Annotated in this window: 42 protein-coding genes; 21 read left to right on the top strand and 21 right to left on the bottom strand. The window is 73.2% G+C overall.

The genetic code is table 11. The features are described 5' to 3' along the window. Positions 1 to 99 precede the first annotated feature (99 nt). The gene (locus ABGB05_RS21700) at positions 100 to 645 is read right to left on the bottom strand and encodes a hypothetical protein (protein WP_347655290.1); all 546 of its coding nucleotides are present in this window, start codon (positions 643 to 645) and stop codon (positions 100 to 102) included. Between the two features lie 338 nt (positions 646 to 983). On the opposite strand from ABGB05_RS21700, the gene ABGB05_RS21695 reads away from it, so the two are divergent. After that, entirely contained in the window at positions 984 to 4,256 is a 3,273-nt protein-coding gene (locus tag ABGB05_RS21695) for a hypothetical protein (protein WP_347655289.1), read from the top strand. On the opposite strand, the gene ABGB05_RS21690 is transcribed toward ABGB05_RS21695, so the two are convergent. After that, entirely contained in the window at positions 4,253 to 5,182 is a 930-nt protein-coding gene (locus ABGB05_RS21690) for an LD-carboxypeptidase (RefSeq protein WP_347655288.1), read from the bottom strand. The genes ABGB05_RS21695 and ABGB05_RS21690 overlap by 4 nt on opposite strands. Before the next feature lie 92 nt (positions 5,183 to 5,274). Here ABGB05_RS21690 and ABGB05_RS21685 point away from each other — a divergent pair, with 92 nt between their 5' ends. From ABGB05_RS21685 to ABGB05_RS21675, 3 genes are read left to right on the top strand one after another with little or no spacing between them, the layout of a single operon-like run. Continuing rightward, positions 5,275 to 6,060: a type 1 glutamine amidotransferase gene (locus tag ABGB05_RS21685; RefSeq protein WP_347655287.1), complete on the top strand. Its 786-nt coding sequence runs from the start codon at positions 5,275 to 5,277 to the stop codon at positions 6,058 to 6,060. 37 nt (positions 6,061 to 6,097) lie between these two features. Then, the gene (locus ABGB05_RS21680) at positions 6,098 to 9,157 is read left to right on the top strand and encodes a bifunctional [glutamine synthetase] adenylyltransferase/[glutamine synthetase]-adenylyl-L-tyrosine phosphorylase (protein ID WP_347655286.1); all 3,060 of its coding nucleotides are present in this window, start codon (positions 6,098 to 6,100) and stop codon (positions 9,155 to 9,157) included. Then, positions 9,150 to 10,943, top strand: coding sequence for a hypothetical protein (locus tag ABGB05_RS21675; RefSeq protein WP_347655285.1), 1,794 nt, complete (start codon positions 9,150 to 9,152; stop codon positions 10,941 to 10,943). The genes ABGB05_RS21680 and ABGB05_RS21675 overlap by 8 nt, the downstream gene beginning before the upstream one ends. A gap of 61 nt (positions 10,944 to 11,004) precedes the next feature. Here ABGB05_RS21675 and ABGB05_RS21670 read toward each other — a convergent pair whose 3' ends face one another. Beyond that, on the bottom strand, positions 11,005 to 14,310 hold the full coding sequence (locus tag ABGB05_RS21670; protein ID WP_347655284.1) for an NACHT domain-containing protein: 3,306 nt from the start codon (positions 14,308 to 14,310) through the stop codon (positions 11,005 to 11,007). A gap of 205 nt (positions 14,311 to 14,515) precedes the next feature. Between ABGB05_RS21670 and ABGB05_RS21665 the strand changes: the two genes are divergently transcribed. Beyond that, entirely contained in the window at positions 14,516 to 16,123 is a 1,608-nt protein-coding gene (locus ABGB05_RS21665) for a pyridoxal-dependent decarboxylase (RefSeq protein ID WP_347655283.1), read from the top strand. Positions 16,124 to 16,252: 129 nt separating this feature from the next. Next, a complete protein-coding gene (locus ABGB05_RS21660) occupies positions 16,253 to 17,122 on the top strand; it encodes a metallophosphoesterase (protein ID WP_347655282.1) in 870 nt (289 codons plus the stop codon). Between the two features lie 142 nt (positions 17,123 to 17,264). Here ABGB05_RS21660 and ABGB05_RS21655 read toward each other — a convergent pair whose 3' ends face one another. The 3 genes from ABGB05_RS21655 to glnA all read right to left on the bottom strand — a co-directional run bounded on the left by ABGB05_RS21655 (position 17,265) and on the right by glnA (position 20,250). Next, a complete protein-coding gene (locus ABGB05_RS21655; protein ID WP_347655281.1) occupies positions 17,265 to 18,299 on the bottom strand; it encodes a GlsB/YeaQ/YmgE family stress response membrane protein in 1,035 nt (344 codons plus the stop codon). Further along, entirely contained in the window at positions 18,296 to 18,697 is a 402-nt protein-coding gene (locus tag ABGB05_RS21650) for a helix-turn-helix transcriptional regulator (RefSeq protein ID WP_347655280.1), read from the bottom strand. The genes ABGB05_RS21655 and ABGB05_RS21650 overlap by 4 nt, the downstream gene beginning before the upstream one ends. A gap of 128 nt (positions 18,698 to 18,825) precedes the next feature. After that, the gene (gene glnA / locus ABGB05_RS21645) at positions 18,826 to 20,250 is read right to left on the bottom strand and encodes a type I glutamate--ammonia ligase (protein WP_347655279.1); all 1,425 of its coding nucleotides are present in this window, start codon (positions 20,248 to 20,250) and stop codon (positions 18,826 to 18,828) included. 275 nt (positions 20,251 to 20,525) lie between these two features. On the opposite strand from glnA, the gene ABGB05_RS21640 reads away from it, so the two are divergent. The 3 genes from ABGB05_RS21640 to ABGB05_RS21630 all read left to right on the top strand — a co-directional run bounded on the left by ABGB05_RS21640 (position 20,526) and on the right by ABGB05_RS21630 (position 22,394). Next, a complete protein-coding gene (locus ABGB05_RS21640; RefSeq protein WP_347655339.1) occupies positions 20,526 to 20,939 on the top strand; it encodes an RDD family protein in 414 nt (137 codons plus the stop codon). 145 nt (positions 20,940 to 21,084) lie between these two features. Then, complete coding sequence (locus ABGB05_RS21635) at positions 21,085 to 22,158, top strand: LacI family DNA-binding transcriptional regulator (RefSeq protein ID WP_347655278.1); 1,074 nt, start codon at positions 21,085 to 21,087, stop codon at positions 22,156 to 22,158. Positions 22,159 to 22,160: 2 nt separating this feature from the next. Continuing rightward, positions 22,161 to 22,394 carry a hypothetical protein gene (locus tag ABGB05_RS21630; protein ID WP_347655277.1) on the top strand — a complete coding sequence of 78 codons (234 nt, stop codon included), beginning with the start codon at positions 22,161 to 22,163 and terminating at the stop codon, positions 22,392 to 22,394. A gap of 77 nt (positions 22,395 to 22,471) precedes the next feature. Here ABGB05_RS21630 and ABGB05_RS21625 read toward each other — a convergent pair whose 3' ends face one another. Then, entirely contained in the window at positions 22,472 to 23,164 is a 693-nt protein-coding gene (locus ABGB05_RS21625) for a DUF4191 domain-containing protein (protein ID WP_347655276.1), read from the bottom strand. A 293-nt stretch (positions 23,165 to 23,457) separates the two neighbouring features. Here ABGB05_RS21625 and ABGB05_RS21620 point away from each other — a divergent pair, with 293 nt between their 5' ends. Next, positions 23,458 to 23,634: a hypothetical protein gene (locus tag ABGB05_RS21620; RefSeq protein ID WP_347655275.1), complete on the top strand. Its 177-nt coding sequence runs from the start codon at positions 23,458 to 23,460 to the stop codon at positions 23,632 to 23,634. Then, complete coding sequence (locus tag ABGB05_RS21615) at positions 23,619 to 26,636, top strand: AAA family ATPase (RefSeq protein WP_347655274.1); 3,018 nt, start codon at positions 23,619 to 23,621, stop codon at positions 26,634 to 26,636. The genes ABGB05_RS21620 and ABGB05_RS21615 overlap by 16 nt, the downstream gene beginning before the upstream one ends. Here the strand turns inward: ABGB05_RS21615 and ABGB05_RS21610 are convergent. Both ABGB05_RS21610 and ABGB05_RS21605 read right to left on the bottom strand, forming a co-directional pair. Then, positions 26,610 to 28,169, bottom strand: coding sequence for an NAD(P)/FAD-dependent oxidoreductase (locus ABGB05_RS21610; protein ID WP_347655273.1), 1,560 nt, complete (start codon positions 28,167 to 28,169; stop codon positions 26,610 to 26,612). The two genes, ABGB05_RS21615 and ABGB05_RS21610, sit on opposite strands and share 27 nt — an antisense overlap. Before the next feature lie 225 nt (positions 28,170 to 28,394). After that, on the bottom strand, positions 28,395 to 29,468 hold the full coding sequence (locus tag ABGB05_RS21605) for a lipoyl synthase (protein ID WP_347655272.1): 1,074 nt from the start codon (positions 29,466 to 29,468) through the stop codon (positions 28,395 to 28,397). Between the two features lie 475 nt (positions 29,469 to 29,943). Here ABGB05_RS21605 and aspS point away from each other — a divergent pair, with 475 nt between their 5' ends. Further along, complete coding sequence (aspS, locus tag ABGB05_RS21600; RefSeq protein WP_347655271.1) at positions 29,944 to 31,305, top strand: aspartate--tRNA(Asn) ligase; 1,362 nt, start codon at positions 29,944 to 29,946, stop codon at positions 31,303 to 31,305. A 39-nt stretch (positions 31,306 to 31,344) separates the two neighbouring features. On the opposite strand, the gene lipB is transcribed toward aspS, so the two are convergent. Next, on the bottom strand, positions 31,345 to 32,007 hold the full coding sequence (gene lipB / locus ABGB05_RS21595) for a lipoyl(octanoyl) transferase LipB (protein WP_347655270.1): 663 nt from the start codon (positions 32,005 to 32,007) through the stop codon (positions 31,345 to 31,347). A 92-nt stretch (positions 32,008 to 32,099) separates the two neighbouring features. On the opposite strand from lipB, the gene ABGB05_RS21590 reads away from it, so the two are divergent. Further along, positions 32,100 to 32,606, top strand: coding sequence for a hypothetical protein (locus tag ABGB05_RS21590; protein ID WP_347655269.1), 507 nt, complete (start codon positions 32,100 to 32,102; stop codon positions 32,604 to 32,606). A 31-nt stretch (positions 32,607 to 32,637) separates the two neighbouring features. On the opposite strand, the gene ABGB05_RS21585 is transcribed toward ABGB05_RS21590, so the two are convergent. Further along, entirely contained in the window at positions 32,638 to 34,383 is a 1,746-nt protein-coding gene (locus ABGB05_RS21585; RefSeq protein WP_347655338.1) for a DUF2079 domain-containing protein, read from the bottom strand. A 212-nt stretch (positions 34,384 to 34,595) separates the two neighbouring features. On the opposite strand from ABGB05_RS21585, the gene ABGB05_RS21580 reads away from it, so the two are divergent. Together ABGB05_RS21580 and ABGB05_RS21575 are read left to right on the top strand one after the other, a co-directional pair. Next, the gene (locus ABGB05_RS21580) at positions 34,596 to 35,639 is read left to right on the top strand and encodes an ATP-binding protein (RefSeq protein WP_347655268.1); all 1,044 of its coding nucleotides are present in this window, start codon (positions 34,596 to 34,598) and stop codon (positions 35,637 to 35,639) included. 65 nt (positions 35,640 to 35,704) lie between these two features. Then, positions 35,705 to 36,097: an SCO5389 family protein gene (locus tag ABGB05_RS21575; RefSeq protein WP_347655267.1), complete on the top strand. Its 393-nt coding sequence runs from the start codon at positions 35,705 to 35,707 to the stop codon at positions 36,095 to 36,097. A gap of 89 nt (positions 36,098 to 36,186) precedes the next feature. On the opposite strand, the gene ABGB05_RS21570 is transcribed toward ABGB05_RS21575, so the two are convergent. Then, positions 36,187 to 36,330 (bottom strand): hypothetical protein, encoded by a 144-nt coding sequence (locus ABGB05_RS21570; RefSeq protein ID WP_347655266.1) that lies wholly within the window; start codon positions 36,328 to 36,330, stop codon positions 36,187 to 36,189. Between the two features lie 262 nt (positions 36,331 to 36,592). Between ABGB05_RS21570 and ABGB05_RS21565 the strand changes: the two genes are divergently transcribed. Then, complete coding sequence (locus ABGB05_RS21565) at positions 36,593 to 37,834, top strand: PHB depolymerase family esterase (protein ID WP_347655265.1); 1,242 nt, start codon at positions 36,593 to 36,595, stop codon at positions 37,832 to 37,834. A 219-nt stretch (positions 37,835 to 38,053) separates the two neighbouring features. Here the strand turns inward: ABGB05_RS21565 and ABGB05_RS21560 are convergent, their stop codons facing one another. The 3 genes from ABGB05_RS21560 to lpdA form a co-directional block, all read right to left on the bottom strand. Continuing rightward, entirely contained in the window at positions 38,054 to 38,950 is an 897-nt protein-coding gene (locus ABGB05_RS21560) for a TIGR01777 family oxidoreductase (RefSeq protein ID WP_347655264.1), read from the bottom strand. A 151-nt stretch (positions 38,951 to 39,101) separates the two neighbouring features. Continuing rightward, a complete protein-coding gene (sucB, locus tag ABGB05_RS21555; protein WP_347655263.1) occupies positions 39,102 to 40,892 on the bottom strand; it encodes a 2-oxoglutarate dehydrogenase, E2 component, dihydrolipoamide succinyltransferase in 1,791 nt (596 codons plus the stop codon). A gap of 69 nt (positions 40,893 to 40,961) precedes the next feature. After that, positions 40,962 to 42,350: a dihydrolipoyl dehydrogenase gene (gene lpdA, locus ABGB05_RS21550; protein ID WP_347655262.1), complete on the bottom strand. Its 1,389-nt coding sequence runs from the start codon at positions 42,348 to 42,350 to the stop codon at positions 40,962 to 40,964. A 266-nt stretch (positions 42,351 to 42,616) separates the two neighbouring features. On the opposite strand from lpdA, the gene ABGB05_RS21545 reads away from it, so the two are divergent. Continuing rightward, positions 42,617 to 42,940 (top strand): hypothetical protein, encoded by a 324-nt coding sequence (locus ABGB05_RS21545; protein WP_347655261.1) that lies wholly within the window; start codon positions 42,617 to 42,619, stop codon positions 42,938 to 42,940. 235 nt (positions 42,941 to 43,175) lie between these two features. On the opposite strand, the gene ABGB05_RS21540 is transcribed toward ABGB05_RS21545, so the two are convergent. Next, the gene (locus ABGB05_RS21540) at positions 43,176 to 44,762 is read right to left on the bottom strand and encodes a leucyl aminopeptidase (protein ID WP_347655260.1); all 1,587 of its coding nucleotides are present in this window, start codon (positions 44,760 to 44,762) and stop codon (positions 43,176 to 43,178) included. A 163-nt stretch (positions 44,763 to 44,925) separates the two neighbouring features. On the opposite strand from ABGB05_RS21540, the gene gcvT reads away from it, so the two are divergent. After that, positions 44,926 to 46,074 carry a glycine cleavage system aminomethyltransferase GcvT gene (gene gcvT / locus ABGB05_RS21535; protein ID WP_347655259.1) on the top strand — a complete coding sequence of 383 codons (1,149 nt, stop codon included), beginning with the start codon at positions 44,926 to 44,928 and terminating at the stop codon, positions 46,072 to 46,074. Between the two features lie 159 nt (positions 46,075 to 46,233). On the opposite strand, the gene ABGB05_RS21530 is transcribed toward gcvT, so the two are convergent. The 3 genes from ABGB05_RS21530 to ABGB05_RS21520 all read right to left on the bottom strand — a co-directional run bounded on the left by ABGB05_RS21530 (position 46,234) and on the right by ABGB05_RS21520 (position 50,442). Next, positions 46,234 to 47,523: a DUF2314 domain-containing protein gene (locus ABGB05_RS21530; protein WP_347655258.1), complete on the bottom strand. Its 1,290-nt coding sequence runs from the start codon at positions 47,521 to 47,523 to the stop codon at positions 46,234 to 46,236. A gap of 89 nt (positions 47,524 to 47,612) precedes the next feature. Further along, positions 47,613 to 48,383 carry an adenosylcobinamide-GDP ribazoletransferase gene (locus ABGB05_RS21525; RefSeq protein WP_347655257.1) on the bottom strand — a complete coding sequence of 257 codons (771 nt, stop codon included), beginning with the start codon at positions 48,381 to 48,383 and terminating at the stop codon, positions 47,613 to 47,615. After that, positions 48,376 to 50,442 (bottom strand): bifunctional adenosylcobinamide kinase/adenosylcobinamide-phosphate guanylyltransferase, encoded by a 2,067-nt coding sequence (locus ABGB05_RS21520; RefSeq protein WP_347655256.1) that lies wholly within the window; start codon positions 50,440 to 50,442, stop codon positions 48,376 to 48,378. Before ABGB05_RS21520 ends, ABGB05_RS21525 begins: the two co-directional genes overlap by 8 nt. 169 nt (positions 50,443 to 50,611) lie before the next feature. Between ABGB05_RS21520 and ABGB05_RS21515 the strand changes: the two genes are divergently transcribed. The 3 genes from ABGB05_RS21515 (at position 50,612) to ABGB05_RS21505 (ending at position 54,190) form a co-directional block, all read left to right on the top strand. Continuing rightward, positions 50,612 to 50,812 (top strand): hypothetical protein, encoded by a 201-nt coding sequence (locus tag ABGB05_RS21515; RefSeq protein ID WP_347655255.1) that lies wholly within the window; start codon positions 50,612 to 50,614, stop codon positions 50,810 to 50,812. 7 nt (positions 50,813 to 50,819) lie between these two features. Further along, entirely contained in the window at positions 50,820 to 51,617 is a 798-nt protein-coding gene (locus tag ABGB05_RS21510) for a site-2 protease family protein (protein WP_347655254.1), read from the top strand. Between the two features lie 65 nt (positions 51,618 to 51,682). Next, the gene (locus ABGB05_RS21505) at positions 51,683 to 54,190 is read left to right on the top strand and encodes a hypothetical protein (RefSeq protein WP_347655253.1); all 2,508 of its coding nucleotides are present in this window, start codon (positions 51,683 to 51,685) and stop codon (positions 54,188 to 54,190) included. A 122-nt stretch (positions 54,191 to 54,312) separates the two neighbouring features. On the opposite strand, the gene ABGB05_RS21500 is transcribed toward ABGB05_RS21505, so the two are convergent. Together ABGB05_RS21500 and ABGB05_RS21495 are read right to left on the bottom strand one after the other, a co-directional pair. After that, complete coding sequence (locus ABGB05_RS21500; RefSeq protein WP_347655252.1) at positions 54,313 to 55,311, bottom strand: aldo/keto reductase family protein; 999 nt, start codon at positions 55,309 to 55,311, stop codon at positions 54,313 to 54,315. 62 nt (positions 55,312 to 55,373) lie between these two features. Beyond that, complete coding sequence (locus ABGB05_RS21495) at positions 55,374 to 57,389, bottom strand: WG repeat-containing protein (RefSeq protein WP_347655251.1); 2,016 nt, start codon at positions 57,387 to 57,389, stop codon at positions 55,374 to 55,376. Between the last annotated feature and the right edge of the window lie 282 nt (positions 57,390 to 57,671).

Below are 57,671 nucleotides of genomic sequence, written 5' to 3'. Positions count from 1 at the left end.
TTGCGGGCCGCGCCGGTGGAGGAGGCGGCGCGGCCCGGGCACCTGGTGCGGCCGGTCCGCCGGTGTCACCTGGTGCGGTCCGGCCCGGGCCCGCCGGTGTTACTTGGTGTTCGGGGTGGCCGGCTTGGCGTCGGCCTGGTGGCCTCCGCCGTGCCCGAAGCCGCCCCAGCCGCCCGGCAGCACGCCCGCCTTGACCGCCGCGAGGATGGCGTCGGCCTGCTCCCGGGTCAGCTTGCCGTCCGTCACGGCCTTGTCGAGCCGGCTCTTGAGCCACGCCTCGCGGTCGGCGGCCGACTTGCCGTCGCGCTTCCACCCGCCCTTGTCGCCGGGCTTCCGGTCACCCTTGTGGTCGGCCTGGTGCTGCTGCCGGAGCTTCGCCAGCGCGGCCTCGACCTTGTCCTGCGGTACGCCCAGCTCGGTGGCGAGTTCCTTCGCCAGCTCGGCCCGCCGGTCCGCCCAGCGTTGGTCGTGACCCGGCTTCGGCGTGCCGCTGTCCGCCGACGCCGGGGCGGAGGCGCTCGGCGACGGTGCCGGGGTGGCGCTGTCGTCGGCGAACGCGACCGCCGGGGCGGCCAGCGCCGCGCCGAGCACACCCGCGCCGACCAGACCACCGATGACGTTCTTTCGAGAGAGCAGCTTTCCCACCTGGTTGTTCCTCCTTCGGTATGGACGCCGGACCTCGGTACGGACGCCGGACCTCGGTACGGACGCCGACGAGGCGCGTGAAACCAACCCGGCCCACCTTGCGGCAGCACCCTGGGGTGGAGCCGCGAACGAGCTGGCAGATTGCTGAGAAGCCCGGCGAAAGAGGTATTTGCCGCACCTGCCCTGCTGTCCTGTGCCGGAACGTGCCCACTTTCCGGGGTTGTCCGGTACCGGCATGCTTGGATCCGGCCGTCCCGATCGGCCGGACGGCCGTCCTGTCCGCCGGCCGGACCGGTGGGACCGTCGCCGTCCACCGGCTTGCTCGAAAGGAGATCCGGGTGTCCCGGACGCTCAGTTACGCCGACGCCGCCCGACTGCTCGGCGGGGCACGCAGTCCGCTGGTCACGGCACTGGACAACCTGACCGGCGGGATACTGCTCGGGGCGGCGGTGGTGGCCCCGGCCGTACTCGGGCTCTTCGACGCCAAGGCCGAGTTCGTCCGGCTCAGTCACGAGCTGGTCGGCAGACTCGGCGACCGGCGGGCCGGTCTGTCCCGGTACGGGCGTACCGAACGGCTGGCGGCGGCACACCGGGTGCTCGTGGTCACCGCGTTCTTCGAGGCGCTGGCCGAGGCCGACCTGCCGTTCCGCTTCGCCGACCTGGAGCTGACCGAACGGGAACAGGCCGTGCTGACCGGCGCCGGGAACACCGACCAGTCCCTGCTGGGCAGCCTTTTCACCGACGGCGTGCCGACCCCCGGGCCGCAGCAGCCGTACGAGTCGTTCCGGACGGCGTTGCGGGAGTACTACCGGGCGGTCGGGGACTGGCTGGCCGCGTTCGTCGCCGGCCTCGCGGTCGGCGACCGGCTCGACAGCCCCGGCCGGGCCGCCGTCGCGGCCGTACTGGAACAGTTGCCGGACCGGGCGGAGGCCCGGCACCAGGAGCTGTTCGGCCGGCTCGCCGGCGAGTTCCCGGAGGTGGCGTTCTGGACCGGGCTGCGCGAACACGCCGGCACCCGGGCCGAGCTGCGCCGGGTGGCGACCGCGTTGGCCGACCTCGAACAGCTGCTCCGGGAGGCCTCCGCCGGCCGGATCCCGGACGAGCGCCGGTCCGGCCTGGCCCGGGCGTACGCGGTGGAGCTGGACCGGTCCGTCGTCGAGTCCGGTGACGTGCCCGCCGGGATCCGGATGCCGAGCCTCGGCACCGGCTACGTGCCGCCGCTGTGCCGGGTCGCCGCGCTCGGCCCGGCCGCCCGACCCAGCGAGGAGTCCTGGTGGGCCGACCAACCGGTTCGGGACGACCTGGCGGAGTTCCTCGCCGGCTATCTCACCAACCCGGCGGCGGTCGAGGCGCCGCTGCTGGTCCTCGGCCAACCCGGCTCCGGAAAGTCGGTGTTCACCCGGATCCTCGCCGCCCGGCTGCCGGCGGACGACTTCCTGCCCGTCCGGGTCGTGCTCCGCGACGTGCCGGCCAGCGCCGACCTGCAGGACCAGATCGAGTACGCGGTCCGCGCGACGACCGGCGAGCGGCTGGACTGGCCGGCGCTGGTCCGGTCGGCCGGCGACGTACTGCCGGTGGTGCTGCTCGACGGGTTCGACGAACTGCTCCAGGCGACCGGGGTCAGCCAGACCGACTACCTGGTGAAGGTAGCGGCGTTCCAGCGCCGGGAGGCGGCCCAGGGCCGCCCGGTGGTGGTCGTGGTGACCAGCCGGACCAGCGTCGCCGACCGGGCCCGGCCACCGGAGGGCACCGTCGCGCTGCGGCTGGAGCCGTTCGACGAACCCCGGGTGGCGACCTGGCTGGCCAACTGGAACGCGGTGAACGCCGACGGGTTCGCGGCCCGGGGCGTGACGCCGCTGGAGCTGCCGACCGTGCTCGCCTACCGGGAGCTGGCCGGGCAGCCACTGCTGCTGCTGATGCTGGCGCTCTACGACTCCGACGACAACGCCCTGCGCTCGGCCGGGGAGCTGCGCCAGGACCAGCTCTACGAGCGGCTGCTGCGCCGGTTCGCCCGTCGTGAGGTCGAGAAGCAGCGTCCCGGGCTGCCCGACCGGGAGCTGGACCGGGCGGTCGAGCAGGAGCTGCGCCGGCTCTCGGTGGTCGCGTTCGCGATGTTCAACCGGAGCGCCCAGTGGGTCACCGAGGCACAGCTCGACGCCGACCTGGCCGCCCTCTTCGGCCCGACCCCGGCATCCGGCGCCGGTACGGAGCTGCGGGCGCCGCTACGACCCGCCGAGATCGTACTCGGCCGGTTCTTCTTCGTACACCGCTCCCGGGCGCTGCGCGACGACGAGCGGCTGGAGACGTACGAGTTCCTGCACGCCACCTTCGGCGAGTTCCTGGTCGCCCGGTTCACCTGGCAGGTGCTGACCGACATCGTGGCCCGGGAGGCGGCGGCCTCGATGTCGCTCGGCGGCGGCGCGCCCGACGACGACCTGCTGCACGCGCTGCTGTCGTACGCGGCGTTGAGCGGTCGGGCCCCGATCCTCCATTTTCTCCGGGCGCTGATGTCGGGCGCGACCGACGACCTGCGGACGGATCTGACCGACCTGCTCGTCCGGCTCTTCCGGGCCGCACACCACAGCCGACCCGCGCGCCGGTTCGACGGCTACCAGCCGCGTGGACTGCCGGTGCCGGCCCGGCACGCCGCGTACGGCGTCAACCTGCTGCTGCTCGCGGTCTGTGCCGCCGGCACCCTGTCCGGCAGCCGGCTCTACCCGGACCGGAACGTGGTGCCGGTCTGGCACCGGGAGACCCTGCTCTGGCAGTCCCAGCTCAGCTCCGACGACTGGACGAGCGTGGTGGAGACCCTCGCCCTCGACCGGCTCCGGACCGGGGACGGCGACCGCGACATTGCCCTGTGCATCGTCGCCGACCCGAACCATGTGGCCGTGCCGCCGGTCGATCCGCTCTGGACGTACGATCTCCGGTCGAGCTCACTCTGGGCGTGGCAGAGCTCGGCCCAGTCCTTCGCACATCTGCGCCGTGAGGCACACCTGCGCTGCGGTCTCGGCGACGACCTGCTGCTGCACGCGCTGGAGCCGCTCGCCGAGACGCTACCGTCGGGACTCAACACCATCCTGCTGCAGGACGGGGTCTCGATCGCACACGACCTGGTACGACTGATCACGATGTCGTCGTCGCCGGACCGGTCGGGTGAACGGCTCGCCGCCTACCTGCGCTGTCACTCCGTACTGCCGGCCCTGGACGACGTGGCCGAGCAGCACCGGTTCCGGACGCTGCTGCTCAACCGGCTGGCCGTCGACCCGGAGATGCCGGCAACCCTGGCCGCGGAGCTGATCAGCGGTGCCTCCGCGCGGGATCGCGAGGGGGCGGACGGCACCTGGCTGGGCGGGGTGGTCCCCTCCCGACTGGTGGTCGCGGTGCTGCGGTGCGGGCTGCTTTTCCTCGGCCGGGATCCGGAGACCGACCGGGTCATCGCGCCGATCCTGTTGAACCTGGCCAACAGCAGCGCGGTCGCGTCCGAGAACCGGCATCTACGGGCCGATGCCATCAGCCGGCTCGCCGAGCTGGGGTGGTGGCCCCGGCGTCGCCCCGCACCGCCACCCGTCCGGGACGACGACGCGGTGGTCGCCGACCACGCCGACTAGCGGACGGCGGGGGAGACGGTCAGGGTGCCGGCGGTGGCGTCCAGCGTCGCCGGTACGCCGACCGGCACGGTGAGCTGCCCGACCCCGTGCCCGATCGGCAGCCCGCCGAGCACCGGCACCCCCAGGTCGCCGAGCCGTTCGGCGAGCACGTCCGCGACGCCGACCGCCCAGTTGTCCGCGCACCTGGTGAACTGGCCCACCGCCACCCCGGCGAGTTTCGCCAGCACCCCGGCCCGGCGCAGGTGGGTGAGCATCCGGTCGACCTTGTACGGCGGCTCGGCGACGTCCTCGACCAGCAGGACCGCCCCGGTCAGGTCCGGCATGTCCGGGGTGCCGAGCGAGGAGACCAGCAGGCAGAGGTTTCCGCCGAGCAGCGGGCCGGTCGCGGTACCGGGGACGTTCACGCTCGCCGTCTCCTCGGTGTCGACTCGGGACACCCGCACCGGTTCGGGGTTCATCAGTGCGGTCCGCAGCGACTCGGCCGAGGCCGCCGGGGTCCGCTCGTCCAGCCAGGCGGCACCCGGGCCGTGCACGGTGGCGAGCCGGGCGCCGCGCCAGAGCGCCAACTGCAGGGCGGTGATGTCGGAGAAGCCGGCGACGACCTTCGGGTCCCGGCGGACCGCCGCCATGTCGATCAGGTCGACCACCCGCTGGGCGCCGTACCCGCCCCGGGTGCAGAGCACGCCACGGACCGTCGGGTCGGCGAAGGCGGTGTTCAGGTCGGCGGCCCGCAGCGCGTCGTCGCCGGCCAGGTAGCCGTGCCGGGCGTACGCGTTCGGGGCGAGCACCGGACGCAGGCCCCAGGAGGTGAGCAGTTCCACACCCCGGGCCACCCGTTCCGGTCGGGTCGGCCCGGACGGCGAGACCAGCAGGACCGTGTCGCCGGGACGCAACGCGGCCGGCCGTACCGCCTGATCGTCGGACACCGGATCTCCTCGCCACCGTCGCCGGCCATGATCCGCCGGCCCCGACCCGAGCCTATCGCTGGCGCTGACGGCCACCGACTAGCCTCGACACCGTGACAACCACCGCCGATACCGCGACCGCCCTGGTGATCGAGAACGACCCGACCGACGACCTCCGCCGGCTGGGGGAGTGGCTCACCGAGGCGGGCCTCGACCTCCGGGTGCTCCGGCCGTACGCCGGCGACGACCTCCCCGACGACCTGACCGGGTACGCCGCGCTGGTGGTGCTCGGCGGCGCGCAGTCGGCGTACCCGGGACCGGACGGCAGCCCCGGAGCGCCGTGGTTCCCGCGGCTCGAAGGGCTGCTCCGCAAGGCGGTCCGGCACCAGGTGCCGACCCTGGCGATCTGCCTCGGCGCCCAGTTGCTGGCCACCGCGCACGCCGGCACCGTCGAGCGGAGCGCGGCCGGTCCGGAGGTCGGCCCGAGCGTCGTCGGCAAGCGGGACGCCGCCGACACCGACCCGATCTTCCGGTACGTGCCGTTGATCCCGGACGTCCTGCAGTGGCACGCCGACGAGATCACCGAACTGCCGCGGGGCGCCACCCTGCTGGCCACCTCGACCCGCTATCCGCACCAGGCGTTCCGGCTCGGCGAGCGGGCCTGGGGACTGCAGTTCCACATCGAGTGCGACGTCGACATGATCGCGGAATGGGCGACCGACTCCGCGATCCTCGCCGAACTGGACTACGACCCCGAGCTGGTGGTGGCGGTCTGCGCCGAGGTGCTCACCGACATCGAGGAGGTGTGGCAGCCGTTCGCCGCCCGGTTCGCGATGCTGGCCCAGGGTCGGCTCGCCGGTGCGGAACCCCGCCGCACGCTGCCGCTGCTCGGGCAGTAGGGGCGGACGGGGTGGAGCGGCGCAGCGAGGAGAAGGCATGACCAGGCCGGGCAGTGCGAGCGCCCGACTCGCCCGGTACGGCTTCGGACTGACCGACGAGGGTGGCCCGGGCCGGGCCGCCGACCTGCTCGGGCCGGACGGGCTCGGGCTGTGGGACGTCGACGGGCAGGAACCGGCCGACGACGGGGCCGCCGAGCTGCTCACCGGGCTCTCCCGGGCCGCCGATCCCGACCTGGCGCTGCGTCAACTGCACCGGATCGTGGAGGCGGAACGGCGTTCGGCACCGGCGACACCCACCGCCGCTCCGGAAGACGGCTCGGCACTGATCGCCGCGCTCTGCGACGACCCGGGGCTGCGCCGCCGGCTCTTCGCGGTCCTCGGCGCCTCCTCGACACTCGGCGACCATCTGGCGGCCAACCCGGAGCAGTGGCGGGTGCTGTGCACCGGGGCGGACGGGCTGCCGCCCCGGGCCGAGGGGGACCTGCCGGGCGTACCGGACGGACTGCCGGCGGTCGCGGTGCTGCGGCACACGTACCGGCTGGCCCTGCTGCGGATCGCGGCGGCCGACCTGACCGGCGGACGCGGCCTGGAACAGACCATGGCGTCGCTCTCCGCACTGGCCGACGCCACCCTGGCCGCCGCCTACGACATCGCCCTCGGTGAACTGCCGGCCGACACCCCGGCACCCCGGCTCGCCGTGGTGGCGATGGGCAAGTGCGGCGGCGGCGAACTGAACTACGTCTCCGACGTCGACGTGATCTTCGTGGCCGCCACCGACGAGGACCTGCCCGCCGCGACCCGGATCGCCACCCGGCTGATCCACATCTGCGGGCTGGTCGCCTGGCCGGTCGACGCCGCGCTCCGCCCCGAGGGCAGTCGCGGCCCGCTGGTGCGGACCCTCGCCAGCCACCTGGCCTACTACCGGCGGTGGGCCCGGACCTGGGAGTTCCAGGCGCTGCTCAAGGCCCGTCCGGCGGCCGGGGACACCGCGCTGGCCCAGGAGTGGATCGAGGCACTCGCCCCGCTGGTCTGGCGGGCGGCCGAACGACCGGAGGCGGTCGAGGACGTCCGGGCGATGCGCCGGAAGATCATCGACAACATCCCGCCGAAGGAACTGGAACGCGAGGTCAAGCGCGGTTCGGGCGGGCTGCGCGACATCGAGTTCGCCGTCCAACTGCTCCAGCTCGTGCACGGCCGGGTCGACGAGTCACTGCGCTCCCGGGGCACCCTGCCGGCGCTGCGCGCCCTGGTCGCCGGCGGGTACGTGGGCCGGGCCGACGGCGAGGCGCTGCTGCGCGGCTACCGGTTCCTGCGCGGCGTCGAGCACCGGCTGCAACTGCAGCACCTGCGGCGTACCCACACCGTGCCGGCGGAGCGGACGGCGCTGCGCTGGCTGGCGCACGCGCTCGGCTACACCGCGCTGCCCGGCCGGGACGCCGTCGAGGCGTTCCGCGCCGACTGGGTCGGGCACGCCAGCGAGGTACGCCGCCTGCACGCCAAACTGCTCTACCGGCCTCTGCTGGAGGCGGTCGCCCGGGTACCGGCGGACGGGCTGCGGCTGACCCCGGAAGCGGCCCGCAAACGGCTGGAGATCCTCGGTTTCGCCGACCCGGCCGGGGCGCTGCGGCACATCCAGGCCCTGACCGGCGGGGTGACCCGGACGGCGGCGATCCAACGCACCCTGCTCCCGGTGCTGCTCCAGGAGTTCGCCGACGCCCCCGAACCGGACCGGGGGCTGCTCAACTACCGGAAGGTTTCGGACAAGCTCGGCAGCACCCCCTGGTATCTGCGGCTGCTGCGCGACGAGGGACCGGTGGCCCGGCGGCTGGCCCGTACCCTGGCCGTCTCCCGCTACGTCGCCGACCTGCTGGCCCGCGATCCGGAGGCGCTGCGGCTGCTGGCCGAGGACACCGAGCTGACCCCGCGTGAGGCGACGGTGCTGCGGGACGGCTTCGGTGCCGCCGCCGACCGCCACCTGGGCGGCCCGGGACCACGACCGGCCGACCCGAAGGAGGCGATCCGCGCGATCCGGGCGCTGCGCAGCCGGGAACTGATCCGGATCGCCTGCGCCGACGTGCTGCACCGGGCCGGTTCGCTCGCCCCGACACCGCCGGGGCCGGGCGACGACGCACGCGACGACAGCACGTCCTTCCTGGACGTGGGGGCAGGACTTTCCGCGGTCACCGACGCCACGCTCGGCGCGGCGCTGCGGGCTGCCCGGGCCGCCCAGCCGGGCCTGCCCGGACTGCGGTTCGCGGTGATCGGCATGGGCCGGCTCGGCGGGTACGAGATGAACTACCTCTCCGACGCCGACGTGCTCTTCGTCTACGACCCGCCGGCCGGCGTCGCCGAGGACGCGGCCAGCGCGGCCGCACACGCGATCGCCGAGGAGTTGCGCCGACTGCTCGGCATGCCGGCTCCCGACCCGCCGCTGGGGGTCGACGCCGACCTGCGCCCCGAGGGACGGCAGGGGCCGCTGGTCCGCAGCCTCGGCGCGTACGCCCAGTACTACGCCCGCTGGTCCAAGGTGTGGGAGGCGCAGGCCCTGCTCCGGGCCCGCCACGTCTGCGGCGACGCCGACCTCGGCGCCGAGTTCGAGGCGGTCGCCGACCCGGTCCGGTACCCGGAGCGGGGACTTACCCGGGAACAGGTGGTGGAGATCCGCCGGATCAAGGCCCGGGTGGAGACCGAGCGGCTGCCCCGGGGCGCCGACCCGGCGACGAACACCAAGCTCGGTCGGGGCGGCCTGGCCGACGTGGAGTGGGCTGTCCAGTTGCTCCAGCTCCGGCACGCCGGCGCGATCCCGGAACTGCGGTCCACCCGTACCCTGCACGCGCTCGCCGCCGCCCGGGACGCCGGACTGGTCGAGGAGGCCGACGCCGCCGCGCTGGCCGCCGGCTGGACGCTGGCCACCCAGGTCCGCAACGCGTTGATGCTGGTCCGGGGCCGGGCCGGTGACCAGTTGCCCCGGCACGGGGTCGAACTCGCCGGCGTCGTACGTCTGCTCGGCGGCGACGACCCGGGCGAGTTCCTCGACCACTACCTGCGGACGGCGCGGCGGTGCCGGGCCGCCGCGGAACGTGTCCTCGATGCCTGACCGGCGTCTCCTGATACCTGGCCGGCGCTCGCGACAGGGCGGCAGTCCGGCACTCGCCGTCCTGTTCGGCGCGGTCGGTCTGGCGGTGCTGCTCGCCGTGGCGTTCCTGCTCGCCCCGCCGCTCGGCACCGACCTGTCGGCCCAGGTCGCCCGGGCCGACTTCTTCACCCGGCACGGTTTCGCCCCGCTCGACCTCGGCTGGTACGCGGGCATCTCCCCGTACGGCTACAGCCTGCTCACCCCGCCGCTGATGAGCTGGCTCGGCGGTGACCTGCTCGGCCCCCGGCTGCTCGGCGCGCTCGCGCTGCTCGTCTCGGCGGTGGCCCTGGCGCTGCTGATGCTGCGGACCGGTGCCCGCCGCCCGCTGCTCGGCGGGCTGCTCGGTACGGCCTGTATCGCCGGCAACCTCGTCTCCGGCCGGATCACCTACGCGGTCGGCGTCGCCTTCGGCCTGCTCGCCCTGCTGGCCCTGACCACGCTGCGCACCCGCCCCGTGCTCCGCCGCTGCGGCGCCGGGCTCGCCGCGCTGCTCGCCGGTGCCGCCAGCCCGGTCGCCGGCCTTTTCGTCGGACTCGCCGGCGTCGCCCTGGCGGGCAGGGAGCGGTCCCCTGCCTCCGGTGGTGGAGGGGCCCGCTGGGTACATCTCGGCGACGGCGCGGTGCTGGCTGCGGCCGCCGCGATCCCGACCCTCGGGCTCGGGCTGGTCTTCGGCAGCGGCGGCTGGATGAACATCAGCCTCTCCGACACCCTGACTGCAGCTGTCGCCAGCCTGGCTGTCGCGCTGCTGGTGCCGAATCGGACCGTCCGGGTCGGCGCGGTGCTGGCCACCCTCGGGGTGCTGGCGGCGTTCACGCTCCGGACGCCGGTGGGACTGAACGCCACCCGGCTGGCGGCGATGTTCGCGGTACCGCTGCTGGTCGGCTACGGCGTCATGCCAACCAGGATCCTAGGCTGGTCGCGTCGAGTGATCAGATCGGCGCCCTCCGACAAGGGGGCGGCTCGGCGGCTGGCCGGACTCACCCTGGCCGGCGTGGTGGCTCTGGTCGCCCTGGTGGAGCCGCCGGTGCTGGTCGGCGACCTGCGTTCGGCCGGTGACCCGACCGCCTCCCGGAGCTACTTCCAACCACTGCTCGCCGAACTGTCCCGCCGGCCCGCCGGCCGGATCGAGGTGGTGGCGACCGCCAACTACTGGGAGGCGGCGTACGTCCCGGGGGCCGCGCCGTTGGCCCGGGGCTGGCTGCGCCAGGTCGACCAGGCGCACAACCGGCTCTTCCTCGACGGCAGCGTCGACGCGGAGTCGTACGAGCGCTGGCTGCGGGACAACGGGGTGGCGTACGTCGCCCTCGCCGAGGCGAAACCCTCCTGGGTCGGCCGCCGGGAGGCGGAGCTGATCCGGGGTGGCCTGCCGTACCTGACCCCGATCTGGCAGCACCCGGACTGGACCCTGTACGCCGTCTCCGGTACCCCCTCGATCGTGGCCACCCTGACCGGGGCGGCGACGGCCACCAACGGCACCGACCTGCCCGAGGTGCCGACCGGAGGGGGAGCAGAACCGGCCGGGGGCGCAGCAGAACTGATCCGGGCCACCTCGGCGGAACTGGTCGTCGACGTGCCGGCGGCCGGGGAGACCCTGGTCCGGCTGCGCTGGTCGCGGTGGCTGCGGGTGACCGGCCAGGCAGCCTGTCTACGGCCGTACGGCGAGTGGACAGTGCTGCGGGTGGCAGGGCCCGGCCGTTACCGGATCGCCTCGGGTCTCACCGACACCGGTCCGCGCTGCCCGTCCTGACTGCCTCAAGCCCGCAGGCCGCTGCCCATTGCCCGGACGGCGACCGGGCACGGGAGGAGGATCAACGGACCAGCCGGACGCCGTCGGCGTTACGGACCGGCTGGTCCCCGTTCAGGTAGACGGTGAGTTCGCGGTTGCCCGCGAACGGGGCGAGATCCAGGTCCGGGACGTCGTGCAGGTGGAGGCGCCTCAGCCCGGAGATCCGGGCGAGCGGCGTAAGGTCCCCCAGCCGTGGACAGCGGCTGAGGTCGAGGTGTTCCAGGGTGGCGTGGCCGGCCAGCGGGGTGAGGTCGAGCGGCCCCTCGAATTCGTCGAGGTCGAGCGAGGTGAGAGGGAGCCCGGTGAGGGCGTCGAGGTCGAGCGCGGGTACGCGCAGCCGCATGAGCTGGAGCGTCTCCAAGTGGGGCAGCGAGGTGGCTATCCACTCGACGACCCGGGTGTCGGTGCAGTTGACGAGGTACAGCGACGTCAGCGTGGGCAGGCGGCACAGGAAGCGCGTGTCGGCCAGGCCGTCCACGCTCTCCTCGGGAGCGACGAGTGAGAGCCCGGTCAGCGCGGTCAGCCCGGTCAGCGAATCAAAGCCGGACGGGGGGCCGACGTCGCCCAGGTCGAGCATGGTCAGCTGGGGAAACCGGGCGAGCCAGTCGAGGTCGGCGGTGCGGTACCCGGGGGCGATGCGCAGGGTGAGGTCGGTGAGCCGGGTCATGGTGGCCGGCAGCTCGGCCGGGTCGACCGGCCGGTACAGCGCCAACTCCTCCAAGAAAGGCTGAGCGCCGAGGAAGTCCAGGGCGACGACGGGAGGCTCCCCGTCCTCGGGGACGTGGTACAGCCGGAGACCCTTGACGGGTGGCAGTTCCCGGACAATCTCCGCCGGGTCGGTGAAGGTGCGCACGCCGTGGAGATTGCGCAGGTGGCGTGCCATCGGCGCGGTCCACCCGTCCAGGGCGACCCAGCCGTTCTGCAGGGGCGAGTCGGCTAGGACCCGCCGGCCGTACTCGTCCGGCTCGAAGTAGCTGGCCGACTTGATCAGCGCGTCGACCACCAGCGGCCGGTCGTCCCGGCCGTACCGGCTGAGCTTGTCGAGCGCGTGCGCCCCGCCGACGAACGCCGCGGTGGCGACCGCCGCCGCTGCCGCGGCCGGAGTGAGCCCGGCGACGTCGTCCGGAAGGTGGCGGATCACCCGTTCGCCGGCCAGGGCCAGGGAGTGGGCTTCCAGCACGCTGCGTGGTGGTGTGAGCTGGGCCAGGCAGACGTCGATCCGGCCGAGGGTGTCGAGCGCCAGCGCCGGCGCGGTCTCGACGCAGGCGGCGGCCAGCAGCCGGAGCCAGCGTGCCCTGCGGGGCGGCCCGGACCCGGCCCGGTCGAGCAGGCCGTTGATCAGCCGCTGCCGGTATTCACTGCTGGCGTGGCCGGCGGTCATGACGACCGTCTCTCGCCACATGTCCCGGGTGGCGTGCTCGAGCAGGATATCGACGTAGTTCTCGTCGGCGATCTCCTTGGCCGCCAGGTACTCCTGGAACGTCCGGTGCACAAAGGAGATCCGGTCCTCGGCCACGTCCTTCAGCACCCCGCTGCGGTCGAGCAGGTGGTCGAAGACGTCGTCCGGCTCGGCGGTCACCTTCGGCATCGTGGCTAGTTTCCGGGTCACATGCGAGTGGGCCTGGGTGATCTCCAGTTCGGACTGGTTGGCCAGGGCGAGCCGCCAGGCCAGGTCCTGAAGCAGCGACATCGCCGCCTGCCCACCCAACGCCACCCGCCGGTACGCCGGTACGTCCCGGGCCGCGTCCCGGCGTTCCAGCAGCATCGCCAGCGCCGCCCCGTAGAGGCTCATCCGGTCGTGTGGCAGGTCGTCGGCGCGGTCCAGGTTGAGCGCACAGAGCATCGCGCACATCAGCGGGTTGGTGGCCAGGCCACGCAGGTGGTGGTTGGCGTCCAGACGGTTCAGCAGCCGGCGTTCGTACCGGGGCAGGTCGGCCGGCTCGCAGGGCAGGTGACGGCCGGCGCCGATCGCCCGGTGCCAACGTCGGACGAACTCGACGATGTCGGCCGGAGCCATCCGTTCCAGGGTCAGCGTGGCGAAGCCCTCGCCGGTCAGCCAGCGGGCGGGGGCGGCGGTCGGTCGGGAGGTGACCAACACGATCACGTCTGGGTACCGGTTGAGGAGCCGCCGGAGCCACTGCCGGACGCCGGCGCGCTGGCTGCGTACCAGTTCGTCGACGCCGTCGACCAGCAACAGCGCGCGACCGGTGGCGAAGATCCGCTCGACGAGCCCGGTCGGTGCCTCGGCGGCGAACTGTGCGATGTCGGCGCCGAGCCGCGGGCCCACCGGCGGCAATGTCCCGTCCGGGTAGGCGCGGAGCTTGACCAGGAAAGGAATCCGGCCGTTCCAGTCCCGCAGACCACCGGTGAAGCCCTCGCGGGCGGCCGTGACGGTCAGCCAGCGCAGCAGGGTGCTCTTACCGGAGCCGGCCTCGCCCCGGATCAGGATCCGTCGGCCCCGGGCGAGCGCCGTCTCCACCCGCAGGCCGGTCTGCTCCTCGCCGCTTTCGCCCTTCGCGCCCCGGAAGAACGCGCCGCGTCGGGCCGGGCCGGTCTTGCGGATCCGGTTGTCGGTCCGGGTCCGGCGATCCGGGTCGGAGACGACCAGACTGAGGTACGCGATGCTCAGCGTCGTCTCCGGGCTGTAGTTGTGCACGTCGACGCCGAAGAGTTCGAGTTGGTCGTACTCGCTGGCGAGGAATCGCAGGTAGCGGCTGGTCACGTCGTCGTCCGGCGGCGCCTCGGCGGCCCGCGCCGACACCGGCAGCCGGGCCAGGATCTCGGCCAGGTCGGTGGAGATCCGGGTCAGTCGCGCCAGGGTCTCCTGGTTGGCCCGGCTGTTGAACTCAGGCAGGTGTCGAACCACCTCGACGTAGCACTGCACACAGTCCACCAGGACCCGGTCGGCCAGCCGCGCCGACGCCTCGCTCAACCCCACAGTCCGGGCATGGCCGGCGAGTGCCGGACGGAGCCGGGCGACGAGTGCGGCCGGATCGGCGTCGGCGGCGAAGAGCGTGGCGTCTGTCCGGGCGTCGGGGCCGAAGGTACGGGCGACGATGTCGAGCGCCGCCGCCGACTCGTGCTCCGGGATCGCGGCGTGGTCCGCCGCGAAGAGCCGCTCGACCCGACCGGCGATGTCGGCGGCGAGGCTTTCGAACTGCAGTTCCGCCTTCCGCCGATGCAGCCGGTCCCGGAAGCTGAGCTCCATCAGCTCGGAGAGGTCACGTCCGCGGTCGGCGCGGTCCCGGCGGGCCGCCAGCCACTGCTGGGCGGCGTGTGTCGCCACCGTCCTCGCGAGCCCCGTCGCGGCGGTCTCGAACAGGGGCATCTGTCGACCTCCAGCGGGTCGGCGGCACGGGAAGCGAGCGGAATCGTACTCGAAATCCGGGCAGACCTGGTATGGACGACCGTCACGACGGGGCGCTCCGGTAACCGCGCCGTCCACTTCGGCCGGTCATCTCGCCACCGGGGTGGAATTGGCCACTGCGGCCCGCCGCATGCGCTGGCAGTCTGAGGCGGATCGGGAGGTTGACATGGGCGATCCGTTTTTCGACCGGGATGTCGAGACAGAGGTGTTGGCGCGGGTGTCCGCCGCCGCGGGGCCGTACCTCGACTCGCTTGCCGAGCGCCCGGTGTACGACCCCGGCACCGCCCCGCTGCTGGCCGACCTCGCCCGCCTCGTCGGTGACAGCGGTGGCGAGGGGTTGGCCGGTCGGGTCGGCGACAGCGACGGGTTGCCGGAGCAGGGCGTCGGGACGCTCGCCGCGGTCGAACGGCTGCTCCGGGTCGGCACGGCCGCCGCCACCCATTCCGCCGGACCCCGGTTCTTCCACTTTGTCATCGGCGGGGCGACCCCGGCCGCCCTCGCCGCCGACTGGACCACGTCGCTGCTGGACCAGAACGCCGCCTTCCGGGCCTCCTCGCCGCTTGCCGCCGAGCTGGAACGGATCGCGCTGCGCTGGCTGCGGGAACTGTTCGGGCTGCCCGAGGCGTACGGCGGCGCCCTGGTCCCGAGCGCCACCTTCGCGAACTTCACCTCGCTGGCCGTGGCCACCCACTGGTGGGCCGAACAGCACGACGTCGACGTCGCCGCCGACGGGCTGGCCGGCCTGCCCCGGATGCCGGTCGTCTCCGGCGGGTACGTCCACGCCAGTGCCCGCAAGGCCCTGCAGATGCTCGGTCACGGGCGCGACACCGTCGAGGTGTACGCCGCCGACCCGGTGGGCCGGGCGGACCTGCCGGCGATCGAGCGGCGGCTGGCGGAACTGTCCGGCCCGGCGATCCTGATCGGTAACGCCGGAGAGGTCAACGCCGGTGACTTCGACCGGCTCGACATCCTCGCCGACCTCGCCGAACGGTACGGTGCCTGGCTGCACGTGGACGGGGCGTTCGGGCTCTTCGCCGCCGTGTCGCCGCGTACCGCCGGGCTGGTCGAGGGGATCGACCGGGCCGACTCGATCGCCGGTGACGCCCACAAGTGGCTGAACGTGCCGTACGAGAGCGGTTTCGCCTTCCTGAAGGAGCCGAGCCGGCTTCCGGCGGCGTTCGGCATGCCGGGCACGGCGTACCTGCCGGGGCCGGGCAGCCCGCTCGGGTCGGGCGGTCCGGCCGCCGATCGCTCGTCCGCCGACCGGCCGGCCTCGGCCCGCTCGGTCCAGCCGGCGCTGCCGGACGGCCCGGTGGACTACGCGCTTCACGGGCCGGAGTCGTCCCGTCGGGCCCGGGCGATGCCGATCTGGGCGACCCTGGCCGCGTACGGCCGCACCGGCTACCGGCTGATGGTGGAGCGGCAACTCGATCTCGCCCAGCGGCTCGCCCGGCTGGTCGACGAGGCACCCGAGCTGGAACGGCTGGCCGAGGTGCCGCTCTGCATCGTCTGTTTCCGGGCCGCTCCGGAGCACCTCCCCGCCGACCAGCTCGACGACCTCAACCGGCGGCTCGGTGCGGCGCTGCTCGCCGACGGCCGGGTGTACGCCGGCACCACCGTCTACGCCGGTCGGGTGGCGCTGCGCCCGGCGATCGTCAACTGGCGGACCACCGAGGCCGACATCGACCTGCTGGTCGAGGTGGTACGAGAACTCCTCGCCCGGCTCGCGTCACCTCCGTCGTCGGCTGTCTCGCGGGTCACCCGGGCAACGTGATTGTCGCCCGATCGTCGTCCGGTTAGGTTGTGCACACACGACTGGCGTGGGTGGGCGACCACCGGGGAGTGACCGTCGGGGCGTCGACCGCCTGGGTGCCCCTTGTCGATGAGACGAGGAGACGCGTCCGTGACCGTCCAGCACCGGATCCTGCACCTGTCCGACACCCACCTGAACAGCCCTGACGTCGATGCCTCCGCGGCGCTGGCGCGCATCCTGTACGACGCGCGTTTCGTGCCGGACGTGGATGTGGTCGTCGTGAGCGGCGACATCGCCGACGACGGCTCCGCCGAAGGCTGCGCGGGCGTGCGCGAGCAGGTGGGCCGGTTCTGCGCGGAGCGGGGCATCCCGCAGGTCTACTGCACGGGCAACCACGACACCCGTGAGGCGTTCGCGGCCACGCTCGGCTCCGGGCACCTGGCCGCCGACGGCACCGACATCGGCGCGACCATGACGGGCGCGTCCGGTGGACGTGCCGCCGTCAGCAGCGTTGCCGGGCTGCGCGTGATCACACTGGACAGTCTCGTGCCTGGCCAGGTGTACGGGCATCTCGACCCGGCCCAGCTGGCCTGGCTGCGTGACGTGCTGGCCGAACCCGCCGCGGCGGGCACGGTGCTCGTGCTGCACCATCCGCCGATCGCCGTGCCCACCTCCCCGATCATGGACAGCGTGGGCCTGCGTAACGCCGGTGAGCTGGCCGACGCGGTACAGGGCACAGACGTCCGGGCGATCCTGTGCGGTCACTTCCATCTGCAGTTGTCTGGCCTGCTACGGGGCATACCGGTGTGGGTGACGCCCGGCGTGGTCACCCGCATCGATCTCACCGCGTCGTCGCGGTGGGAGCGCGCGGTACTGGGCGCCGGGGCCACCGTGGTGGATCTCGGCGGCCCGACCTCCCCGCTCTTCCACGTGCTGCACGCCCGCGACCCGCGGGCCGGGGAGCAGGTGTACCTCGTCGACGCGGTGTCGCGCGAGGAGGTCGTGGGCGAGGAGCCATGATGGGCGGGCCGTCTGGCCTCGTCGAGCCGGTGTCACCATCCGCAGCCTCCGGTCCGGACGCCGGTCGGGCATCAACCACCCGAACGTGCGCCGCACCGGCCGGTGCACGTTCGGGGCGGCTGAACTTGTCGGGTCCGACGCGTCAGGCCGGTGAGTCCGGCGTCGGGTGGTGTCCGCAGGTCGGGCAGGGGCCGGCGAGTACGCGTCGCCGTACCGCCCGATGTCGGACGGCTTGGAGGGTGATCGCGGCGGCCAGTAGTGTCGCCCCGGCCAGGGTGACGACTCCGGCGGTGGCGGCGAGCATCCACCAGGTCGGGCCGCCGCCCCGGGTGCTCCAGTAGGCCTGGGCGAGCTGGTTGGTGCCGAGCAGTCCGGCGGGGACGGTCAGCAGCAGGGCGGTCCAGATGTCCCGGTCGTCGCCGGCGGCCGCCCGGCCGATCGCGATCACCACGGCCAGTCCGAGCAGCAGGCCGCCGGCCATGCCCAGCAGTTCCGGCGTCGACCGGTACGAGGTGAACCAGTCCGAGTTGCCCTGGGCCAGGTGGTAGGCGGCGGAGGTGCCGCCGCCGATCCCGGCGGCGACCAGCGGCAGCAGGCGGCCGACCCAGCCCGGCCGGTCGGGCAGGGCCAGGGTCGCCAGCCCGAGTGCGGCGGCGGGGATGAGGACAAAGAGCGGCGGCCGGGGTTGCCCGACGAGGGTGGCCACCGTCGGTACGACCACGGTCAGCAGCAGAGCACCGAGGGCGGCCCGGCGTCCCCAGCGGCCGGGGAGGGCGAGCACGACGAGCCCGACCAGCAGCCAGCCGGCCCAGACGACCGCGCCGACGGTCTGCACCGGACCCACCCGGTCGGTCAGCCCGGCGTGGCGTACGTCGGCGAACTCGACCTGCAGCAGCAGGAAGAGGGCGAGCGTGATCAGGGTGTGCAGGGCGAGGGTGGCGGCGACCGGCACGGCGGTGGCGAGCCCGAGGGCGCCGTACCCGCGTAGCCGCTCACGTAGCCCGCCGCGTAGCAGGTCGGCGGCGTCCGCCGGGGACGGCCAGCGCCGTTTCGGGTCCACCAGATCGAGGTACGTCCCGACGATCTCGTCGCCGCGTTCGGCCCGGTAGCCGGCGGGGTAGATCCGGAGCAGCCGGCGGTAGCGGCGTACCAGGGGTGAGGTCTCCTCGGTGGTCATGCCGGCCCTCCCGCCGGTCGCAGCGTGGGACGGGCGGCGGCGGACCCGGGGGCGCCGGCCCGGGCGGCACGGCCGAGGCGGGCCCGCAGCCGCTGGCTCGCCGCCTCGACGTTGCGCCGCAGTCGTTCGGTTTCGGCGGTGAGCGCGGCGGTGCCGGCGTCGGTGAGCCGGTAGTAGCGGCGGAGGCGGCCGTCGACGACCTCCTCGCGGTCCGGTGCGACCAGCCCCTCGTCGGCGAGCCGGTCGAGGGCGCCGTAGAGGGTGCCGGGGCGCAGCGAGAGTCGGCCCTCGGAGAGGGCGGCGACCTCGGTGACGATGCCGTAGCCGTGCATCGGCTCGCGGGCCAGCGCGGTGAGGATCAGGAAGGTGGGTTCCCGCAGCGGGGTCGGAGCGGTCATGGGATCAATGTATCGGTGACGAAGCTATATCGGTAGCGAAGTTGTCGGCGAGTCGCGTGGCTGGGCTGAAAACGGCACGGGCCGGTCCGCCGTGGCGGACCGGCCCGTGCCGGTGGTCGTGACGCGGATCAGCAGTCGAAGTACATCGCGAACTCGTGCGGGGTCGGCCGCAGCCGGACCGGGTCCACCTCGTTGGCGCGCTTCCACTCGACCCAGGTCGAGATCAGGTCGGGGGTGAAGACGCCGCCCTCGAGCAGGAAGTCGTGGTCGGCCTCCAGCGAGTCGAGCACCTCGGGCAGCGAGCCGGGGACCTGCTTGACCGAACCCCACTCCTCCGGCGGAAGGTCGTAGAGGTCCTTGTCGATCGGCTCCGGCGGCTCGATCTTGCTCTTGATGCCGTCGAGGCCGGCCATCATCATCGCCGAGAAGGCGAGGTAGACGTTGGCCGACGGGTCCGGCACCCGGAACTCGACCCGCTTCGCCTTGGCGTTGCTGCCGGTGACCGGGATACGGGTGCAGGCCGAGCGGTTGCGCTGCGAGTAGACCAGGTTGACCGGCGCCTCGAAGCCCGGCACCAGCCGACGGTACGAGTTGACCGTCGGGTTGGTGAAGGCCAGCAGCGACGGGGCGTGGTGCAGCAGGCCGCCGATGTACCAGCGGGCGGTGTCGGACAGGCCGGCGTAGCCGGTCTCGTCGTAGAACAGCGGCTCGCCGTTCAGCCAGAGGCTCTGGTGGGTGTGCATGCCGGAGCCGTTGTCGCCGAAGAGCGGCTTGGGCATGAAGGTCGCGGTCTTGCCGGCCGCCCAGGCGGTGTTCTTGACGATGTACTTGAAGAGCTGCAGCTGGTCGCCGGCGTGCAGCAGGGTGGAGAACCTGTAGTTGATCTCAGCCTGGCCGGCGGTGCCCACCTCGTGGTGCGAACGCTCGACGGTGAAGCCGGTGTCGATCAGCTTGCGGACGATCTGGTCGCGCAGGTCGGCGTAGTGGTCGACCGGCGGCACCGGGAAGTAGCCACCCTTGTACGGGGTCTTGTAGCCCCGGTTGCCGCCCGGCTCCTCGCGACCGGTGTTCCAGGCGCCCTCGATCGAGTCGATGTAGTAGAACGACTGGTTGGCGGAGGTCTCGTGCCGGATCGAGTCGAAGATGTAGAACTCCGCCTCCGGGCCGAAGTACGCCGTGTCGGCGATGCCGCTGGCCGCCAGGTAGGCCTCGGCCTTCTTCGCCACGTTGCGCGGGTCCCGGGAGTACGCCTCGCGGGTGAACGGGTCGTGGATGAAGAAGTTCAGCGCCACCGTCTTCTCGGCGCGGAACGGGTCGACGAAGGCGGTGGCGACGTCGGGCAGCAGCAGCATGTCCGACTCGTGGATCGCCTGGAACCCGCGGATCGACGATCCGTCGAAGGCCAGACCGTCGGTGAAGACCGACTCGTCGAAGGACTCGACCGGCAGGTTGAAGTGCTGCATCACGCCGGGCAGGTCACAAAAACGTACGTCGACGAACTTCACGTCCTCATTCTTGAGGTATCGCAGGAGTTCCTCGGGATTGGCGAACACACGTCCTCCTGGCACGTCCACTGGTGGCTAGGCTGCTGGCGACGCTATGGCCATGCGATTGCCCGAGCATGTCTCTGTTGTTTCCGCCGTGTTACGGCATCTGCGGAGCGTGATCATACCTGGTGTCCGGCTGGTTCCGCTGCGGATGTTACCTGATTCAGGGCTATTAGCCAGCTTCGCCGCGTCTTATGGCGCTTTCTGGAGATCGGCGACACCGCCCCGGGTGCCCCGCCAGCTGGCCCGGACGGATGCGGATACCCTGGTTTCCCGTGGCGATGACCGACGATCCGACGGCCCCGGCCGCCCCCGCGGCCGACCGGAACTTCTCCCCGCCGAGCCTGGCCCGTCGGTTCGGCGCGCTGCTCGTCGACTGGGCGCTCTGCGCGATGATCGCCTCGTTCTTCGCCGACCCGGTCACCGACGGCTGGCCGCCGGTCCTGGTCCTGATTCTCGAGTACGCCGTCTTCGTCGGCCTCTTCGCGCAGACTCCGGGCATGTGGGTCTCCCGGCTGCGCTGTGTCGCGTACGACGACGGCGGGCGGATCGGAGTGCCCCGGGCACTGCTCCGGGGGATCTTGCTCAGCCTGGTGGTGCCGCCGCTGCTGATGGACGAGCGCCGTCGCGGCCTGCACGACCGGCTGGTGGGTTCGGTCGTGGTGACGATGCCGGGCGCGAAGCCGGCGCGCTGACTCCCGAGCGCTGAACCCGGTGGGGCCGGTCTCTGGGCCCACTGGGAAAGAAATCGACGGCACGTTATGGCGTGCCGGTCCCGGGGGCCGGTACTGTATCGATCCAGAAGGGTTCTGGATCGATACAGAAGGAGGGGTGCCCCCGGTGTCGCCGAAGCCGACCCTGCAGACCGTGGCAGATGCGGTCGGGGTCTCCCGCAGCACGGTCTCGAACGCCTACAGTCGCCCCGACCAGCTCTCTCCTGAACTACGACGGCGGATCCACGACGCCGCACGGCAACTCGGTTACCCCGGGCCGGACCCGACCGCCCGGTCGCTGCGCCGGGGCCGGGTCGGCTCCATCGGGGTGCTGTTCACCTCGGCCCTCTCGTACGCGTTCACCGACCCGTACGCGGTGCAGTTCCTGCGCGGGGTGGCCGAGACGGCGGAGCGGTACGCCAGCAACCTGCTACTGGTCCCGATCTCCGAGGCGGACGAGGAGGCCGCTGTCCGGGCGGTGCACAACGCCTCCGTCGACGGGTTCTGCGTCTACTGCGTACCGGCCTGGCACGGCGCGCTGGCCGCGACCCGGTCCCGGGGACTGCCGGTGGTGGCGGCCGAACGGCCTGCCGAGGTGACCCCGGACGCGATGTACGTCGGCATCGACGAGTCGGCGGCCGCCCGGGCGGTCGGGGAGCACGTCGCCCGGCTCGGGCACCGACGGGTCGCGGTCGTCTCCGACTTCCTCGTCGCCGAGCGGCGGACCGGCCCGGTCGCCCTGGACGGGCCGACCGCGATCCGGTACGACGTCACCCGCGAGCGGCTGCGCGGGTTCCTGGCCGGGCTGTCCGGGGCCGGCGTCGGCTGGTCGGATCTGCTGCTGGTCAACGCGAGCGCGAACAGTCGGACCGAGGGGGCGTACGCGGCGGCGTACGCGTTGGACCGGTCGGACCCGCCGACCGCGGTGCTGGCCGTGACCGATCTGCTCGCCCTCGGTGTTCTCGACGCCGTCACCGCGCGCGGCCTGCGACCCGGCCGGGATGTCTCGGTGACCGGCTTCGACGACATTCCCGAGGCCGCCGCCGCGGCCCTCACCACCGTCCGGCAGCCGGCGGTGGAGAAGGGACGGATCGCCGGCGGCCTGCTGCTCGACCCACCGGACGACGGCTCCGCCCGCCAGGTGCTGCTCCCCACCGAACTGGTCCGCCGGGCCTCGACCGGCCCCGTCGAAGGGAACTGACCATGGACTACCTGAGCCTCCACCTCGCGGTGGGCGCAACCGAACGGCACGTGCTCTCCGCCCGCCCGGACGCGCCGGTCCGGGACGACCAGCCCCGACCGGTCCGGCTCGCCCGGATCCGTCAGGTCACCGCCGGAGCGCTGCACCACATCGCGGACCGGATCACGCCGGAGCGGACGACTCGCCCGGCGCCGGTTGGTTCGCCCCAGGTCACCCGGGCCGCCTGCTCGGCCTGACCCTGACCCCGGTGACCGGCGACGGTCTCGCTGGCGGCTGGCCGCTGGCGGCGGACCGGTCTGCCGGGCGGGAGAGGTTACCGGCCCCGCATCTGTCGGAAGGCGCCCTTCGGCGGACGCATGTTCTTCGGGATGGCGCCCTTCGGCAGCTGCGGCCGGGCGGCGGAGAGCGCCTTGAGGCGCCGGTCGAGGGAGTTCACGTCCTTGCCGCTGAGGTTGCGGGGCAACCGCATCAGGGTCATCCGCATCTTGCGGATCGACAGCTCGTTCTCGCCCTGGCCGATGACGTAGTCGTACAGCGGCGCGGTGCCGATCACCTTGGCCAGCCGGCGCTTCTCCTGGCCCAGCATGCTGCGGGTGCGCTGCGGGTTCCCCTCGGCCAGCAGGATCACCCCGGGACGGCCGATGACCAGGTGCACCATGTCCATCTGGGTGGTCGAGCTGATGGCCGGCGTCACCCGCCAGCCGCCGCGCATGTTCTCCAGGATCGACGCCGCCGCGCCCGGCTGCCCCTCGGCGGCGTTCATCATCGCCGCGTTGGAGCGCAGGTTCAGCACGATCAGCAGGGCGAGCAGGGCGAGCAGGATGCCGATCGGCAGCCACAACCAACCCCACTGCAGTACCGCGACCACGGTGAGCGCGACCGGGACGAGCACCGCGACGGCGGCGAGCGGCACGAACCACTTGTCGCGTTTGGCGGTGAACGAGAACACCATCCCGATCTGCTTCAGCCGCTGGCCGAACGACACCTTCTCCTGCGCCTTTGCCATGCGAGGGAGTCTAGTGGCCCGATCCGCGACGGCTGGCCCCCGGCTGCCCGCTACGCCCCGGCCGGCGGTCAGCAGCCGTCCGGCGCGGTCCGCCGGCTGCCCCCGGCCGCCCGCCGCGGTCCGTGGCGCGTACCAGGACGAGGTAAGGACCTTACGCCCGGCGTCGGTTCCGGCGGTGCGGGGTTGAGGAGGTCCGGCGGTGCGACATGGGGTCGTACGCCAATGTGCCGGGCCCACCTTCGCCCGGAGAGTCGACATCGTCAGGAAGCGAGTCCACCGGGACGGAGACCACGATGTTCAGCACGGACCCCCACCTCCTCCTCACCCTGCACCACACGCACGCCGACGACCTACGGGCCGAGGCCGCCGCCGACCGGCTGGCCCGGTCCGTGTCCCGGCGGCGATGGTCGAACCGGACCCGTCTCGGGTCGCGGCGCCGTCGTACCGGCGTGGCATGCTCGACCTCGTGACCCCCCGCGCCGCCAGCGCCGTCCTCGTCGGCCGTCAGTCCGAACTCGCCCTGCTGCGCGACGCGCTCAAGCGGGTCCGGGCCGACGAGCCGGCGGCGATGCTGGTCGGCGGGGAGGCCGGGGTCGGCAAGACCCGGCTGATCGAGGAGTTCGGGCGGTACGCGGTCGCCGAGGGCGGCCGGCTCCTGCTCGGCCAGTGTCTCGAACTCGGCGAGGAGGGGCTGCCCTTCGCGCCGTTCGCCGCCGCGCTGCGGCAGGTCCTGCGCACCGACGGGCCGGCCGCGTTCGACGGCTACGAGCGGGACTTCGCCCGGCTCCTGCCGGAACTGGGCCGGCTGACCACGACCGGGCCGGTCGACAACCCCGACCGGCCGGTCCAGTCCGGGCCGGGCCTGGTGCTGGACGCGCACCGGGGCTACCTGTTCGAACTGGTCGCCGGGCTCTTCACCCGGCTCGCCGCCGAGCGGCCGCTGGTCCTGGTGATCGAGGACCTGCACTGGGCCGACCGGTCCACCCGGGACCTGATCGCCTTCCTGGCCCGGGTGGTACGACCGGACCGGATGTTGCTGATCTGCACCTACCGCTCGGACGAGCTGCACCGTGGGCATCCGCTGCGGCCGTTCCTCGCCGAACTCGACCGGGCACGGGGCGTGGAACGGGTGGAACTGAACCGGTTGGACCGGGAGGGCACCGGCCAGGTCCTGGCCGACCTGCTCGGCGCCGAACCGACCGCCCGGGCCGTCGACACGATCCACGACCGGACCCAGGGCAACCCCTTCTTCATCGAGGAGCTCGCCGCCGCCGGTGACCCGCAGGGCTGTGCCGATCTGCCCGACACCCTGCGCGATCTGCTGCTCGCCCGGGTCGACCGGTTGCCCGAGCCGGCCCAGCGAATGCTGCGGATCGCCGGTGCCGGCGGCACCCGGATCGCCCACGAGTTGCTCGCCGCGGTCGCCGGGGTGCCGGAGGTGGAACTGGAGGCCGCGCTGCGGGCCGCGGTCGCCGCACAACTTGTCGTCGCCGACCCGGACGGCGGCTACGAGTTCCGGCACGCGCTGGTCCGGGAGGCCGTACACGAGGACCTGCTGCCCGGCGAGCACGCCCGGTTGCACGCCCGGTACGCGGCCGCCATCGAGGCGAAGCCGCAGCTGGTCGCCGACGGCCGGGCCCCGGCCGAGCTGGCCCACCACTGGTACGCGGCACACGACTTCCCCCGGGCGTTGACCGCCACCTGGGCCGCCGCCGAGGCCGCCGGTTCCCGCTACGCGTACGCGGAGCAGGGGCGGCTGCTCGAGCGGGTGCTGGAACTCTGGGAGCAGGTGCCGGACGCCGACCGGCGGTTGGGTCTGGACCACGTCAGTGTGCTCGAGGCGACCCTGGTCGCGACCTCGACCGCCGGCGACTACTCCCGGGCGGTGACCCTGACCCGGGCCACCCTCGGCGAGCTGGATCAGGCGGCGGAGCCCGCCCGGGCCGCCCGGGTGCTGCTGCTGCGGGGTCGACTCCTGCGCACCCTCGGCAAGGCGGACGGCAGCGCCGAGGTCCGGCAGGCGTACGCGTTGGCGGTGGGGGCGACCGACGATCCGGGGCGGCCCCGGCTGCTCGCCGACATCGCCTTCCAGGCGGCCCGGGTGGACCGGGAGGAGGGCGCCAGGATCGCCGAGGAGGCGATGGTGGCGGCCCGGGCCTCGGGGCGGGACGACGCGTTGACCGCCGCCACCCTGGCCGCCGGCTGGGTCTGCGGACGACGGGACGTCGCCCTGGCCGACCTGCGTCGGGCGGAGCGGCTCGCCCGGACGACGGGCGACTCACAGACCCTGGTGACCGCACTGGTCACCATCTCCGACGGGCTCTGCGAGCTCGGCCGGTACGCCGAGTCGGCCGAGGCGGCGGCGACCGGGATGGTCGAGGCCCGGCGGGTGGGGCTCAGCCGTTCGACCGGTGCCTTCCTGCTTTCCAACCAGGCCGAGGCGTTGATCGCACTGGGTCGCTGGGACGAGGCCGACGAGTTGTGCGGCGAGGCCGCCCGCCTCGACCTGCCCGGCGTCACCGGCCACCACTGGCTGCAGCTGCGGGCCTGGCTGCACCTGGCCCGGGGGCGGGTCGACGCCGAGGAACTGGTCACCCGGGCGTTGGCGTTCCTGCGCCGGCCGTACTTCGCGCCGGAGATGCCGCTGTACGAGCTGCGGGTCGAGGCGGCGCTGCTCGCCGGTGACCTGCCGGCGGCGCTCGCCGCCGCCCACGTGCTGCTCGACCAGCCGCTCTACCGCTACCCCCGGTACGGCTGGCCGGCCCTGGCCGTCGCCGCCCGGGTCGCCCGGGCCACCGACGACGCGGAACTGTGGGAACGGGTCGCGGTGGCGACACACCGGCTCACCGCCCGCTACCCCGCCGAGCTGGCCTGCGCCGCCGAGGTGTCGGCCATGCTCGCCAACTTCGCCGGATTCCCCGGTGGCGCCGGCTCCGCCGGTCCAGGACTTTCCGCCGGCTCCGCCGGTCCAGGACTTCCCGCCGGGGAGACCAGCTCGGGGTCGGCGCTGAGCCGGTGGCAGCAGGCGGTGACGGCCTGGCGGGCGGACGGGCAGCCGTACCCGCTGGCCCGGACGCTGGTCGGTCTGGCCGAGGTGGCGGCCGCGGCGGGGGACCGGGGGCAGGCTGCCGCCGCGCTGACCGAGGCGGCCGGGATCGCGGCGGAGTTGGCCGCCGTACCGTTGGCGGAGCAGGTGGCGACGTTGCGCCGGCGGCTCGGGCTGCGGGACGGGACGGTGTCCGGTCCGGAACAGCTCACCGCGCGGGAGCGGGAGGTGCTGCGCCTGGTCGCGGAGGGATACAGCAACCGCCGGATCGCCCAACTGCTCTACATCTCACCGAAGACCGCGAGTGTGCACGTCTCCCGGATCATCGCCAAACTGGACGTCGCCAACCGGATCGAGGCGGCGGCGGTCGCGCACCGCCTCGGCCTGCTGGCACACGGGTCAGGAGAGCCGGTCACCAGCGGATGAGACCGCGGCCGCGTCGGCCGGGTCAGCTGGGTCAGCTGGGTGTCCCGGGTCCGGTGGTCGGGTCGTGTCGGGCGGTCGGGGCAGCACCGGGGCGGCCCGGCCGGTGCCGTGGTCACCGGGGGTCCGTTCCTCGTGGTACTCCTCCTCGACGTTGACCTCCCACACGTCGTGCGTGGTCCCGTCCAGGATGTTCGACACCGACAGCAGCGCGGTCATCATCGAGTGGTCGGCGTTGTTGTAGCGGTGCATGCCGTTGCGCCCGACCGGGTGCACGTTCGGCACCTCGGCGGCCAGCCAGTTCCGGATGGTGGCGACGTTCTCCCGGTACGTGAAGTCGTAGAACGGGTAGGCCCGGGGCATCCGGACCACGTACCCGGTCTCCACCGATCCGGGCCGGACCAGTCCGAGTCGTTCGAGTTCGGCGGTGCCGAGGGCGACCAGTTCGTCGTCCGGGCTGTTCCACAGCTCGTCGCCGATGTTGAGGAAGTACTCCAGTCCCAGGCAGGTACGACCGTTCTTCACCAGGTACGGCGACCAGGAGCCGAAGTTCTGGATCCGGCCGACCTTGACCTCCGGGGCGTGGATGTAGATCCAGTTGTCCGGGAAGCTGAACTCCTCGGGCACCACCAGCGCGACGGTCAGGAAGTCCCGGTAGTGCAGGCCTCGGGCGGCGGCGACCACCGGCGCCGGGGCGGGCGGGTCCATCGCCAGCACCAGGTGCGAGATCGGCATCGACGAGATGATGTGGTCGGCCTCGACCCGGCGTTCGCCGTCCGGTCCGACGACGGTGACCCCGACCGCCCGGCCCGCCGTCCGGTGCACGGTGCCGACCCGGGTGTTCAGGCTGACCGTGCCGCCGCGCTTCTCCACGTGCGCGGCACAGTGCTCCCACATCATCCCGGGGCCGTACTTCGGGTAGTTGAACTCCTCGATCAGGCTGGTGATGTCCTTCTGGTTGCGCTTGGGCAGCAGGGCGTTCAGCACCGCGTTGGAGAGCGAGAGGTTCTTGATCCGCTGGGCGGCCCAGTCCGCGGAGAGCGCGGTCGCGGGGACACCCCACAGCTTCTCGTTGTACGTCTTGAAGAAGTGGTTGAAGAGTCGTCGGCCGAACCGGGCGGTGACCCAGCCGGCGAGGTGGGACTGGTCCTTCGGCGGGGAGAGCTTGGCCCAGAGGTACGAGCCGACGCAGCGGACCGCCTCCAGCAGCCCCAGGTTGCGCAGCGCGTTGCCGGCCTTCAGCGGATAGTCGTACAGCTTGCCCCGGTAGTAGATCCGACTCATCCGGGGTCGCAGCAGGAAGTCCTCGTCGGACAGGATCTCGTGCCACAGTGCCTCGACCTGTGGCACCTTCGTGAAGAAGCGATGACCGCCGATGTCGAAGCGCCACCCGTCGCGCTCGACGGTGCGGCTGATCCCGCCCACCACCTCGTCGGCCTCGACCACCTCGACCGTGGCGTTGCGCTTGGTCAGCTCGTACGCTGCGGTCAGGCCCGCCGGGCCGGCTCCGATGATTATGGTGTGGGGCGCCGTCATGCTTCTATTCATCACCTTCGACGTGTTGCCGGCAAGTATCCGACAGAAGACGGCCGGAATCTAGCACGGTCGAAGGTTCGGGAACGGGCGCGTCGCCGACGCCGGTACCGGGGTGCCGGCGCCGGTCGTTCCGGCGTACCCGACACGCCCGGTGAACGGCGTGGTGCGGTGCGTGAGTGAGGTGCGGCGGCTGGCGCGCGCGGACCCGGCGAGCCGGGCAGGGCGTCAGCCGACGGTCGGCGTCGGCACCGCGCGGGCCTCGACGGCCTGCTGGTAGAGCCGACCAGCCCGGTACGACGACCGGACCAGCGGCCCGCTCATCACCCCGGCGAAGCCGATCTGCTCGGCCTCCTCGCGCAGCTCGACGAACTCCTCCGGCCGGACCCACCGCTCGACCGGGTGGTGCCGGGGGGTCGGGCGCAGGTACTGGGTGATGGTGACCAGTTCGCAGCCGGCGGCGTGCAGGTCACGCAGCGCCTGGGAGACCTCGGCGCGGTCCTCGCCGAGCCCGAGGATCAGGTTCGACTTGGTCACCAGGCCGGCGTTCCGGGCCTGGGTGAGCACGTCCAGCGAGCGCTCGTAGCGGAATCCCGGCCGGATCCGCTTGAAGATCCGGGGCACCGTCTCGACGTTGTGTGCGAGCACCTCCGGACGGGACCCGAAGACCTCGGCGAGCTGGTCGGGGTTGGCGTTGAAGTCGGGGATCAGCAGCTCCACGCCGCAGTGCGGCAGGGACTCGAGGGCGCCCTCGCCGCCGGCCGCCCCGTCGCGCGGGGTCAGGGCGTGGATCTGGCGGACCGTCTCGGCATACAGCCAGGCGCCGCCGTCCGGCAGGTCGTCGCGGGCGACCCCGGTGACCGTGGCGTAGCGCAGTCCCATCGTGGCCACCGACTCGGCGACCCGACGCGGCTCGTCCGCGTCGAAGTCGGCCGGCTTGCCGGTGTCGATCTGGCAGAAGTCACAGCGCCGGGTGCACTGGTCGCCACCGATCAGGAAGGTCGCCTCGCGGTCTTCCCAGCACTCGTAGATGTTGGGGCAGCCGGCCTCCTGGCAGACCGTGTGCAGCCCCTCCCGGGAGACCAGGCCCCGGAGGTCGGTGTACTCCGGGCCCATCTTCGCCTTGACCTTGATCCACGACGGCTTGCGTTCGATCGGCGTGGCGGCGTTGCGGGCCTCCACCCGGAGCAGTCGACGCCCCTCGGGCGCGACGGGCGAGCTGGCGCGGTTCTCCGAGGCGGTGGCGACGCTTCCCCGTCCGGCAGCGGTGGCGGCGGGAGGCGCGGAGTACTCGATGGTCACGAATCCGAGCCTACGCGTACCAGGTCGGCCGATCGACCAGAGGCGACCGGACTCACGTACCGAACCGGGTGATGCCACTCACGCGGCCGGTGCCGGCCCGCTCGACCCGGCACCGGGACGGGCGGACGGAAAACGGTTGCGGCCGTTCCGGTGCCCTGGGCTACGCTGCCGGCAGAGCGATGACGGAGCCGAGTACCACCTCGACCACCGGAGTCGAGAGAGTCACCAGCCGCTGTGAGGTGATCTCCGGCCGGGGCTGGGAAGACCCTCCTGAGCTGCGGGAAGAACGACGTCTCGGCGTCCAGTAGAACCCGCCGTACGGCCCACGTGACGGGCTGTGAAAGAGGCCGTCGATCCGACGGCGAAGGTGTGGTGGCACCGCGAGTTCCCGCTCGCCCACACCCCCCGGGGTCCGGTCGACGTACCGCGCACGGAGGGCCGTTCGTGGGCGTCGCGACGATTCGAGGAGTTTCCCGTGCCACATGTCCGCCCCACGACCCTGCCCGAGCGGGTCAGCTCCACGACCCCGCCCGACCGGGTTCTCACCACGACCCTGCCGCAACGGGTCGGTACGACCGTGACCGTCGCCGGCTGGGTACACCGCCGGCGACAACTGAAATCCGTGACGTTTCTGATCGTCCGGGACGCCGCCGGCCTGGCCCAGGTCGTGGTCACCGACGCCGACCTGCGGGCCCGGCTGGCTGAACTGACCGAGGAGTCGGTGGTCGAGGTCACCGGCGAGGTGGTCGGCAATCCCGCCGCGCCCGCCGGAGTCGAGCTGGTGACCCCGACCGTACGCCCGCTCGGCGTCCCGGCGGCACCGCCACCGTTCGACGTCTACCGCCCCGAACTGACCGCGTCGCTGCCCACCCAGCTCGACCACGCGGCGGTGGCGTTGCGCCACCCCACCCGTTCCGCCGCGCTGCGGATCTCCGCCGCCCTGGTGGCGGGCTTCCGGTCCACCCTGGACGGGTACGGCTTCGTCGAGGTGCAGACCCCGAAGATCGTGGCCTCGGCGACCGAGAGCGGGGCGAACGTCTTCGCTATCGACTACTTCGGTCGGCCCGGTTACCTGGCCCAGTCACCCCAGTTCTACAAACAGATGCTGGTCGGGGTGCTGGAACGGGTCTACGAGGTCGGGCCGGTGTTCCGGGCCGAGCCACACGACACCACCCGGCACCTGGCCCAGTACACCTCGCTCGACGTCGAGCTGGGCTTCGTCACCGACCACCGGGACGTGATGCGGATCCTGCGCGACGTGCTGGCCGGCATGCTCGACGGCCTGCCGGCGCGGGCCGGGGCTGCGCTGGCGACCCTCGGCGTCGAGCCGCCGAGGGTGCCGGCCGAGATCCCGGCGGTGCACTTCACCGAGGCGTTGGCGATCGCCGGGGCGCCGGCCGACGAACCGGACCTCGCCCCGGCCCACGAACGGGCTCTGGGGGAGTGGGCACGCTCGGAGCACGGCTCCGACTTCCTCTTCGTCACCGGCTATCCGATGGCCAAGCGCCCCTTCTACACCCACCCGGCCACCGTCGACGCGCCGGACGGCGGGCCGCGGGAGACGTACTCGAACGGTTTCGACCTGCTCTTCCGCGGCGTCGAACTGGTCACCGGCGGCCAGCGGCTGCACCGGTACGACGACTGTCTCGCCGCGCTCGCCGCCCGGGGCGAGGACCCGGAACCGTACCGGTCCTACCTGGACACCTTCCGGTACGGCATGCCGCCGCACGGCGGCTTCGCGATCGGCCTGGAACGGATGGTGGCCCGGCTGGTCGGCGCCGGCAACGTCCGGGAGGTCACCGCCTTCCCCCGCGACCTGCACCGACTCGCCCCGTAGCGGGACGGGTGCCTCGGTTCTGGTGGTGGCTGGGACACCTCAGCCGAGCAGGGTCGGCAGGTGTCGCTCGACGACCGGGAGGACCTCGGCGACGGTCACCTGGCGACCCAGTTCGGCGCTGAGCGAGGTGGTGCCGGCGTCCCGGATGCCGCACGGCACGATCCGGTCGTAGGCGGAGAGGTCACAGTCGCAGTTGATGGAGAAGCCGTGCTGGGTCACGCCCCGGGAGACCCGCAGGCCGAGGGCGGCGACCTTGCGGTCTGGGCCACGCTCGTCGGCGGGAACCCAGACGCCGCTGCGGCCCTTGATCTCGACCCGCTGGGCGGTGGTCAGCCCCAGTTCGTGGCAGACGTCGACCATCAGCTGTTCGGTACGTCGGACGAACGCGACGACGTCCACCGGCAGTCCGGTGTCCGCGCCGGGGAGCTTGATGATCGGGTAGCCGACCAGTTGCCCCGGACCGTGCCAGGTGATCTTGCCGCCGCGGTCGACGTCGATCACCGGGGTGCCGTCGGTCGGCCGGTCCCACGGCTCGGTGCGCTTGCCTGCGGTGTAGACGTTCGGGTGTTCGAGCAGGAGGACGGTGTCCGGCCGTTCGCCGTTGACGACCGCCTCGTGCACCCGGCGCTGCTCGTCCCACGCGGCCAGATAGTCGACCGTACCCAGGCGGATGCTGGTCAGCTCGGCAATTGTGCTGCTCACCGGCCCAGTTTAGTTCGCTACCGGCGGGTCGGGTCGGTACGTGGTCGGGGTCACCGGACGGCACGGCCGGGCCGCCCCGGCATGATGCCCCGATGACGACGCTCTCGCTCGGACTGGTCGTGGTGCACTCGGTGGTCTCGGCGCTGTGGCTGGGATCGATGGCGTACAGCCTTTTTGTGCTGCAACCCAAACTGCCCCGGATCGTCGACGCCGCCGCCCCGCCGGTCGGCGAGCAGGCCCGGCCGGTCGAGGAGGCGCGGCAGGCCCAGCGGGTGGAGGAGCCCCAGCGGGTGCTGGCGCACGGCAACCGCTGGCGGGTCGCCGCCCTGATCGGGGTGCTCTGGGCGACCGGCCTCGGGCTGGTTCTGCAGGCGCCGGAGCGTACGGCCGGCTGGTGGGCGGCGGTGGCCGGCAAGGGCGTACTGCTGGCCGGCGCGACCGGCCTCTTCTGGTGGATCTCCTGGCGGGGCTGGCCGCGTCGGGTCTTCGCCCTCCCCGCCGAACTGCCGGCACTCCAACGCCGGTTCCGGCGGGTCGCGTTGACCATGTGCGGGCTGGTCGGCGCGGCGTACCTGCTTGGTCTGCTGACCGCGCACTGAGCGTGGCGGCCGCGCCGTCCGCCCGAGGACGTCAGGAGGCCGGCACCCGCCAGAGCCAGACGTCGGAGACCTGTTCGGGCGGGCCGAGCAGTTGGGTGGTGGCGTCCAGCACGGCGTCCGGGTGCAGCGGGAACTTCGTACCGTGCATCTGCGGATCGAGCACCACCACCTGGACCCGCCAGTAGCGCAGGTCGTCCCGGGCGGCGGCCCGGTCGGCATCGGTGATCGTCGGCACGACCCCGGTCTTGGCCACCTCGGCCAGCAGGGTGTCGGTGGGGCGGGGCACCGGCCCGATCCGGCCCCGGCCGTCGGGGCCGCCGGGACCGAGGAAGAACCCGGACGGGATGGCGAACTCGCCCTGCCGGTTGGCCAGGGCGTACGCCTGCCAGCGTTGTCCGTCCGGGGTCAGGTCGATGGTGAGCGGGACCGGGGTGAGTACACCGCCGGGGGAGACGTACTGCCGCCAGACGCCGGAGGTGATGAACTCCGGCAGCGGCTCCCGTTGCACGGTCAGCAGGGGCGTCGGTACGAGCGGCAGCAGCGCCACCGCGAAGCCGGCGAGCCAGCCGGCCCGGGCCCGCCGCGACGGCGGCCGGGTCCGGAGCGCGTCGACGGTGTGCGCCAGCAGCAGCCCGACCAGCGGCGCCACCACCAGGGCGAGCCGGGACGGCAGCGCGGCGTTGAACACCGGCAGGTGCCCGAGCAGGGCGTACGGCAGCGGCACGTCGGTGCGTACCTCGAAGATCTTCACTCGGGGGCCCCAGGAGAGCACGGTGAAGACGAGCGCCGTCACCCCGAGCGCCCGCAGGGTGGCCCGGCGGGCCGGGTCGGCGTGCCGCCACAGCACGGTGAAGCAGACCACGGCCAGGACCAGCAGCGCAACGCCGAGGAAGGAGTTCTCCTCGGTCGGGTTCGGGGCCAGTGAGGTGCCGAGCCCGGCCTGTCCGGCCAGGCTCCGCTGGGGGTACGCCCCGTACGCGGCGATGTCCTCGGCGTGGATGACCGGGTCGAAACCGGTGCCGTGGAAGCCCTGCGGTCCCATGAAGTGCAGCCAGAGCGGGTACGCCAGCAGTGCGAACGCCACCACGGCGGTGACCCCGAGGCCGCGCAGGAAGTCTGGCAGCACGGCCCGGGCCTCGGCGCGACGGGACCGGTGGGCAGCCCAGGTGCCGAGGAAGACCCCGCAGGCGAGGGCGGTGAAGAAGAGTCCCTCGGCGGCGATGGAGAAGGCGACCGCGACGAGGATTCCGAGCAGGATTCCGTTGCGTGGCCATTGGCCGGGTCGGCGCAGCCGGAGCACGCCCCAGACCAGCACCGGGGCGATCCAGCCGGCGCTCCAGTTCAGGTGGGCGTTGGCGTGCGCGACGAGGCCGGGCGCGAAGCCGATGAAGACCCCGCCGAGCAGGGCGGCCGGGGTGCTCCGGACGAGGTGCCGGGAGAGCAGCCAGTACCAGGCGAGGGCGCTGCCGGCGAGGTTGAGGGTGAGCACCACGAGGAAGGTCGCCGGCGGCCCGATCAGCCAGGTCAGCGGGGCGAAGACCACCGCGTACACGGTGATCGAGGTGTTCACCGCGAGGTTGACCCCGTCCGGCACGTTCATCAGGTCGGTGAAGAACGGGTTCTGACCGTGGCTGAGCACGTGGCCGCCGTACGCCAGCAGCCACTCGAAGAGGGCCTGGTCGCTGGCGTTGACGGTGATCGCCCGCCCGTTCGGGTCGAGCCAGAGGCCGCTCGTCACCCAGAAGGCCCCGACGACCGCGATCACGGCGGCGGTCAGGTCCGCCCGGCGCCGTCCCGGTCGGTCGGGGGTGGCGGTGGCGGGCGGGGGCTGCGGGGTCGACCCGGCGAGCGCGGGCGGGGAGAGCGGCACCTGCCGGAGGTTACCAACCCGGGGCCGACACGCCGAGGAAGCCGGGCACCTTGACGGCTGTGATGGAAATGATTTCCAATTGAATTAATGGCTCAACGTGGAAGGAAAGGACGTCGAACGTGAAAGTCTCCTTTGTCGGTAAGGGAGGTAGCGGCAAGACCACCCTGGCGGCGCTCTTCACCCGCCACCTCGCCGCGGCCGACCCGCCCGCCGGAACCCGCGGTCCGGATCCCGGCGGCCCGGTCGGTCCGGGCCGTTCCGGCGGTCCGGACGAAACGTCCGGGCGGCCGCCGCTGCTCGCCATCGACGCGGACATCAACCAGCACCTCGCGGTCGCGCTCGGCGCGACCGAGACCGAGGCGGCCCGGCTGCCCGCACTCGGCGACCACCTCGCCGAGATAAAGGAGTACCTGCGGGGCGACAACCCCCGGATCTCCTCGGCGGCGGCGATGGTCAAGACCACCCCGCCGGGGCGCGGCTCACGGCTGCTCACCGTCGACGGCGTCAACCCGGTCTACGACCGCCTGGTCCGCGAGGTGGGCGGGGTACGGCTCGCGGTCACCGGTCCGTTCGGCGCCGAGGACCTCGGGGTCGCCTGCTACCACGCCAAGGTCGGCGCGGTCGAACTGCTGCTCAACCACCTGGTCGACGGCCCGGGCGAGTACGTCGTGGTGGACATGACCGCCGGCGCCGACTCGTTCGCCTCCGGACTGTTCACCCGGTTCGACACCACCTTCCTGGTCTGCGAGCCGACGCTGCGCAGCGTCGCCGTCTACCGGCAGTACGTCGGTCACGCCCGCGCCTTCGGGGTCCGGGTGCACGTCGTCGGCAACAAGGTCGACGATCCCTCGGACGTCGACTTCCTCCGCGAACACGTCGGGGCCGACCTGCTCACCTGGCTGACCCGGTCACGTCACGTCAGGAATGCGGAGCGGGGCGCCCCGGAGCCCCTGGACACCCTGGAACCGGCCAACCGGGCGGCCCTGGACACGCTCCGGGCGACCGTCGACGCCCAGGACCGGGACTGGGCGACGTACCACCGGCACGCGGTCGAGTTCCACCTGCGCAACGCGGTGGCCTGGGCCAACGAACGGGTCGGCGAGGACCTCGCCAACCAGGTCGACCCGGAGTACGTACCCGGGCCGCGACTCCCGGTCCACTGACCGGCACCCGCTCCCGGTCCACTGACCGGCACCCGTACCCGTAATCCGAACAGAAGGAGTTCAGCATGTCCCTCGACGTACCCACCACTCTGCTGGAGCGGGCCGAAGCCGGCCAGGTCGACGACGCCGAGTTCGTCGACTGTGTCCGGCAGTCCCTGCCGTACGCCTGGGCGGTGGTCTCCGAGGTGGCCGCCCGGGCGCACGCCACCGCGGCCGACTTCGCCGACCACGCGGTCCCGCCGCCGAGTGAGGCCGACCGTGGGCAACTGCTCCGGGCGCTGGCCAGCGACGCTATCCGGGGTGGCCTGGAACGGCACTTCGGGGTCCGACTCGCGTTCCAGAACTGCCACCGGGTCGCGGCGTTCAAGCCGGCCGCGGTCGGCGGTGTGACGTACCAGCGGTTCGTCTCCCCGCTGGCCCAGATCCGCAACCAGTCGCCGGAGCTGCGCGACTGCTGAGGGTGGGCAGGGCTTGGTCCGGTCGCCGCCGGCGACCGGACCAAGCCCTGCCGCACCGCGTCGCCGTGGCACCCACCCGGCTACGTCGGTCAGGTCCGGTCCGGGCGGCGTCGGGTGACGACGATCGCCAGGGTGCCGACCGGCAGCGGCAGGAGGCCGAGCAGCACGCCGAGCAGCAGCCCGGCCGCGCCGGGGCCGCAGGTCCGAGAGAGCTTCCGTCCGGTACGAAACATGAAGCAATCCTCGCGACCCTTTCGGATTCCGCAGGCGCCAATGAGCGGATACTGCCTTTCGGGGCACCCGGTCGCCGCCGTCCCCGCTGGCCCGGTCCATGGGGTCCGAACTCATCTTGATATCGGCAAATGTGTGACTCCGCGCCATGTCGCCGGTTCGTCCATCGGTCGTAACGTCTCGGCAACTTTGGAGTGCTCGTCCCCCCGGCGGCTGGCCAACCGGCCCGCCAAGCCCCGCACCCCCGTCCGGAGGCCACCACCCATGCGCCGCTACCCCGCCCTCCTGGCCCGCCTCGCGCGGGCCGCCCTCGTCCCCGTCCTGGCCGCCGCGACCGTGCTCACCGTCGCCGCGCCCGCGCAGGCCGCCACCCTCACCCAGGTCACCGGCTTCGGCTCCAACCCCGGCAACCTCACCATGTACGCCTACCGCCCGGACGGCCTGCCGGCCGGCGCGCCAGCGGTCGTCCTGTTGCACGGCTGCGCGCAGAACGCCAACGGCTACTTCAGCAACTCCGGCTGGCGCAAGTACGCCGACCAGTGGGGATTCGCGCTGATCGTGCCGGAGCAGAAGTCGGCGAACAACGCGACCTCCTGCTTCAACTGGTTCGAGACCGGTGACACCAGCCGGGGCCAGGGCGAGGCGCTGTCGATCCGGCAGATGGTCGAGCACGCCCGGACCAGTTTCGGTGTCGCCGCCGACCGGGTGTACGTCAGCGGACTCTCCGGCGGCGGGGCGATGGTCGCCGCGATGCTGGCCGCCTACCCGGACGCCTTCGCCGGCGGTTCCGTGGTCGCCGGTATCCCGTACCGCTGCGCCACCACCATGGTCAACGCGTTCAGCTGCATGAACCCGGGTGTGAACCGTACCCCCGCCCAGTGGGGCGACCTGGTCCGCAGCGCGTACCCGGGCTACTCCGGGCCCCGGCCCAGGGTGGCGATCTGGCACGGCGCTGCCGACTACACGGTGGCGACGGCGAACGCCACCGAGTCCCGGGACCAGTGGACCAACGTCCTCGGCGTCTCGCAGACCCCGACCGGCACCAGTTCGCTGCCCGGCGGCACCACCCTCGAGACGTACGGCGCCGACCAGGTACGGGTGTACCGGGTCGCCGGGATGGGACACGGCACGCCGGTCGACCCGGGCTCCGGTGCCGACCAGTGCGGCAGTACGGCGGCGTACTTCCTGGACACCATCTGTTCGGCGTACCGGGACGCGCTCTTCTTCGGCCTGGACTCCGGCGGCAGCCCCGGTGACCCGGGAGATCCCGGCGATCCCGGTGATCCGGGTGATCCCGGTGATCCGGGTGATCCCGGTGATCCGGGTGACCCTGATCCGGTCTGTGTCACCGCCAGCAACTACGCGCACGTCCAAGCCGGCCGGGCGTACCAGTCCCTCGGCTACACCTACGCGGCGGGCTCCGGCCAGCTGATGGGCCTGTACAACACCTTCCTCAGCACCGAACTCCGGCAGACCGCACCGGGCCACTGGGTGATCGGCTGCTGATCGGCCGGCCGCCGGTACGGCACCGCTGACCGGTCGACCGGCACGGCATCTTCGCCCAACCGACCGGCACGGCGTCGGGGCGCGACAGGCCCTCCGCGGACTCCGCGACCCGACGCCGTCCGGCCGTAGGCAGCCCGCACCGTTCGACCGCCCGGCCAGCCCGCGTCACTCGGACGGTGCGGGACGACAGGCGGTCGCGCCCGGTCAGCCGGATCCGGCTCAGTCCAGGGCGGCGCGCAGCGCGCCGGCCAGGTCGGGGTGCTCGTGCCGGAAGCCGGCCCGGTTCAGCACCCCGGGAAGCACCCGGAGACTGCGCAACGCCTCGACCGACATCTCGCCGAGCAGGATCCGCAACGCGACCCCGGGGACCGGCATGACCGTCGGCCGGTGCAGCGCCCGCCCGAGAGTCCTGGTGAACTCGGCGTTCGTCGCCGGCGCCGGACCGACCACGTTCACCGGCCCGGCGATGTCGTCGTGGGTCAGCAGGAAGCTCAGCGCGGACATGCAGTCGGCCATCGAGATCCACGGGATCCACTGCCGGCCGTCGCCGAACGTGCCGGCGATACCGAGTCGGTACGGCAGCAGCTGCGGCTTGAGGAACCCACCGGTACGGTCCAGCGGCAGGCCGAGGCGCAGTCGTACCACCCGGATCCCGGCCTGCTCGGCAGGGGCGGTCGCCGCCTCCCAGACCCGGCACAGATCCGCCATGAAACCGTCCCCGGCCGGGGCGTCCTCCTCGACCGGGCGGTCACCGGTGTCGCCGTACCAGCCGATCGCCGAACCGTTGAGCAGCACCTGTGGCCGCTGGCCCGCCGGCAGGGTGGCGATCGACCGGGCCAGCGTCGCGGTGGTGTCGACCCGGCTGGCCCGCAGCAGGTCCTTGAACTCGCTGTTCCAGCGCCGGTCGCTGATGTTCGTACCGGCGAGGTTGATCACCGCGTCGGCGCCGGAGATGGCCGTCGGGTCCAGTTGCCCGGCGGCCGGGTCCCACCGGACCTCGTTCCGGTCCCGGACCGGGCGCCGGACCAGCCGGACGATCTCGTGCCCCGCCGTCCGGAGCCGATCGGTCAACCGGGTGCCGAGGAAGCCGGATGAGCCGGCGAGAACGATACGCATGCCGGTATCTTCGCCCACCCGGGTGCGCGGCGCCGTGGGTCGGGGGTCGTACCCGGGCGGGAGGCCCGCTGCGGACGCGCGCGGGGAGGGCCGGAACAGACGCCAGGGGCGCCCGGCCGACGGCCGGACGCCCCTGCGGGGATCTGTCGGATCAGGCGAGGCCGAGCTCCGCCTCGAACTGGCCCGCCTCGAGCCGCTCCTTGATCGCCGACAGGAACCGGGCGGCGTCCGCGCCGTCGATCAGCCGGTGGTCGTAGGAGAGCGCGAGGTAGACCATCGAACGGGGCACGATCACCTCACCGAGCTGCGGGTCGGTGACCACGACCGGACGCTTCACCACGGCACCGGTGCCGAGCATCGCCGACTGCGGCGACGGCACGATCGGGGTGTCGAAGAGCGCACCCCGGCTGCCGGTGTTGGTCAGCGTGAAGGTCGCCCCGGCGATCTCGTCCGGGCTGATCTTGTTGGTCCGGGTCCGGTCGGCCAGGTCGGCGATCCGCCGGGCCAGGCCGGCCAGGTTCAGGTCGCCGGCGTTGTGGATGACCGGCACCATCAGGCCCCGCTCAGTGTCGACCGCGATGCCCAGGTGCTCCGCGTCCGGGTAGGTGATCGTCCCGCCGTCCAGGTCCATCCGGGCGTTGACCACCGGGTACGTCTGCAGCGCCTCGACCGCGGCCAGCGCGAAGAACGGCAGGAACGACAGCTTCACGCCGTGCCGCTGCAGGAAGCTGTCCTTGGCCCGGGCCCGCAGCTTGGCCACCTTGGTGACGTCGACCTCGACGACGGTGGTGAGCTGCGCCATCTCGTGCAGCGACTCCTGCATCCGCTTGGCGATGACCGCGCGGATCCGGGGCAGCTTCTGGGTGCTGCCCCGCAGCGGGCTCGGCACCGCCTTCGGGGCCGCCTCGGCCGGTGCGGCCGGCGCCGCCGGTGCGGCCGCCTTGGCTGCCTTGGCCCGCTCCGCCGCCTCGAGCACGTCCTGCTTGCGGATCCGGCCACCGACACCGGTGCCGGTCACCGTACCGAGGTCGACACCCTGCTCGGCGGCGAGCTTGCGGACCAGCGGGGTGACGTAGCCGGCGCCGTTCTCGCCAGCGGCCGGCGCGGCCGGCGTAGTGGGCTTGGCGGCCGGTTCGGCCGCCTGCTCGGTGCGGACCGGCTGGGTGGACCGCTCGGTCTCCGGCGCCGGGCTCTGGTATCCCGCCCCGGCCGGGGCCGGCTGGGCCGCCGCCTGCGGCGCGGCGGGCTTCGCGGGCTCCGGTGCTGCGGCGGGCTTCGCCGGCTCGGGTGCCGGGGTCGGCTTGGCGGCCGGCTCGGCCGGCTTGGCGCCGATCACCGCGAGGTCGGCGCCGACCGGGGCGGTCTCGTCCTGCGGCACCCGGATCTCCAGCAGCGTCCCGGCGACCGGGGAGGGGATCTCGGTGTCGACCTTGTCGGTGGAGACCTCGACCAGCGGCTCGTCGACCTCGACGGTGTCGCCGACCTCCTTCAGCCAGCGGGTGACGGTGCCCTCGGTGACGCTCTCGCCGAGTGCCGGCATCTTGACAACGGTGCCCTCGCCGCCGGCCGACGCGGTCTGCGCCGGGGCGGTCTCGGGCTCGGCCGGCTGCGCGGGCTCGGGCTGTGCCGCCGGCTCGGGCTCCTCGGCGGTTTCCGGCGCCTCGGCCTGGGCCGGGGCCGCCTGGGCCGGAGCGGCCTGCCCGCCCTCCCCGTCGATCACCGCGAGTTCGCTGCCGACCTCGGCGGTCTCGTCCTCGCCCACCACGATCCGGGCCAGCACCCCGGCGGCCGGCGAGGGGATCTCGGTGTCGACCTTGTCGGTGGAAACCTCAAGCAGGGGCTCGTCGACCTCGACCCGCTCACCCTCCTGCTTCAACCAGCGGGTGACGGTGCCCTCGGTGACGCTCTCGCCGAGCCGGGGCATGGTGACCGATACCGGCATCTTTCAAGACTCCTTCGTGGCCTGTGGATCCTGGCCCGGTTGCCGCCGGGCGCCGCGGGAAAACTGTGGTCAGGCGTGCGCGTGCAGCGGCTTGCCGGCCAGGGCGAGGTGGGCCTCGCCGAGCGCCTCACTCTGGGTGGGGTGAGCGTGGATGAGCTGCGCCACCTCGGCCGGGTACGCCTCCCAGTTGACGATGAGCTGCGCCTCGCCGACCAACTCACCGACCCGACCACCGACCATGTGCACGCCGACGACCGGGCCGTCCTCGACCCGGACCAGCTTCACGAACCCGGCGGTCTTGAGGATCTGGCTCTTGCCGTTGCCACCGAGGTTGTAGTTGTACGTCTTGATCTTGTCGGCGCCGTACTGCTCCTTGGCTCGGGCCTCGGTGAGCCCGACCGAGGCCAACTCCGGGTCGGAGTAGGTGACCCGGGGGATGCCGGCCTCGTCGATCACGGCCGGGTTGCGGCCGGCGATCTCCTCCGCCACGAAGATGCCCTGCTGGAAGCCACGGTGGGCGAGCTGCAGGCCGGGCACGATGTCACCGACGGCGTAGATGTTCCCCACCCCGGTGTGCAGCCGCTCGTTGGTCAGCACAAAACCGCGGTCGATCTTGACGCCCTGCTCCTCGTACCCGAGGTTGGCGGTCGTCGGGCCACGGCCGACGGCGACCAGCAGCAGTTCCGCCTCGAAGGTCTGGCCGCCCTCGATGGTCACCTTCACACCGGAGTCGGTGTGCTCGACCTTCTCGAAGCGCTTGCCGACCGAGAACTTGATGCCGCGCTTGCGGAACGCCCGCTCCAGCGCCTTCGACGACTCCTCGTCCTCGGCGGCGACCAGCCGGGGCAGCGCCTCGACGATCGTCACGTCCACGCCGAAGGACTTCCAGACGCTGGCGAACTCGACACCGATGACGCCGCCGCCGAGGACGATCGCCGAGGTCGGCACCCGGTCCAGGGTCAGCGCGTGGTCGCTGGTGATCACCCGCTGGCCGTCGACCTCCAGGCCCGGCAGCGTACGGGCGTACGAGCCGGTGGCCAGGATGACGTTCCGGCCGGTGTAACGCTGCCCGTTGACCTCGACGGTGTCCTGGGAGACCAGCTTGCCGGCACCCTCGACAAAGGTGATCTTCGCGCTCTTGACCAGCCCCTGCAGACCCTTGTAGAGCCGGGAGATCACGCCGTCCTTGTAGGCGTTGACCCCGGACATGTCGATGCCGACCAGCTCGGCCTTGACGCCGAACTGCTCGGACTCCCGGGTCTGGTCGGCGATCTCCGCCGCGTGCAGCAGCGCCTTCGTCGGGATGCAGCCGTTGTGCAGACAGGTGCCGCCGAGCTTGCCCTTCTCGATCAGCGCGACCGACAGGTCCAGTTGCGCGGCGCGCAGCGCGGCCGCGTACCCGCCGCTGCCACCCCCGAGGATGACAACATCGAAGGTTCCGCCGTTCGGCTCGGTCACAGTTAACTCCCAGGTCGCGTCGCTGCTACGAGGGGGATGCCGGGCAACCGGACATACCGCCGCCCCCGGTCGGGGTTCTCCGCCCGGAGGGGCGTGGACTCTCGCCGGCCTGTCTGTACGTACCGGTGAGCGCCCACCTCGGTCATCTTGTCACTTGTGTACGCGGGCCGCGTACCGAGGTGCCCAAGGACACGTCGTCGGGACGTACGCTTGCCCGAAGTCGCCAGTAACACCACGGGGCCGACGTGGTGGGGAGGAGAGCTCGGGTGGCCTGGTTTCGCCGGCGCAAGAAGGCGGTTGTCGGGGCAGGTGATCGTCCGGCCAACCGGGCTGATCTTGAGCATCTCGAACAGTTCGTCCGGTCGAGACGGGGTGTCGAGGCGTTCATCGAGCCCCGGACCACGGTGACCGAGACCACCGTGATGCTGATCGCGCACGACGGTGAGTGGACCCGTCGACGTATCGACGGCCCGGAGGGCGCCCGCCGGTTCGCCCACAAGATGGCGATCCCGATCTACGACGTCCGGCTGGTCGGCTACCCGCAGCGGATGCGCGACTACAACGAGCGCCGCAAACGCATGACCAGCTGACCCCACGCCGCCCAGCGCGGTCCGCGACCGGCCCGGCGGGCGGAGCCGGGTGACCCACGCACGGGGCCGGATCAGCCATGGGAGCCGAACGGTCACGGGTGGGGCCGGGTGACCCACGACGGGATCGAGCCTGACCGCCCAGAGTGGGTCACCCGGCCCCACCCGCCACCCCGACCCGATCCCGGGCCGGCGCGCCGCGAACAGCACGCCGCACCGGCCCGGGGGAAAGCGCGGCTCAGCCGTTGGCCGCGATGTCGTCGACCAGCTCCAGCAGGGTCCGGACCGGCACCCCGGTGCCGCCCTTGCTCCAGTACCCGGTCGGCTCACCGGAGTGGTAACCCGGGCCGGCGATGTCGATGTGCGCCCACGGCACGTCCTCGGTGACGAACTCCCGCAGGAAGACGCCACCCTGCAGCATGTGCCCGGCCCGGTCCATCCCCGCGTTGACCTGGGAGATGTCCGCCACCTCGGAGTCCATGCCCTTGCGTACGTCGTCCGGCAGCGGCATCGGCCAGGTCGGCTCCCCGGCCGCGTCGCCGGCCGTCTGGACCCGCTGGCAGAACTCGAGGGACCCCATCACGCCGGCCACCCGCTTGCCCAGCGCCACCACCTGGCCGCCGGTCAGCGTCGAGGTCTCGACCAGGTAGTCGCAGCCGTCCTCGCAGGCCCGGGCCATCGCGTCACCGAGGATCATCCGGCCCTCGGCGTCGGTGTTCAGCACCTCGACCCGCTTGCCGTTGTACATGGTGACCACGTCACCCGGCCGGTACGAGGTGCCCGACGGCATGTTCTCCGCCATCGGCAGGTACCCGGTCACCGCGACCGTCGGCTTCAGTTCGGCGATCGCCAGCAGGCTGGCGGCGACCGCCGCCGCACCGGCCATGTCGGACTTCATCTCCCACATGCCCTGGGCCGGCTTGATCGAGACACCGCCGGTGTCGAAGGTGATGCCCTTGCCGACCAGCGCGACCCGCTTCGTCGCCGCGCCGACGCCGGCGGCCGCCGGGTCGTAGGTCAGCTTCACCAGCCGGGGCGGGGCCTCAGAACCCTGGCCGACCGCCAGGATGCCGCCGTAGCCACCGGCGGCGAGGGCCTGCTCGTCGAGGACCTCCACCCCGAGCCCGGCCTCCCGGGCGGCGGCGGCGACCGAGTCGGCGAACGACGGCGGACGCAGCTCGTTCGGCGGGGTGTTCACCCAGTCCCGGGTCCGGGTGACCGCGCGGGCCACCACCGTGGCGCGGGTGATCTCCGCCTGGGCCCGCTCGTCGGAGGCGTCCGGCACGTGCACCGCGACCGAGGAGACGACCGGGCGGCGGGTCGGCTGCGGCCGGGTCTTGTAGCCGGCGAACCGGTACGCGCCGAGCAGCGCGCCCTCGGCGACGGCCCGCAGCGCGGCCGGGAAGTCCTCGTCGTCCGGAACAGGCAGGGTCAGCGCGACCTGCTCGGCGCCGGCGAGTGCCCGGACGGCGGCGGCGGCGGCCCGGCGCAGCGTCTCCGGGGCCGGCGCGGCACCGGACGGCTCGGCGCCCAGACCGACCGCGACGACCAGCGGCGCGGTGACCGTACCGAGGGTGGCGAGCTTGATCACCTCGCCGGGGCCGCCGGTGGCCCCCAGCAGCGCCAGGGTCTCGGTCAGCCGACCGTCGAACGCCGCGGCGATGCTCTCCGCGCCGCTGGCCAGCAGCAGCATGTCGGCGAAGGAGGTCGTCGGCCCGGTCGTCGCGTCCGTGGTCTGGCTGTGCAGGCCGATCACGACGGCGTCGACGGCGAGTTCGGCGGGGTCGGTGTCGACCAGGCTGAGGGTGGTGCTGGGCGATGTCACTCGGCGGCTCCGGTACGGGCACGGCCGGCCGCCTGGTGTGCGGTCGGCGAAGATGGTCTCCGGCGAACCTACCCGCCGGAAGAATGGCCTGTCCCGCCGACGGTCCGCCGGACGGGTCCCGCCGATGCTAACCAGGCGTCCCGGCGCAGGTAGGTTCCCACCCATGACCGACGTTACCCAGGTGTCCGGCCCGACCCCGGAACCTTCCGCCGACCAGCTCCGCCACTCGCCGCTGCACGAGCGGCACGTCGCGCTGGGCGCCAAGTTCGCCGCCTTCGGCGGCTGGTCCATGCCCCTGGAGTACGCCGGCGGCGGGGTCCTCGCCGAGCACACCGCGGTCCGTACCGGGGTGGGTGTGTTCGACGTCTCGCATCTGGGCAAGGCCCGGGTCACCGGCCCGGGAGCCGCCGACTTCGTCAACGCCTGCCTCAGCAACGACCTGGGCCGGATCGGCCCCGGCCGGGCGCAGTACACGCTCTGCTGCGACGAGACCACCGGCGGGGTGGTGGACGACATCATCGCCTACCTGTACGCCGACGACCACGTCTTCCTGATCCCGAACGCGGCCAACACCGCCGAGGTCGTACGCCGGCTCCGGGCCGCCGCCCCGGCCGGGATCACGGTCACCGACGAGCACGAGGCGTACGCCGTACTGGCGGTGCAGGGGCCGGCGTCGACGCAGGTGCTGGGCAGGCTCGGGCTGCCGACCGGGCACGACTACATGAGTTTCGCCGCCGCCGACCTCGACGCCGCGTCGCTCGTGGTCTGCCGTACCGGGTACACCGGCGAGCACGGTTACGAGCTCGTCGTCCCGGCGGAGGCGGCGACCCGGGTCTGGGACGCGCTGCTCGCGGCGGGCGAGCCGGACGGGATCCGGGCCTGTGGCCTCGGCGCCCGGGACACCCTGCGCACCGAGATGGGCTACCCGCTGCACGGCCAGGACCTGTCGCTGGAGATCACCCCGGTGCAGGCCCGGCTGGGCTGGGCGGTCGGCTGGGACAAGCCGGCGTTCTGGGGGCGGGAGGCCTTGCTCGCGGAGAAGGCGGCCGGTGCCCGACGGACCCTGTGGGGGCTGGAGGCGGAGGGCCGGGGCATTCCGCGTGCCGGGATGACGGCCCTGGTCGGCGACACCGAGGTCGGCACGATCACCAGTGGGACGTTCTCGCCGACCCGCAAGCTCGGCATCGCCCTGGCGCTGCTCGACACCGCGGCCGGGCTGGCCCAGGGGGACCGGGTCGAGGTCGACGTCCGGGGACGTCGTACGCCGATGCGGGTGGTCCGCCCGCCGTTCGTCCAGCCCTCGGTCAAGTAACCGCCCGGCGGGGCGTCCACGTCGCCCGACCGGCGCGGCACCAACCCCGGGGTCGGGGCGGCCCGGCCCGCGACGGGATCAAGCCTGACCGCCCAGAGCGGGTCGGGTTGCCCCGACCCACCACCGGGACCGCGACCCGGGCCGGCCCCCTGCTGGCGATCAGCGTTGGGAGCGGTCGCCGGCGTCGAGGACCGCCTGGGTCCAGCCGCCCTCGACCACGCCACTGCCGTCGAGCAGTGCCCAGTCGACCACGTCGACGACGTCCACCACGACGGGCCGACCGATCCGGACCGCCGGGTCGGTGGCCGCGTCGCTGGCACTGGCCCCGATGATCCGTTCCGGGGTGGCCCAGGAGGTCACTCCGGCCCAGACGTACTCCGGTCCCTCGTCGGTCGGCAGCGCGTACTTGACCAGCAGTTGCACCTCCGCGGGCAGGCTGCCGGCCAGGAACCGTTCACGGATCCCCGGCAGGCCGTCCCGGGCGGTGGCGATCGCCTTCGCCATCGCGTCGTCGGGCCGGGCGTACCGGACGTCGGACTGCCCGGCGCCGAAGAGGGCGGTGCAGACCGCGGCGAAGTAGCCTCCGGTCGGGCCGGGATGGCCGACCGGGGGGAGCAGGGTCAGGAACGAGTCGGCGTCCGGGTCGGTCGCCGGGTCCAGTTCCAGCCGCAGCGCCGCCGGCCGGGTGCTGTCGTGCGGCTGCGGGTTGCCGTACGCGACCGCGATGTCGTGCCCGGTGACCGAGGTGACCACCGGAAGGGGGACGAAGGCCGGCACCTCGTTGTCGGTCAGTCCGTCGGTCCAGGCCCGCAGCAGGCGGCGGGCCACCCCGGTCATCACCGCCCCCCAGGCCCGGGTGAGGTGTGTCGGCACCTCCTGCGCCTGCAGTTCCAGCAGGCCGAAGCGGCGCAGTCCCTTGGTGGTGAACCAGAGCCCGCCGTCGTCGGACGAGTACGGCACCAGCACCCAGTCGATCAGGCGTACCCGTCCCTCGGCGTCGGGCAGGGACCGCAGCGCGGTCGCGGGGTCGAGGAACTGCAGCGCGAAGACGTCCACGACGTCGGCCCCGAGGTGCTCGGCGAGCGCGGCGGCGACGGTCCGGGCGGCCCACTCGTGTGCCGGTGGCCAGCCGGGCCGGTAGCTCGCCTGGACGACGACCAGGTCGGTGGCGGCGGCGAGCCGGGCGAGTTGGGGCTCGGTGGCGCCGAACGCGGTGAGCAGGTCCGGCGGCAGGTGCGGGAACTCGCTGACCGGTCGGGTGTCGACGCTCATCAGCGGGCTGGCCAGCATCTGCCGGGCGAGGTCGTACACCGGCCCGGAGATCCGCCCGGCGAGCCCCGCCAGGACCTCGGCGGGGGCCGGGCCGGGCTGACCCGAGGTCGGTACCAGGTAGGTGGCGGTCAGCGTTTCCGGTACCGGGACGGGCAGGAAATCATCGGTGATCAACATTCGTCCCCCCGCTCGGCCGTGTGCCGGTCTTCGTTTTTGCGAACGCTACCCGTGTTTCGCCCCAGATGGACGCGGATCGGGTCAGCCGTTCAGCGGGTCAGCACCAGACCCAGGTAGCAGAGTGTGGTGCCGACCTCGACGGCGGCGCCGAGCACGTCACCGGTGACGCCGCCGAACCGGCGTACCGCGTGGCGCAGGGCCAGCAGGGCGATCGCGAGCGCGCCGGCGACCGCGAGCGGCCCCTGCCAGGGCCGGCCCGGAACGGCGGCGACGGCAACGAGTGCGACGGCGGTGGTGGCGACGGCCAGCACCACCGGGCCGACGGTGCCGGCGACCAGGGCGCCGAGCCCGTCCGGCCGGGCCGCCGGCACGCCGCGGCGGCACGCCCAGCTCACCGCGAGCCGACCGGTCGCGGTGCCGACCACCACCGTCGCGGCCAGCGCCGGCCACGGTCGGGCCGCCAGCGCCGCGAGGCACGCCGTCTGGACCAGGAGTACGAGGACCAGCGCGGCGACGCCGAACGGGCCGACGTCCGGCTGCCGCATGATTTGCAGGGCGGCCGGCCCCGTCCGGTACGAGCCGAGCGCGTCCACCGTGTCGGCCAGCCCGTCGAGGTGCAGTCCCCGGGTGAGCAGTGCCGCCACGGCGACGGTCACCCCGGCGGCGACCAGGGGTGGGGCGAGCGTGGCGAGTCCGCCGAGCACGGCGGCGAGCAGCAGACCGAGCAGGGCGCCGACCAGCGGGGCCAGCGCCATCGCCGTACCGGCGGTGGCCCGGTCCACCCGGCCGACCCGCAGCGGGGCGACGGTGAAGGTGGTCAGGGCCAGCCGGCCGCCGGCGACGAGTCGCCCGTCAGGCACCGCGGGCGCTGGTCGCCGCCGAGGCGGTGTCGGCTCCGGTGCCGTCGTCCGGCGCCGCCGGGTCGTCCGGGGCCGCCGTCTTGTCCGGTACGGCGGTCGGGCCGGGGCCGGCCGGTCGGGGCTCGGCGAACTCGCTGTCGTCCGACTCCACCGGCTCCCGCTCCGACTCCTCCGACCCGGTGGTCTCCTCCGGTTCGGCGGCCTCTTCCAGCTCGGCGGTCTCCTCCGGTTCGGCGGTCTCCTCCGGCCGTGCCGCGGTTTCGGCGCCGGCCGGCCCGTCCGAACCAGGCCGGGCCGGCAGTCCACCGGCCAGGGTCAGCCCCGCCCGGAGCAGCGGCAGCGCGGCCAGCGCGGCGGCGCCCTCACCGAGACCGAGCCGCAGGTCCAGCAGCGGTTGCAGGTCGAGCACGTCGGCGGCGAGCCGGACCGCCGGGTGGTCGCCGTGGTCCGGCAGCAGGCACCAGTGCCGGGCCTGGCCGGCGAGGTCCCGGCTGACCAGGCCGGCGGCCACCCCGACCGGCCCGTCGAGCAGCACCGGGGTACGACGCGCGGTCGCGCCGAGCAGGATCCCGGTGGCGACCGCGATGTCCCCGCCGCCGAGTTCGGCGAGGACGTCCTTCGCGTCCCGAGGGCTGCGCCGGGTCCGCTGCAGCGCGTCCCGGACCGCCGCACACCGGGCCATCCACGCCGTGTCGTCCACCTGCCCGTCCGGGGTCACCACCCGGCCGAGCACCGCTGCCGGTTCGGCGCCGGCGTTCGCCGCGAGCACGGCCGCCGCCGCCGCGTCCGTACCGGCGCCACAGGCCGCCAGCACGAGCAACTCGACACCCTCGTCCACCGCGGCCTCGGCAAGCCGCCACCCGTAACGCAGTGCCGCCTCGACGTCGTCCACCGGCAGGGCCGGACCGTGCTCCATCGGGGCGGCCGCCGGAGCCTCGACGACCTGGAGAGTGGCGCCGGCCTCGGCGGCCAGTTGGGCGAGCGGTCCGGATCCGGTCCGGGCCTGGGCCACCCGGCGGGCGGATTCGCCGGGCACCGTTCCGGCCGCGGCGCCGCCGGCGTGGTCGCCGTGCAGCAGCAGCACCCGTACCGAGCGCCACGGTGCCGGGGTCGCGGTCCGCTGGGTCGCGGCGGCGAACTCGACGACCCGGGCCAGGGTGCCGAGTCCGGAACCGGGCAGGTCGAGGGTGGCCAGCCGGTCGAGCGCGGCCGGCCCGGTCTGCTCGTCCGGCATCGGCAGTTCCATCCCGGGCTGGATCACCAGGCCGGTGGCGACCATCGGCAGGGCCATGGTCGGCGCGGTCCAGGCCGTCCCCGGCTCGGCTCCGGACGGCTCCGGCGCGGTGACCGTCGGCCGCAGGACCTCCGGCACGGCGCCGAGGACCCCGGTCCAGGCCGACGCCGGCGTACCGGCGTCGGGCACCACCGGGTCCGGCCGGCCGGCCGGACCGGCGTCGCGGTCGGCGCCGGGCTGCGCCGGTACGTTCGCGCGCGGAGCCGCCGTCGCGACCGGTGTTCCCGGCTTGAGCCGGGTCGGCTGCCCGGCGATCACCAGGACGACGGTGTCACAGGCGTCCGCCACCGTCTGGTTGGTGGTGCCGAGCGCGTCGGCGAAGGCCCGGCCGAGCGGGGTGGTCGGCACCAGCGACAGTCCGACCTCGGGGCTGACCAGCACCAGGCGGGCCGGGCAGTCCCGGACCGCCGCGCCGAGTTCGGCGACGGTGGCGACGTCGTCCGCCGGCTGGTGCGCCGGGTCGAGCAGCACGGTCACCCAGCCACCGAGGTCGTCGACGAGCAGCGTCTCGTCCGGCTCCGCCGACCTGATCAACTCCACCAGCCGGCCCGGGTCCGTACCGGCCTCCTCGGTCGCCCAACCGGCCGGTCGGCGCGACCGGTGCGCCTCGATCCGGGCCACCCACTCGGGGTCGTCGGGGCTGGTCGTCGCGGTGGCGACGTACCGGACCCGGGACGCCTCCCGGACCAACGATTCGGCGAATTCGGACTTGCCGGACCGGATCCCGCCCAGTACCAGGATCCTGCTCCACCCGTCTGCGGACATGCCCGTACCTTAGAGCGCTCGGCTGTACATCCCGCTGTGAGGTGCGGCTCGGTGGCCCCCGGAGTACGCGTCGGGGCGGTCGGCGGACCGCTCGGGCTGGTTGGTCCGGATCGGCCGACTAGGCTGGCGGGGGTTGTCGGCGCGGAAGATCGGCGAGGGGAGACGCGACATGCCGTGGAGCTGGCGGTACGAGGGCGCGGACGGTGCTCCGGTGAGCGGACCGGCCGAGGCGTTCAGCAGCCAGGCCGACGCCGAGTCCTGGATCGGACAGACCTGGCGGGAACTGGCCGCCTCGGGCGTCGCCACGGTGCTCCTGGTCGAGGACGACCGGGTGGAGTACCGGATGAGTCTGCAGCCCGCGGCCGAGTGACCGGGTGATGGCCTTCGACCAGCGGGGACGGGACCGGCTCGTGCTCGGCGTCCCGGCGGCGGCGTTCCGGCCGAGCCCGATCTTCCTCGCCCTGGTCGCGCTCTTCGTGACCAGTGGGGCGATGGCGTGGAACGGGTACGGCAACGTCCGGCTCGACGTCTTCCTCTTTGTCGTCTCCGGCTGGCTGGTCTCCCTCTGCCTGCACGAGTACGCGCACGCGATCGTGGCGTTCCGGGCCGGTGACCGGGGTGTCGCACACCGGGGTTACCTGACCCTCAACCCGCTCAAGTACAGCCACCCGCTGCTGTCGATCATCCTGCCGGTGGTCGTGGTGCTGCTCGGCGGCATCGGCCTGCCCGGCGGCGCGGTCTGGGTCGACCGGCACGAGATCCCCGGCCGGCTGCGGCACTCGCTGGTCAGCCTCGCCGGCCCGGCGACGAACGTGCTCTTCGCGCTGCTGTTGGTGGTGCCGTTCGCGCTCGGCGTGGACGTCTTCGCCGCGCCGGCGTTCTGGGCCGGGGTCGCGCTGCTCGCCTTCCTGCAGCTGACCGCCAGCGTGCTCAACCTGCTGCCGGTGCCGGGACTGGACGGCGGCAACATCGTCCAGCCATGGCTCAACCCGCAGTGGCGGCGGGGCTACGACCTGATGGCGCCGTTCGGGTTCATCCTGCTCTTCGCGCTGCTCTGGAACCCCACCGTCGGTGGCTGGTTCTTCGACGGCGTCTTCGCGGTCGGCGACCTGATCGGGCTCCCCGACTACCTCTACGTCGAGGGGTTGCGGCTGATCCGGTTCTGGCAGGGCTGACCACCGCCCCTGTCGGTGCCGTTCCGTATCCTGCCGGTCGTCCGATCGGGAGGGGAGGCCGCGCCGTGGCCGACGTGATGGCTGTGCAGGTACTGCTCGAGTGCTGCGGGCCGCAGCTGCTGCCCGACGTCCTGACCCGACGTCGCCAGGCGGTCGAGGAGGTGCTGCGGCAGGGCCCGGCGCTCGGCACCGCACTGGTGCGGGCGGTGCTGGACTCCGGGGACGAGGCGCTGCGCCTGGCGCTGGCCGGCAACCGGGGTTTCCCGGCCGGCCATCCGGAGGCGGCCGCCGAACTGGCCGCCTCCGCGACCCCTCCGGTCGCCGTGGCGCTGCTCCGGCATGCCGACGAGGCACTGCGCGCCGAGCTGCTGGCCGGCGCCGACCCGGCGGACCCCTGGTGGCGGCGTCCGGGCGGCTTCGTGCCGACCCTGGTCGACCGGGCCAGGTACGAGTGGGAGCTGGTCACCGACCTGGCCGGCAGGACACCGTTCGAGGAGATCGACCACGTCTTCCTGACCCTGGACCGGCCGCGTACGGTGTGGCGCGAACTGGAGGTGCTGGCCCAGGTCTGGCGGCGGACCGGGCGGGACGGGGTGGTCGGCTACCCCGGGCTCGACCCGCTGGTCGCCGAGACGCTGACCGAGGCGCTCGACGCCGAGGACGACGGGCTGCCGGCCCTGGAACGGGCGACGGCCGAGCTGCGGACCGCCGCCGGCACGGTACGGCTGCTCCGGGCGGTCGGCCGGAGCACCGCCGACCTCGACCCGGACCAGCCGGTGGACTGGCCGGCGGTGCTCGCGGCACACGCCGAACAGCCGTACCGCACCCTGGCCGCCAAGGCCCTGGCCGGGCGTGCCGACTGCCCCGAGGAACTTCGGGTCGACTTCGTGCACCGGTTCGGGGTGCACGTGCTGGACTGGTTTCCGGGGCCGGTCGGCCTGCCGGTGATGCGGGCCTGCGCGCAGGAGCTGGCGAACGGCAGCGCGGTGGTTACCGGCACCCGACTGCTCGGCGAGAAGGTGGCGGCGGCGCTGGAGCAGGGGACGGTGACCGCCGCGCAGGTGGTGGAGGAACTGGCTCCGGTCGGTTGCCTGCCCGGGGTGGCGGTCGTGGCCGCGCCGGTCAGGACGGCGGTAGGGGACCTCGTTGGCGCCACGGTCGGCACCGACCAGGGCGCCTGGCGGGCGCTCTGGAAGCACCTGTCGGGCTGGCCGGGCAACCTGCCGGAGCTGCTGGCGGCGGCGGTCGCGGCGGCGGGCACGGTAACCCGGTGGGCGCACGCCCGCCCGGCACCCGCGCCGGGCGGCAAACCGCCCTCCTGGACACCCGTCCGCCGGGCGATGCGCGACCTGCTGCTCTGCTGCCCGCCCGAGGTGGTGCTGGCGGTCCTGCCGGTGCTCGACGGACGGGCCGCCTACGACCTGCTGCACCGTGGCGCGGTCGGCCCAGACCTCGTGGCGGCCCTGGTCGAGGCCGACAACCTGACCTGTCTGCGCCTGCTCGCCGGCAACCGGGAACTGCCGGCGGAGTCGATCCATCCGCTGTTCGCCTTCGACGACACCGAGATCAATGCCGGCCTGTACCAGAGCCCGCACGCCACCCCGGCGCTCCGGCGCCGGATCCTCGCCGGGCTGCGCCACGACGAGGACTGGCCGGGCGGGCCGGACCGGGAACGGCTCCCGATCGGCGACCAGCTCCGGGCGCACCTGCGGGAGCCGGTCGAACGCCGGTTCATGCTGCCCTGGATCGAGTCGGGGCTGACCGAACTGGCCGTGGAGCTGATGCTGCGTACCCGGGTCCCGACCGCTCTGCTGCAACTGCGGCTGCTGCTGGCGGTCGCCCGCCGGGAGGGCGTACCAGCCGCCCGGGCGCTGCTGGAGGTGGACCTGACCCGACGTGCGTACCAGGGCCATCCGTGGCTGGTCGCGGTCCGCAAGGCGGCGGTCCGGGCACTGGCCGACCCGGACGAGGCCACCGCGGTACGGGCGGTGCAGGCTCTGGTCGACCGGGAGAGTACGCCGGACAAATGGCTGGACCGGCTGCGCCGGGCCGACCCAAGGCAGGGTGACCTGTACATCCTCGACGCCGAGCAGCACGTGACCGACTGGACGTTGCTGCTCGCCGAGCACCGGCGGGAGCCGTTCCCGTACGAGGTGCTGGGCCATCTCGGCAGGCTGCCGGGATGCCCGGCCGAGCTGCTCGCGGAGCTGGCCGCCGGACCGCCGTCGGCGGACGACCCGGGCGGGCCGGTCGCGGTGCCACGGACGCCGGACGGGACCGTCGACTGGACCGGGTGGCCGGAGTGGGCGACCCGGGCGGTCACCGCCGGAACGGTCCCGCTGGCCGAGCTGGCGGCCAACGCCACGCCGGTCGGTGCGCTGCTGCGGGCCGGTGGTGACGCCCGGTGGTGGCCAGCCACGGACGATCCGGTCACCATGATGTGCCGAGAGGTACTCGGCGAGAACCTCGACGCCTGGCTGTTGGCGCTGGACCTGGTCGACAACTTCCCGGGCACCCTGCCCGAGCTGGTGACCACCAGCCGGGCGGCCACCGCCGCCCTGTCACCACGCTGAGCCGGGCGACCCGGGCCGGGGGAGCCGGCCGCCGTCGCGCCCGGTGCGCGCAACGGCCGGCAGCCGGTCGAGACCGGGGTGGCGGCCGACGTCGCGCCGACCGCCACCCCGGGCCGGCGGAGTTACGGCCGGTTGACCGGGCTCTGCGTCTTGGCCGGGTCCCGCTCGACGATCGGGTCGAGGATCTCGTCGATCGCCTTGAGCAGCTCGGCGTCGAGCTTCACCCCGGCCGCCTTGACGTTGTCGTGGACCTGCTCCGGGCGGGACGCCCCGACGATCGCCGACGAGACGTTCGGGTTCTGCAGGACCCACGCCACGGCCAGCTGGGCCATGCTGAGGCCGGCCTGTTCGGCCAGCGGCTTGAGCCGCTGCACCCGGGTCAGCACGTCGTCGTTCATGAAGCGGGCGATCATGTTGGCACCACCGGAGGCGTCGGTGGCCCGGGAGCCGGCCGGCGGCTCCTGACCCGGCAGGTACTTGCCGGTCAGCACGCCCTGGGCGATCGGCGACCAGACGATCTGCCCGATGCCGAGCTCCTCGCTCGTCGGTACGACCTCGGACTCGATGACCCGCCAGAGCATGGAGTACTGCGGCTGGCTGGAGACCAGCTGGATCTTCAGTTCGCGGGCCAGCGCGTGCGCCGCCCGGATCTCCTCCGCCTTCCACTCCGACACGCCGATGTAGTGCGCCTTGCCGGAGTGCACGACGTCGGCGAAGGCCTCCATCGTCTCCTCCAGCGGGGTGGCGTAGTCGTACCGGTGCGCCTGGTAGAGGTCGACGTAGTCGGTCTGCAGCCGCTTCAGCGAACCGTTGATCGACTCCATGATGTGCTTGCGGGACAGGCCACGGTCGTTGCGCCCCGGGCCGGTCGGCCAGTAGACCTTGGTGAAGATCTCCAGGCCCTCCCGGCGCTCGTCCTTCAGCGCGCGGCCGAGCACGGCCTCGGCCTTGGTGCCGGCGTACACGTCCGCGGTGTCGAACGTGGTGATGCCCACGTCCAGCGCGGCCCGGACGCAGGCGAGTGCGGCCTCCTCCTCGACTTGTGAGCCGTGGGTGATCCAGTTGCCGTACGAGATCTCGCTGACCAGCAGACCCGAACGGCCAAGGTGACGGAATTCCATACCTCGACCCTAGTCCGTTCCCGGGAAGTGGATCAGGTTGCCCGGCCGGGGGTGGCCGCAGGTCACAGCACCGGCTTGGTGTCCGCCAGAAGTCGGTCGATCTCCTCGATCACGTCGGTCCGGCTCGGGTGCACCACGTCGATCAATGGCTCGCCACGCCGGTCGAGCGCGCCCCACCGGCCGGCACCGTCGCCGACCAGGAACGCGACCGGGTGGATGACCATGGCCGGATGGGCCGGCGCGACGAGGACCTGCCCGGACTTGTCGACCACACCCTTGCGTCCGCCGGCGTCGACGATGGCCAGGCCCTCGTCGGTGAAGCCGTCGACGTACCGGCCGTCGGTCAGCGCGGTGGCGAAACCGGTGTACCGGGTCGGCAGGAAGACCTTGCCGGTCCGGTCGACCGCGCCCCACCCGCCGCGTCGGACCGCGGCGACACCCCGCCGGAACGGGCGTACGTCCTCGAAGCCGCTCGGGATCACCACCTTGTTGGCCTTGTCGATGGCGATCCACCCGCCGGTCCCGTCCCGGGACACCCAGGCGAGCCCGTCGGAGAAGGAACTGACCGCCAGGTACCCGGCGGTGGCCTCGATGAGCAGCCCACCGGACTCGTCGATCAGCTCCCAGGTCGGGGTCTCCGGGCGGCGGACCCAGGCCGCCCCGTCCCGGAACGGCTGCACGTCGGCGTAGCTCGGGGCGATCGCCAACTGCCCCTCCGGGTCGGCGTACCCCCAGCGCTGCACCTTCTCGCTGAACGTCGGCACCGGCGGCTTGTGCACCTGCAGGATCTCGTCCCGGTCCCGGGGGTACGGGCCCCAACCGTTCTGGGCGACCTTGTTGAAGACCGCGTCCAGCGCCAGTTCGGTACGGGCGATCAGGTCCGGGTCCTCGACCTTGCGCAGCTCCAGCGCCTTCTCGAAGTGGTTGCAGGCCTCCATGTAGCGGCCCTGGTCGTAGCAGGACCGGCCGGCGTGCTCGTGCATGGTGGCCCGGAGCCGGTCCGGCAGCTCGGGCGAGTTGGCCTCGGCGAACAGCCGGTCGGCCTCGGCGAAGTCACCACGCCACTGCAGTACGTGCGCCAGCCGGGCCTGGGCGATGGCGATCCGGCGCAGCTGGCCGGTCGCCTCGGCGTGCGCCAGCGCCAGCTTGCCGTCGGCCAGCGCCTTGCCCAGGTCGCCGAGGATGCGGGAGACGACCGCCCGCAGGCTCAGCAGCCGGGCCCGGGTGCCGTTGTCCTTCGCCGGTTCGAGCTTCTCGGTCAGCCGGTCCCGGATGGCCCGCAGCTCGTCCGGATTCTCGACAAGTTCGCGCAGCGTCTCGTGGTGGAACCGCCACTCGTACGTGGCGAGCACCTGTTCCGGGTCGGCGCTGGCCGGTTCCGGCGCGCTCTCCTCGGGCTCCGGGGCGGCCTTCTGCTCGGTACGCGGCCGGATGATCGGGGTGAGCATGGTGGGGGCACTCAGCGCTGTTGCCGCACCGGCGGCCGGACCGGCCGGGAGCACGGTGTCCGGACTCGCCTCCGCGACCGGTGAACCCGGTGGCGAGGTCGCCAGCGGCGGTCCGGAGACGGGCACCTCGACGCCCGCCTCGGCATCGGCGGCCGCGGGTGCCGGGACAGGCGTGCTGCCGGCGTCACCGGTCGACGGCACCGGGGCGGGGCTGCCGACGGAGTCGTCCATCGGTGGTACCACGCCGTCGGTGTTCTTGGCGGAGAGTGCCGGCGACGTACCGGTGGCGCTCGACGCGGGCGGCTCCGCGGGTGGGACGGCCGGGGGCGCGGTGTCGTCGACGGGCTCGGGTGTCGTACCGCCTGCCGGCTCGCCGGCCGCCGGCGTTCCGGCGGTCGGATCCTCGGCGGCGGCGGTCGGCCCGTCGGCGGTCGGCCCGGTCCGGGCCGGCGTCGCGGCGGTCGGCTCAGCCGGTTCGTCGAGTGGGCGGTCCGCCGTACCGGCGGCACCCGCCTCGGCCGGAGCTGGTCCGGGCGTCGGGTCGGTCTCCGGCGGTGCTGGCGTGGCGGGGGCGGCGTCGGCCAGCGGCCCGGATCGGGCGTGGTCAGCGACGGGTCCGGTGGTTGGCATGAAGGGTACGGAAGTCTCACTTGGATCGGCCGCATCGCCGGATCCCGGCCGTGGGCCGGCCGAGGCCGGTTCGATCGGGGGACCGGACGAGGGTGCGGGCGAGGCGGGTTCGATGACAGGAGGGGCCGATGGCGCCACGTCCGTCGGCGGGGGCGGTGGAACGGGTACGGCGGGAACCGACGGGGTAGGTCCGGCGGCGGACGGGACGGCGTCGGGCGCCACCGGCGTGGTTCCGGACGGAGCGGGGGTCGGGGCGGGCAGGAACTCCAGCCGCAGCCCGCG

This window comes from Plantactinospora sp. B5E13, from assembly GCF_039871775.1.
Classification (GTDB): domain Bacteria; phylum Actinomycetota; class Actinomycetes; order Mycobacteriales; family Micromonosporaceae; genus Plantactinospora.
This window is presented reverse-complemented; position numbering and strand designations above follow the sequence as displayed.

Excerpts from the sequence above, each read along its gene's own strand:
- ABGB05_RS21680 (WP_347655286.1), top strand. The coding sequence starts at position 6,098 with ATGACCAGGCCGGGCAGTGCGAGCGCCCGACTCGCCCGGTACGGCTTC.
- ABGB05_RS21675 (WP_347655285.1), top strand. The coding sequence starts at position 9,150 with ATGCCTGACCGGCGTCTCCTGATACCTGGCCGGCGCTCGCGACAGGGC.
- ABGB05_RS21670 (WP_347655284.1), bottom strand. The coding sequence starts at position 14,310 with ATGCCCCTGTTCGAGACCGCCGCGACGGGGCTCGCGAGGACGGTGGCG.
- ABGB05_RS21665 (WP_347655283.1), top strand. The coding sequence starts at position 14,516 with ATGGGCGATCCGTTTTTCGACCGGGATGTCGAGACAGAGGTGTTGGCG.
- ABGB05_RS21655 (WP_347655281.1), bottom strand. The coding sequence starts at position 18,299 with ATGACCACCGAGGAGACCTCACCCCTGGTACGCCGCTACCGCCGGCTG.
- ABGB05_RS21650 (WP_347655280.1), bottom strand. The coding sequence starts at position 18,697 with ATGACCGCTCCGACCCCGCTGCGGGAACCCACCTTCCTGATCCTCACC.
- ABGB05_RS21640 (WP_347655339.1), top strand. The coding sequence starts at position 20,526 with ATGACCGACGATCCGACGGCCCCGGCCGCCCCCGCGGCCGACCGGAAC.
- ABGB05_RS21630 (WP_347655277.1), top strand. The coding sequence starts at position 22,161 with ATGGACTACCTGAGCCTCCACCTCGCGGTGGGCGCAACCGAACGGCAC.
- ABGB05_RS21625 (WP_347655276.1), bottom strand. The coding sequence starts at position 23,164 with ATGGCAAAGGCGCAGGAGAAGGTGTCGTTCGGCCAGCGGCTGAAGCAG.
- ABGB05_RS21620 (WP_347655275.1), top strand. The coding sequence starts at position 23,458 with ATGTTCAGCACGGACCCCCACCTCCTCCTCACCCTGCACCACACGCAC.
- ABGB05_RS21615 (WP_347655274.1), top strand. The coding sequence starts at position 23,619 with ATGCTCGACCTCGTGACCCCCCGCGCCGCCAGCGCCGTCCTCGTCGGC.
- ABGB05_RS21610 (WP_347655273.1), bottom strand. The coding sequence starts at position 28,169 with ATGACGGCGCCCCACACCATAATCATCGGAGCCGGCCCGGCGGGCCTG.
- ABGB05_RS21590 (WP_347655269.1), top strand. The coding sequence starts at position 32,100 with ATGACGACGCTCTCGCTCGGACTGGTCGTGGTGCACTCGGTGGTCTCG.
- ABGB05_RS21575 (WP_347655267.1), top strand. The coding sequence starts at position 35,705 with ATGTCCCTCGACGTACCCACCACTCTGCTGGAGCGGGCCGAAGCCGGC.
- ABGB05_RS21570 (WP_347655266.1), bottom strand. The coding sequence starts at position 36,330 with ATGTTTCGTACCGGACGGAAGCTCTCTCGGACCTGCGGCCCCGGCGCG.
- ABGB05_RS21565 (WP_347655265.1), top strand. The coding sequence starts at position 36,593 with ATGCGCCGCTACCCCGCCCTCCTGGCCCGCCTCGCGCGGGCCGCCCTC.
- ABGB05_RS21560 (WP_347655264.1), bottom strand. The coding sequence starts at position 38,950 with ATGCGTATCGTTCTCGCCGGCTCATCCGGCTTCCTCGGCACCCGGTTG.
- sucB (WP_347655263.1), bottom strand. The coding sequence starts at position 40,892 with ATGCCGGTATCGGTCACCATGCCCCGGCTCGGCGAGAGCGTCACCGAG.
- gcvT (WP_347655259.1), top strand. The coding sequence starts at position 44,926 with ATGACCGACGTTACCCAGGTGTCCGGCCCGACCCCGGAACCTTCCGCC.
- ABGB05_RS21530 (WP_347655258.1), bottom strand. The coding sequence starts at position 47,523 with ATGTTGATCACCGATGATTTCCTGCCCGTCCCGGTACCGGAAACGCTG.
- ABGB05_RS21520 (WP_347655256.1), bottom strand. The coding sequence starts at position 50,442 with ATGTCCGCAGACGGGTGGAGCAGGATCCTGGTACTGGGCGGGATCCGG.
- ABGB05_RS21515 (WP_347655255.1), top strand. The coding sequence starts at position 50,612 with ATGCCGTGGAGCTGGCGGTACGAGGGCGCGGACGGTGCTCCGGTGAGC.
- ABGB05_RS21510 (WP_347655254.1), top strand. The coding sequence starts at position 50,820 with ATGGCCTTCGACCAGCGGGGACGGGACCGGCTCGTGCTCGGCGTCCCG.
- ABGB05_RS21500 (WP_347655252.1), bottom strand. The coding sequence starts at position 55,311 with ATGGAATTCCGTCACCTTGGCCGTTCGGGTCTGCTGGTCAGCGAGATC.
- ABGB05_RS21495 (WP_347655251.1), bottom strand. The coding sequence starts at position 57,389 with ATGCCAACCACCGGACCCGTCGCTGACCACGCCCGATCCGGGCCGCTG.